The sequence below is a fragment of the Pseudomonas sp. Pse1 genome (assembly GCF_024519635.1).
Taxonomy (GTDB): domain Bacteria; phylum Pseudomonadota; class Gammaproteobacteria; order Pseudomonadales; family Pseudomonadaceae; genus Aquipseudomonas.
In genome coordinates this window covers 1-54,767 of the sequence record NZ_JALJRO010000014.1, presented here as the reverse complement: position 1 = coordinate 54,767, position 54,767 = coordinate 1, and the positions used below count along the sequence as shown (strand labels likewise).

Below are 54,767 nucleotides of genomic sequence, written 5' to 3'. Positions count from 1 at the left end.
GGTCAGCGCCAGCTTTTGTCGATCGGTCCACGTATTATCCGCCAGGCTGCTTTGCATCTGCGTCAGCGCCTGCTTGATGAGTTGCTCTTTGGGTAGTGCTAATGTCTTGGCCATATCGGCTGTCCTATGCAGAAACCAGTGGACGTCGGATGTGGTTCTCCCGCTGCTCGCAAGGTCGCCGGGGTTGCACATGACACTTAAGAGGCTATATGACACGTTGTGTCATTGGCAAGAGATAATCGTCGCCTCCTTGATGGATTAATCGCTGCGCATGTCTATCCGTTTGAAATTACTGCGAAAAAAATTGGGCGTGACCCTTGAGGCGCTGGCTGAAAAGTCCGGCATGACCAAGAGCTATTTGTCGAAAGTCGAGCGTGGGCTGAACACCCCGTCGATCGCTGCGGCGCTGAAGCTGGCCAAGGCGTTGAACGTTAAGGTTGAGGAGCTGTTTTCCGAGGACAACGTCCATCTGGACAGCTACAGCCTGGTCCGCGCCCATGAGCGCCAGTCGTTGGCCGCCAACGACCAGGCCCCCGGTTACGCGGTGCTGGCCCATCAGGTCAGCGAACGCAGCCTGTTGCCGTTCATCATTTATCCGCCCACCGAGTTCACCGACAAGAGCTTCAAGGAGCACGTCGGTGAGGAATTTCTATTCGTCCACGAAGGCCGGGTCGAAGTCGATTTCATGAGTGAACGGGTGATTCTCGAGCGCGGCGATGCGTTGCACTTCAACGCCCAGAAACCCCATCGCCTGCGCTCGGTCGGCGAGGTACAGGCGCAGCTGCTGGTGGTGGTCAACAGCCGGGAGGAGTGAGCAGGCGGCTCAGACCTCGACCGGAACCGACAGCTGTGGATGGCCCAGGGCATGGGTCTTGGAATCGAAGAAGCGCAGTTCGATGTCGCTCTCGGCAAACACTTTCCCATAGTGACGCTTCTGGCTCTGGATAAACGCCGCACTGCGCGGGTAGATCGAGATTGCCACGGTTTTCGGCCGGGCCTGGATCAGCGCCTGGACGATGTGCGCGTCCTGCTTGCCGAGGCTGTGACCGAAGATGCACAGCGCGTCGTGCTGCTGCAGCAGTTGGTCGTAGCAGAACGATAGATAGTCCGAACTGCGGATGGTCTTGAGCTTGTCTTCGCTGCTGCCTTCGTTGATGAACAGCGGCACGTCGTCCAGGGTCTTGATCGTATTGTTGATCGCAAAGTTGCCCAGCAGCGTGCCCTCGGTCGAGGTCAGCTTGCGCGCCGTGCCGTCCTGGTTGCGCACCAGGTGCAGGCCGCCGTGCAGGTACAACAGGCGAGTCTTGTTGGTGGCGGAGGCGCTCAGCTCGAAACGCGGCTCGCTGCCCTGGAACAGGTCGTCGATAGCCGCCGGGGCCTGCTGGATCGCCCAGTAGTTGAGGAGGTCGTAGTTGGTGGTGAACACGGTTGGGTAGCGGCTCAGTTCGGCGCTGATGGCCTGCAGACTCGAGGGCTGCACCAGACGCCACGGAATGTGTACCGCATGCACCGTATTGATCAGCGCTTCCTTGATCGCGTAGTAGCGATTGCGTGGCGCCGCAGAGCTGACGGCCAGGGCCTTGTTGACCCGGCTGGTGGTCTTCAGGGCGCTGAGCACCTGCTCGAAACTGCGGGTGCCGAGGGCGTCGAAAACGCTCAACTCGGATGGGCTCAAGGGCTTTTCTTCGACAGTGCGGGCGTTTTCGAACAAGGAGTCGTAGGCAAAGTCGTCCCAGACTGCGCGGCTGGCGCCGTTGCCCACCAGCAGGGCGCTGAAATCGGTGGTGGCGCGCAACGCGGTCCAGTCTTCAAGGTGGGTATCAACATCCTGGAAATCGCTCATTGCGTCACTCTTCTCAAGCCGGTGGGAACTGGGCGCAGACTTTATCACGACCGGCCATTGAGCCAGATCAAGATGCACGCCTGGGGATGGGGCGAAGCTGGGGCTATTCGCTGACCCGCTGCGGTCGGCCCATCGCAGAGGAATTGCCATGACCAGCACATTTTTCATTCCCGCCGTGAACATCATGGGCAACGGGTGCCTCGATGAAGCCATGACCGCCATTCGCAACTACGGCTTTCGCAAAGCGCTGATCGTCACCGACGTCGGGCTGGTCAATGCCGGTATCCCGGCGCTGATCGCGGAAAAACTCGCGCAGCAGGACGTCGACTCGGTGATCTTTGACGGCGCCAAACCCAACCCGAGCATTGCCAACGTCGAAAGCGGCCTGGCCCTGCTGCAGCGCAGCGCCTGTGACTGTGTGATCTCCCTCGGCGGCGGTTCACCCCATGATTGCGCCAAGGGCATTGCCCTGTGCGCCACCAATGGCGGCAAGATTGCCGACTACGAGGGCGTCGATCGCTCGCTCAAGCCGCAACTGCCGCTGATCGCCATCAACACCACCGCCGGCACTGCCAGCGAAATGACCCGTTTCTGCATCATCACCGACGAATCGCGCCACGTGAAAATGGCCATCGTTGACCGCAACGTCACGCCGTTGCTGTCGGTCAACGATCCGGCCCTGATGGTTGGCATGCCCAAGGGGCTGACCGCCGCCACCGGCATGGACGCCCTGACTCACGCGATCGAAGCCTATGTGTCGACCGCCGCGACGCCTATTACCGACACCTGTGCGCTCAAGGCCATCGAGTTGATCAGCCTCAATCTGCGCCAGGCCGTGCGTGATGGCAGTGATATGAACGCCAGGGAAAACATGGCCTACGCGCAGTTTCTCGCCGGCATGGCATTCAACAACGCATCGCTGGGATTCGTACATGCCATGGCGCACCAACTGGGTGGTTTCTACGATTTACCCCACGGCGTGTGCAACGCGGTGTTGCTGCCGCACGTACAAACCTTCAACGCGACGATCTGCGCCGAACGCCTGGCCGTGGTGGCGCAAGCGATGGGCAGCGATATCCAGGGCTTGAATGCGGAGCAGGGCGCCGAGGCGGCCATCGTGGCGATCCGGGCGCTGGCCAGGGATGTGCAGATCCCCGCCGGCTTGGGCGACCTTGGCGCCAAACTGGAAGACATTCCGATCCTCGCCGCCAACGCCTTGAAAGATGCCTGCGGCCTGACCAACCCGCGTGCCGCTGATCAACGCCAGATCGAAGCAATCTTCCGCAACGCGTTCTGAGCCCCTGCCTCAGCCGGGCGTCACCAGCGCCCGGCCCGGCGTGGCACTGAAATGAATCAGACCCACGCCGGCAATCAACAGCACGGCACCGAGCAACTTGCTCAGGTTCAGGGGCCGCTCTGCCAGGCCGAACCAGCCGAAATGGTCGAGCAGTAGCGAGGCCACCACTTGTCCGGTCAGCGCCAGGGCGATAAAACCCGAGGCGCCCAGTTTAGGCAGCAGCATCAGGGCCAGCGCGATAAAGCACACGCCGAACGCGCCGCCGGCCCACATCCACAGCGGTGCCTTGCTGATAAAACCCAGGGACGGTAGCGGCAAGCGCAGGGCGATGATCACTGGCAGCAACACCAGGATGCTGACCATCAATGAAGCCAGGGTGGCCCATAACGGATGGCCAAGGCCGCGGCTGAGGTTGGCATTGATTGCGCTTTGGAAAGGCACTACGGCACCGGCAATCACCGCAAGTATTAGAAATCCAGCCCAGTGCAGGGTCGTCATGATTAATTCTCCATCAGGTTTTACTGGACCTTAAGCTATTCGTCGCGCAAATTTAAATTCTGATTTGCTATCCAGAACATGCACACTATGAATGATCTGCGCCGCATCGATTTGAACCTGCTGGTGATCCTCGACGCCCTGCTCAGTGAGCAGCACGTCACCCGCGCCGCCGAGCGCCTGCACCTGAGTCAGCCAGCGGTGAGCCATGCCCTGGCGCGCCTGCGCGATGTGCTCGGCGATCCACTGCTGGTGCGTGCCGGTGGCGGATTGGTCGCCACTGCGCGAGCGCTGGAGTTGGCGGCGCCGTTGGCCGAGGCGCTGGCACAGGTGCAAGCGCTCCTGGCGCCGAACACCTTTGATCCTGCATCGGCCAAACGCCGATTTCGCGTGGCGATGTCTGACTACGGTGCCGCCATTGTCCTGCCTGGCCTGATCCGTCGTCTGCGCCAGGACGCCCCGGGCATCGACCTGCAAATCAGTCATGCCAGCCGCGAAGGCATGCTCGATGCGGTGCTCAATGGTGATATCGACCTGGCCGCCGGCGTCTTTCCCGAACTGCCCCCGGCGTTGTGCAGCCAGCCGCTGTTCGAAGAACGCTTCGTTTGTCTGGTGGATCGCCAGGGCCTGCCGGCCAGTGCTGAACTCGACTTGCCCACCTACCTGACACGGCCCCATGTGTTGCTGGAGATGCGCGGCAGCGGCACGCCGGAAATCGAGCGCGCGCTGACCTCCCTGAACTTGCGCCGCCATGTCGCCATCAGCCTGCCGCACTGGAGCGTCGCGCCGCAGTTGATCCTCGGCACCGATCTGATCCTCACCGTCGCTGCCCGTGGCCTGAACGGCATCGACGATCCGCAGTTGGTGATCCTGCCGCCGCCGTTTCATATCCCCTCGTTTACCTTCGTTCTGGTCTGGCATGAGCGCCGGGGCGGTGACCAGGCATTGAACTGGTTGAATCGGCAGATCGCACAGGCGATAGTGCACGGCTGACTTTCTGAATTCGATCGACACAAGGAACACGGAATGACCTTGAAATACCGCTGGCTGGGATGCGTGGCAATGAGTGGTGCTCTGGGGGCGACCCAGGCTTATGGCCGCTGCGAACAACCGTCATTGCCCGAGGGCGTACCGGGTTACTCGGTGTGCAAGGAGTGGCCGGCCTACGACGGCCAGACCATCACCGCACTGTCGCAGATAGAGCCTGATCCGACCCTGAGCGATGCCCCCGATGGCACCGGCATGTACGACCTGAAACTGGCGGTGGTCTCGAGCATCGACGGCAAGCCGCTGGCCCGCTACGCCCAGGCCTCGGTGTACAGCTCCGACGCCGTGCGCTTCGACGGCCTGAGCATCGACACTGCCCGCTACAAACTGACCTCCGACCTGCGGGCCTTTGGCGTGCGTGCCGGTTTCACCGGTTCGTCGCGGGCCAACCCGTTCGAACAGGCCGTGCTGTCGCTGTACGTGCGTGAAGGCAACGCCTTGCGTCCGGTCCTCGAACAATTGGTGATCGAGTCGAGCAATGGCGAGTGGGATACCAATTGCGCGGGTGAATTCAGTCGCACCCAGCGTACCCTCGACCTGGCTAAAACCAGCAGCCACGGCTTTGCCGATCTGATCGTGCGCTCGGTGACCACGGGGACGCAGAGCACGTTGGGCAAGACCGACTGCGAGTCCACCGACACCGTCGGTAAAACGGTGCTGACGACTTTGCGCTATGACGGTCGGCAGTATGTGGTGCCGAAGGATATGCGGGGAGTCTGACGTTAGCAGGAGCCGGGCGGCAGGCGACGGGTGTGAAAGCCCCGTCGTACTTGCAATCGGCCTTGGCGAACTCGGTAAGGAATGAAGTAGGGGTGACCTGGGACCGTCCATTGCCGGGAAACGGGCCAAGAGTTCGACACTGGAGAAGATGCTCGCGACAAAGCCCGCTGCTGCCTGCGGATTCTCCAGGGCAATGTGCGCGGCTTCGTCATCGATGTTTTTGAGCGCTGTTCTCAGCCACTCATCTTTATCCAGTCGGTGCTGCGCTGACCTATCTCGTGATACAACGCCTCTTCCCGCTCGACCAGACCTGGAGTTATCCCGCATGACCGCATCTCTGTTGTTGGCTGTACTCGCTTCGGGCTTTATCTACGGGATCACCCCAGGCCCCGGCGTGCTCGCGGTGTTCGGGATCGGTGCGGCTCGTGGTCGACGGGCTGGCGCGGGATTTCTTTGCGGGCATCTGTTGGGGGATGTGGTCTGGTGCAGCACCGCACTGGTTGCGATCGTCGGTGCGCGGGAGATCGGCAGCAGCGCTTTCGACGTGCTAGGGGTGCTCAGTGGCTTGTATCTGTTCTGGCTGGGCATGCGCGCCATTCGCGCGCGTCGCTCCACTGACGATGCGCCGCAAGGGGCGGCCCGGCAACCGTTCTGGCACGGCATCATGTTCGGCTTGACCAATCCCAAGGCCTACCCGGTGGCCGTGGCGACCTTTACCGCGTTGCTGTCCAGCCGTGCCGAATTGCTGCAGTGGTCGATGTTGCCCGCACTTATTTTTCTGAGTTTCCTTGGTGGCATTTTGGCATACGCTATCCTTATCGGAATTGTAGGCGCTCGTCGGGTGCGCACGCTGTATCAGCGTCATGAGCTGGCAATTACTCGGATTTGCGGGGTAATGTTCGTCGGTTTTGCCATCAACGCCTTGCTGCACGCGGTGCCGGGGTTGCTGGCCAACAAGAGTTGAGGTTGGGCGCAAGGCTGCGCCAGCTATGTACGACCACCGCCTGGGAGGGGAGTGGTCAGGTCCTGGAGAGATACTCACGGCTGCATTTTTGGACAGTATCCATCTTCGATGACCAGCAAAAACTCTGCACCATTGGCCAGCTATATCGACCTGCTGCTCGACGTCGTGTGTGCCGTCGACAGTCAGGGACGCTTTGTATTTGTCAGCGCTTCCTGCGAGCAGGTATTTGGCTACACGCCGGACGAACTGATCGGCCAGCCGATGATCGAGATGGTCCACCCGGCGGATCGCCAGCGCACCCTTGATGCCGCCCGGAAAATCATGAGCGGCCAACCCAATCCCAACTTTGAAAACCGCTACCTGCGCAAGGACGGCCAGGTGGTGCACATCCTCTGGTCGGCGCGTTGGTCGGAGGTCGATCAATTGCGTATCGCAGTCGCCCGTGACATCACCGAGCGCAAGCAAGCCGAGTCACGGCAGGCGGCGCTCTACGCAATCTCCGAGGCCGCCCATGCCGCCGAGGATTTGCTGGCGCTGTTCAAGCGTATTCATCAATTGATCGGTGAGTGGCTGCCGGCGCTGAATTTCTCGGTGGCGCTCTATGATGAGCACTGCGCGCAACTGGATTTTCCCTACCATGTCGATGAGCACGAGCGTGAACCCGAACTCAGCGTGACCGGACGGTTGTGTGCCGAAGTAATTCGAAGTGGACAGCCGGTACTGCTGACGCCCGATCAACCGTTTTCCCTGCCCGGATTTCCCGGTGCTATCAGTGATCAGGATTCGCCCTGCTGGTTGGGTGTGCCGCTGAACTCGCAAAAGGGCACCATCGGCGCGTTGATCGTCAAGAGCATGCCTGGCGGCGAACGCTATACCGAACGCGATAAGGAGCTGTTGCAGTACGTCTGTGCCCAGGTGGCGGCTGCCATCGAGCGCAAGCAACTGCATCATCGTTTGCAATTCATGGCCCAGCACGACTACCTGACTCGTCTGCCCAATCGCGAGCTGTTGCGTGAACGGCTGGCCAAGGCCCTGAGCAAGGCTCAGTTGGACAGTAGCCGTATGGCGCTGCTGTACGTCGATCTGGATCATTTCAAACAGGTCAACGACACGTACGGTCACGGCGTGGGCGACATGCTTTTGCAGGCCGTGGCGAACCGCTTGCAAGGTTGCGTGCGGGAGACGGACACCGTGGCGCGGATTGGCGGCGACGAATTCGTGGTGCTGCTTGACAGTATCCAGGCCGCCGAAGACGCCTCACGCGTGGCAAGCAAGATTCGCCAGGTGCTGGGCCAGCCGATGCGGCTCGACAGTCATAGCCTGAATATCCTGCCGAGCATAGGCATTGCCCTGTACCCCGAGCATGGCCGTGAGGAGCATCAGCTGTTCAAACATGCGGACGAAGCCATGTACGCCGCCAAGCGCCTGAGCGACCGGCTCGACCCGGCTTGAGGTTCCGCTCGTCGTGGGCTGGATGGCTTTTTTTAAACCTTTGCGCGGTTTTACCTTCCAAAGAGTGTCGGGGGCGCCTCGACGTTTCTTTTTGTCTGTTCAAGGAGGGCGAAACCATGAAACCCATGGCCAGCCGATTATCGATCATTAGTGTTGCCGCTTTGCTGAGCCTGGGCGCCGGCAGCGCATGGGCCCAGTCACCGGCCGAATTCATCAACGAAGTATCAGCTCAGGGCATGGCCGACATCGAAGCCAGCCGCCTGGCGCATCAGAAATCCGAGTCCAAGGAGGTCAAGGACTTCACCATCGTGGTCATCAACGACCGCACCACGGCCAATCAGCACCTGGCGAAAATCGCCAAGAAACTCGACCTGCCCGTTGCCCCTCGCGAAGAGGTCATGGACAAGGCCAAAACCTTGATACCCGAGGTCAAGGAAGGCGAGTCATTCGATTCGGCCTACGCGGCCAGCCAGGTGCAAACCACCGAGCAGGCCATCGAGCAATTGCAGGAGGAGGCGAGGACCACCGACGTGCCGGAGCTCAAGGCGTTTGCCGAAGAAACCCTGCCCAAGCTCGAGCAACACTTGCAAATGGCCAAGACGTTACTGGCGAGTCGCTGAGTCATTTCAGCATTGGTTCAAATCCTGCTGCCCGTTGGCAGCAGGTGCTTCTTCCAGTGCAATCGACTGACCCTCACCGATTTTCCGGTAGCGTTTTCTCAGGGCCTCAAGCTCATTGAGGTCGAGGGCTTCGAGTCCGAGCATGGCGTTCTGCGCATCCTTGGTCACCCGCAGCAACTCATCGATCTTCAGGTGCAGAATGTCGGTGTCGCGGTTCTGCGTGTTCTGGATCAGGAACACCATCAGGAAGGTGATGATGGTGGTCGAGGTATTCACGATCAATTGCCAGGTGTCGTTGTAATCAAACAGCGGCCCGGTCAGCGCCCAGCCGACGATCAGCACGATGGCCAGGAGGAACGTCCTCGGACTGCCCGCCCACAACGCCAGCTTCTGAGACGCCTTTGCGAACTTCATTACCGTGCTCCTTATTGGGATATGCCTGGAATTCAGACCACGGCGGAGTGGGGGAATTTCCTTGAAATTATTCAGCAGGCAGACAGCCATCTGCTGCTAAAAAAGCCCCCACGCCAAGCAGGAGCGAAGCGGTATTCGGGGGCAAGTGAACGTTCATCGTGGGCGTGTGTTGCGCCCACGATGATTGCGCCGCTAACGCTCGACGGCCACCAACAACATCATCGGTCGCTCCCGTTCTTCGACCAGTGCCGGCAACTCGGCGACCTGCTGGGCAGTCGGCCCCCATTCGTTGACATGGACAATCCGCAAGCCGGCCGCGATCAGCAGATTCAACAATGTCCCGATTGTGCGGTGCTGTTTGATCACACCCTCCGCCAGCCAATTTGTGATCCGCTCCCCCTCCATCTGATAGCTGTCCACCGGCCATGAGCGTTGACCTTGTGCGTCGACAATCCAGCCCGGATTGCGTGGGGCCATGAAGATCGGGTGCTCGATGGAAAACACTAAGCGGGCTCCAGGCGCCAATGCGTCATGGACGCGCGTGAACAGGCCGGGTAGATCCTTTATGTAGTGCAGCGCCAGAGAGCTGTAGGCCAGGTCGAAACTTTGCGTGGGAAGGTCGAGGCACTCGAGATCAGCCTGGCGGTAGCTGATGTTGCCGGCCTGCGTCGTGGCCTCGGCTTTTTCGAGCATTTTCTGCGAGACATCAAGTCCGAGCACGCTTTGTGCACCTTGCTCGCTGGCCCAACGGCAAAACCAGCCATAGCCGCAGCCAAGGTCGACCACTCGGAGGTTCTGCAGTGTCGGCAACAGTGCACGCAGCGCTGGCCATTCCGGTGCTGATTCAAGGCCGCCAACGGATCGAGGCAACTGACTGTAGGCCCGGAAAAATCCGGGATCGTCGTAGATGTTCTGGGTCATGGGGGCGGTCTCTTTGAGTTCGAGATATGGGCGCGGATGTTACAACCTGTGACTGACGGTTGACGGCATTGGCCAGTGCGTCGCTTACTGGCGCCCCACCAGCGATATGCCGAGTCTGGCATGTCGCTGTTTCCTGATCCGTAACAGGAGTATGCGATGAGCTGGTCTGCAAAGCAGTATGTGGCCTTCGAGGACGAGCGTACGCGCCCGGCGCGGGATTTACTGGCGGCGATTCCCGCTGTCGACGCGCGCTCGGTGATCGATGTCGGATGTGGTCCGGGTAATTCGACACAGCTGCTGGTCGAGCGATTTCCCGGCGCGATGGTGCGGGGTCTGGACAGTTCTGGCGACATGATTGAGGCAGCGCGCAAACGCCTGCCGCAGGTGCGTTTCGATCAGGCCGATATCGCCAACTGGAACGAAGCCGGTCCCTTCGATGTGATCTTCGCCAACGCCGTGTTCCAGTGGCTGCCCGACCACGCCACGCTGCTGCCTGCACTGGTTGGCAAGCTGGCCCCGGGTGGAAGCCTGGCCATCCAGATGCCCGACAATTTGGAGCAACCGCCGCACCGCATGATGCGTGAAGTGGCCGCCCAGGGGCCGTGGGCCGACAAGCTGGCGCACATTGCCGGGCAGCGCACCGCCCTCGACGACGCCACGAACTATTACCAGATACTCTGCGGCTGCAGCGCGCGTGTGGATGTGTGGCGTACTACCTACCACCACCCACTCAAGGGTGGGCCGGCGGCAGTGGTCGAATGGTTCAAGGGCAGTGGCCTGCGACCGTTTCTCGATCCTTTGAACGAAACAGAAAAAAACCAATACCTGGCGCAGTACCTGGAAGCCCTCAAGCCTTACTTTCCTGTGATGGCCGACGGCTCGGTGCTGTTGCCGTTCCCGAGGATGTTCATCGTCGCCACTCGCTGAAGATCATCAGCGCTGCTGTAACACCTTCAACGCCGCCGAGGCCAGAAAGCCGGAGCGGCTTTTTTCTTCCGGGTGATTCAGCACGTATTCGTCAATGCGCGTCAGCAAGTAACCGGGCAGGGTGATATTGAGCTTCTGCGCCTTGCCCAGGTAACGGGTGATATCGATGTCCACCAGCGCCCAGGTCACGTCGCTGTAGGCCGGATTGGCGGCGTGCACAGTGATTTTGTTGGCATGGGGAATGGCTGCGCCGTCATCGGCGAGTATCTCGAAATGCCCCTCGATGGCCTCGCGCGCCATGGCAATGGCATCGTCCAGGTCATCGCCTGCGGAGAAACAACCGGGAATGTCCGGTACTTCCACACCCCAGGCGTGCTCATCGTCGCCCTTGGAAATTGCAATCGGGTAAAGCATGTTCATCGTCCTCAAATAGCGGGTGTGTCGATTCAATTCAGCAAGGCTTGTTGCAGGATGCTCACGGCAGTCTTGGTCAACAGGTCTTTTTTCGGGTGGGGGACCGTCACCAATCCAGGCTTTGTTGGATGTTTGTAGTGGTGATGGCTGCCGCGAACCCGAACCAGATCCCAGCCGTCTGCGACAATCTGGCTAATCAAATATCGACTATTCACATCACGTCCCTGTGCTGTGTAGGTGGTTACTGTACCTACTATTTGTCTTTTATCAACACCATAACCACCATTTTGGCCCGGTAATTGATAAGTGGTAGGGAGCAGTGTAGGAAGCCTGCGCGATTGCTGAGTTCACGTGGCGTGCGGGTGTATTGCGGGGTGATACGCGAGACGCAACCAGGAAGGCGAAGGGAATCGCAGGCATAAAAAAACCGGTCGCTTGGACCGGTTTTTTGGCATCCCCTGTCAGACATTGCCTGGACAAGCGATTGAAATGATGTGGAGCGGGTGAAGGGAATCGAACCCTCGTTATCAGCTTGGGAAGCTGGAGTAATGCCATTATACGACACCCGCTCAGAGCGGCTGACTTTGTACCAGATGTAGCGAAGGATTTGAAGTTTTTCTTTGCGTGATCTGCGTTTACGCCGTTTTTGCCGGGCAGCCTCCTCGGCTTAAGGAACTGCTTTTCCCTAAGGCGAGGAGGCTGCTGGCAAAGACGATTTTTCAGATAGCCAGTGCATGGTGGTCCTGGGTGAAGTGGGAACGCGTTCGGCTTTCATACTGCGCCGGTTTCAGAAAACCCAGCAGTGCCTGGCGACTGTCCCGGCAGGCGGCTTTGTGCTCCATGTCGAGAAAGTGCCCGGTGGCCTCGATGGTGCTGAAGCTGCTGTATTGCACATGGTTGCCAAATATCCTGGCGTCGTCGGCACTGGTGTACTCGTCCCATTCGCCGTTGAGGAACAGCACCGGCACATCGATTTGCTTGGCCGCCTTGAGGTAGCACAGGCAGTCGCTGTTGAGTACCTGGTTGATGTGAAAGTGCATCTGCCCGTATTCGTGTTCGGCCAGGCTGCTGACGTGGCGGTGATTGAAGCGCTTGAACAACGACGGCAAATGTTTGCCGATGGTGTCGTTGACCAGATGACCGACACGGTCGCGGTCGAGGTTGCCGAGGTAGTCGACACCGCGCTCCAGATAATCGCGCATCGGTTCGTTGATCACCGGCGAGAACGAACTGATCACCGCTTTTTCGATCCGTCGCGGGCGGTGGGACAGGGCGATCAGGGTAGCGGCGCCGCCCCATGAGAACGACAGCACGTGCTCGGCGGCGAAGTGGTCGATCAGCTCAAGGAGGATCTGTCCTTCGACTTCCTTGGTGAGCATTTTCTGGTGTTGATTGTGGGCTTTTGACTTGCCCGCGTAGGGCTGATCGTAGAGCACCACATTGAACTGCGGGTGAAGGCTCTTCACCGTTTGGGCAAACGACGCAGTGGTGGCCATCGAGCCGTTGACCAGAATAATGGTCTTCTCTGCGGCACCTGCGCGATAGAACTCCGTGTAAACCCGATACTGACCTTGTATGTCCAGCACAGCGATTTCTGGCCTCATGTCGTAAGACTCCTGGCAAGCGTGTAGGCGCGCAACTGAGTGTGCACGGGCTTTATGACAGGTAGGCATACGCCTGGAAGGAAATGGCCCATGTCGATCCGCTGAGGTCTGGTCGACGGGTATTGTTATAGGCGGGCAGTCTGTCGGGGGATTTGGAGCCTTGAGGCTCTCGACCGACAAAAAGTTGCTTGGATGTACGGTGTGACCTGTCGGTCACATTTCGGCCGACGGTTTGATTCAAGCAGGGCGACGTCTATCGCGCAAGTGCCGTTGGCGAATTGTTCGACAAAGTCTGCCGGGCGGTCATCCGTTCAGAACAGCGCGATCTCGGCGGCGCTGAGGGGGCGGTATTCACCTGGTTGCAGTGTGCTGTCCAGCAACAGCGGGCCCATCCGTTCGCGGTGCAGGCGCAGTACCTTGTTGTCGAAGTGGCCGAACATGCGCTTGACCTGGTGATAGCGGCCTTCGACGATGGCCAGCCGTCCACTGTGGGAGGTCAGCAGCGTCAACTCGGCTGGCTGGGTGGTGAGGTCCTCGAAGGCGAAGTACAGCCCTTGGGCAAAGGTGCGTGTGTACTCGGCGGTAATCGGCTGCTCGGTTTCCACGTAATAGATCTTCGGCAGTTTGGTCTGCGGCTGGGTCAGCCGTCGTGACCAACTGCCATCGTTGGTGATCAGCATCAGTCCGGTGGTGTTGAAGTCCAGGCGGCCGGCGATGTGCAGGTCGTCCTTGTCAGGCTCATGGATCAGATCGAGCACGGTGGAGTGTTGCGGATCGCGTGTGGCGCTGACACAACCCATGGGTTTGTGCAGCATGAAAAAACGCGCCGGTTTGCCGACCTGCAACACCTGATCGTCGCATTCGACGCGACTGAATTCGCGGACCTCGAAATGCGGGTCGCTGACGATCTGCCCATCTACTTTGATCCGTCGCTCGACCAGCAGCAGGCGCACCTGTTTGCGGTTGAAGCAGGGCAGGTTGCTGAGGAAACGGTCAACGCGCATGGGAGTCGGAAGGTGGCAAGTGGGCGCGCATCTTACTCGATGGGCGTACGACTTGCCTGAAGTTGCGATTCGACCCGGGCACAGGCGGGGCACAGGCACGCTTGGTTGCGCAGTTCAGCGGGCAGGGCGGCGAGTACTGCCGGATCAATGGTCACGGCGAAGCACCAGCAGGCGCGGTCGGCGGTTTGTGGATCGGCCAGGCTGCAATCGTTGCGGGCGCCGCAGGCAGGGCAGAGGTCGGGTTTAGGCATAGCTGGTGTGCGGCATCTCTGAGCAGGTGCGGTTACGGCCACTGAGCTTGGCCCGGTACATCGCCTGGTCGGCACGCGACAGCAGGTTATGCAGGGTGTCATCGGGCTGCAGGGTGGTCAGGCCGATGCTTACGGTAATCCGTAAGGCATTTCCTTGATAGCTGTAGCGCTGTTGTTCGATCAAATGACGAACTTTCTCGGCGATTTTCAGAGCAGCGTGGGCGTCGGTGTCCTTCAGCAGCACGATGAACTCCTCACCGCCCCAGCGGCAGACGATGTCGGACTGGCGCAGGCAGCTTTCCAGGTCGCGGGCGAACCCGGCCAGAACCAGGTCGCCAGCCAGATGGCCATGGGTGTCATTCAGGCGTTTGAAGTGATCGAGGTCGAGCAGCATGGCGGTCAGCGGTTTGGGTTCGCGCTGCGCTTCCTGCATCGCTTGCGCCGCGAGCAGATCGAAACCGCGACGGTTGGGCAGGCCGGTCAGACTGTCGAGGGTGGCCTGGGCTTCTATGCGGTTCTGGAAGCGTGTGATCACGCGGATCACCAGCGCCAGGACAATCAGGGTGACGACCAGGCAGATCAACAGATTCAGGTACAGCGACTGGCGAACCTCATGCAAGGCACTGCCTTCGCGCTTGTCGACGAACAGGTACCAGTTCAGTTCCGGAATAAACCGAACATTGAGGAAGTGTCCCTGGCCCTGGGTCATGTATTCGAAGCTGCCGCTGTGGGGTTTGGGCAGCTTGGCCATTAGCTCTTTCATGCTATCGAGCTCGCTCAACGCCTGTCCCACCCGAGCGCCTTGCGGGCCGCCGTCGGCACCGGTCAACACAATGCGGCCTTCGGTATCGACGAAGTACACGCTGCGCTGATAACGCTGCTGATAGGTGTCGATCAACTTGATCACCGCATCGACGGTCAGGCCCACGCCCGCCGCGCCGATGAAATTGTTCTGGTAGTCGTAGACCTTGTAGTTGATGAAAAAGGTCAGGCTGTCCTGGTTGGCCATGTCGACATCGACATTGATTTCGTAGGGCGTGCCCATGTCACGGACGCGGAAGTACCAGATGTCGCGCGGCTCTGTGGTGCTGACTTTCTTCAATACGCCCTTGGCCTGGTAATAGGTCAGGCTGTTGTTGGAGACGAAGAACGCGGTGTAGGCGCCGTAGTGGGTCATGACCTCGTTGAGGTAACGTGTCATTTGCCCGGAGTCCTGTTCACCGGCCACCACCCAGTCACGCAGGAAAGTATCGCGCGACATCATTGAGGAAATCAGGATCGGGCGGACCAGGTCTTTCTGGATCTCCGAGTACACCGTATCGGAGGTCAGGGGCAATTCGGTGTTGACGATGCTGTCGCGGATCGAGGTGCGCGAGGCGTAGTAACTGAGCAGGGAGGTGGCAAGAAAACCGGCGCCCAGCAAGGCAATCAGGGTCAGGACCAACGAACGTTGCGAAAACAGCGCAGAGCGAAGCGGCATGACGAATCCGTTGGCGAAGGGGATGTGAGGCATTCTAGTGGCACCGCAAGAAAATAACGCGGGCATTTACGACCAAATCCACATCGGACGGTGCTTGCTCAAGGCAAGCGACGGATGACATGTATCAAACTGTTAACGCTGCGCACCAGTTTCCGTTTTCGATGTCAGATGTTACGTCAGGCAGATGAATCGACTGACGCCCACCCGCGTCGCTGGTGTGGCTCTTTCGCGGTCCAGGAGGCCGCTATGTATCACCGACTAGTTTTGATCAGTTCGATGAGTTTGAGTCTTGCCGCCTGTGTTCCCTACTACGACGGAGGGGGTTCCAGCTATTACAGTTCAGAGGTCTATTCGTCGCCGGCACCGGCTTATTACTACGGCGGCAGTTCCTATTATTCCTATCCACGCAGCTACTATTCACAGCCGCCGCGTTACTACCCATCCCCCCGTTATTACCAATCGGGGCCGCGCTATTATCAACCGTCACCACGCTATTACCAGGCCCAACCCCATGCTTACCGTCCGGCGCCGGGCCGTGGCTGGGATGATCAGCGCAACCGGGGCTGGGGCAACAACTACGGACAGAGCAATCAGCGCTGGGAGAACCGCGGTGGGCACAACCGTGGCGACGGCCGGCATGGCGATCATGATGGTCATGGCGACCGAGGTGGGCGCAACCGTTAAGCCAGGCCAGAGCTCAAGCGGCGCATTACGCGCCGCTTTTCTTTTCAGTAGTCCGACAAATCCGCCAGCGGGTGGCGACCCTCCCAGGCCTTGTGAAAATGCGCCTCGACCACTGCCTGCGGAATCGTATTGATGTCCGGCCAGTGCCAGTGTGGCTGGTTATCCTTGTCAATTAAGCGCGCCCTGACGCCTTCGCTGAATTCGGGATGCCGGCAGCAGTTCAGGCTCAGGGTGTATTCCATCTGGAAGACTTCGGCCAGCGACAGGTGTCGGGCACGGCGGATCTGTTCCCACACCAGATGGGCCGTCAGTGGACAGCCATCGCCGAGGGTCTTGGCCGCGCGGGCGAGCAGCAGGTCGTGGTGATCACGCAACTGGCTGATGGCTTTCCAGGCGCAACGCACGTCGCTGACGTCCAGCAGCTCGTCAATCTGCTGGCGCCTTGGCAGCCATTGCGCCTCGGGCAGTTGGCCAACGGCCTCTTGTTGCAGGGCCTTGAGCAAGCTGTTGAGTTGCATCGCCGTCTGCTCCTGCCAATTGAGTTGCAGCAGGCCCTCGATCAAGGACTCCTGCTGCTCATCGAGGAGGAAGCGGTCCGCCAGGTCCAGGTCGATGGCATCATGCGCATTCATTTGCGCACCGCTCAGGCCGAGGAACAGCCCGAGCTTGCCCGGCAGGCGCGAAAGGAACCAGCTGGCGCCGACATCCGGGTACAGGCCGATGCTGATCTCCGGCATGGCCAGGCGGCTGCTGGGGGTGACGATACGGGTGCTCGCACCCTGCAGCAGCCCCATGCCGCCGCCCAGCACATAGCCATGACCCCAGCAGATCAGCGGCTTGGGGTAGGTGTGCAGGTTGAAATCCAGGCGGTACTCAGCGGCAAAGAATTGCCCGGCCAGCGGCGGCACTTCGCCCGGATGAGCCCGACAGGCCTGGACCAGGCTGCGCACCTCGCCGCCGGCGCAGAAGGCTTTGGCGCCGTTACCGCGCAGCAGCACGCAGACAATCTGCGGCTCTTTGGCCCAGGCGTCCAGTTGCTCGGCCAGGGCGCGGATCATTGGCAGCGACAGTGCGTTGAGGGTTTTCTCGGCATCCAGGCTGGCGATGCCCAGGCGCGCGCCGTCGGTGCCGGTGAGTTCTTCGAAGTGCAGATTCATCATGACCTCGATCGGTGAATTGAGCGTTCAGTATGATCGCTGTGCAGGAAAGTGCCGGATCGGCGTCAGGGCAATTGACAAGCGTGATGGGCTTTCCTAGGGTTCGCCCCATTGTTTTTGCCGGATGTAACCATGACTGCTGACGACCGTATCAAACTCGAACCGAGCTGGAAGGAGGCACTGCGTGCCGAATTCGACCAGCCGTACATGGCAGAGTTGCGCACATTCCTGCAACAGGAGCGCGCGGCGGGCAAGGAGATCTATCCACCGGGCCCGATGATTTTCAATGCGCTGAATTCGACCCCGCTGGACAAGGTCAAAGTGGTGATTCTGGGTCAGGACCCTTACCACGGTCCGGGCCAGGCCCACGGCTTGTGCTTCTCGGTGCAGCCTGGCGTGCCGGCGCCGCCGTCGCTGGTGAACATCTATAAAGAGCTCAAGCGTGACCTGAACATCGACATTCCCAGCCACGGCTACCTGCAGAGCTGGGCCGATCAGGGCGTGCTGATGCTCAATACCACCATGACCGTCGAGCGCGCCAACGCTAACGCCCATGCCGGCAAGGGCTGGCAGTTCTTCACTGACCGGATCATTTCGCTGGTCAGCGAGCACCAGCCGCACCTGGTGTTCCTGCTGTGGGGCGCACACGCCCAGAGCAAACAGAAGCTGATAGACGCCACCAAGCACCTGGTGCTGACCTCCGTGCATCCATCACCGCTGTCCGCCTATCGCGGCTTCCTCGGCTGTGGGCACTTCAGTCGCACCAACAAGTACCTCGAGCAAAATGGCGAGACGCCGATCGAGTGGCGCTTGCCCCCCGTCGTCTGACCGGCGTTATCTCAGAGGCTGTCCGGCTGCCGGTCCCAGTGTCGGAACAAGGGCTCGGCGAGGAACAGCACAAACAACAGGCGCATGACCTGCATTGCCGTCACCAGGGGTACCGAGAGTTGCAGGGTCTCGGCGGTCAGGCTCATTTCGGCAATGCCGCCGGGCATCATGCCCAACGTCAGCGAGCGCAGATCCAGGTGAGTAGCAGCGCTCAGGCCAAGGGCGGCGAGGCTGGCGATCAGCATGGTCAGTGCGGTGCCGACCAAGGTGCGGCCCATGAATGACGGGGCGCGGCGGAAAAACTCTCGATTGAAATGGCAACCCAGGCCGCTGCCAATCAACCACTGGCCGATCTGACTGCCGCCATCGGGCAAACCGATGTGCAGGTCCCAGCCAATGCTCACCGCAGCACTTACCAGCAACGGGCCGAACAGCCAGGGGTTGGGTTGGCGCAAGCGTTGCCACAGCCAGGCACACAAGGCGCCCGCCGGAAACAACAACGCCAGCCAGCGCCAGTCGACAGTCGCCGGATGCAGCAGCGGCACGCCTTCGCCCAACAGGTATTTGAAGGCGGCCGGTACGCACAGCACTACCACCAGCACCCGCAGGCTTTGCCCGGCCGCCACGCGACTGAGCACAGCGCCATTGCGCGCACCGAGGTTGACCATTTCGCCAGAGCCGCCGGGCATGCTGGAGAAAAACGCGGTGGCCCGATCCTCGCCGGTGCGCCGCATCAGCCAGACGCCGACGACTGCCGACACGCTGGTGACCAGCGCCCCGAAAAAGATCAGGCCAAAATGACTCATGACCTGCTCCATCACCACCGGGGTGAAGTGCAGGCCGATACCGATTCCGACGATCCACTGACCGCATTTACGCCCGCCGGGGATTTCCGCCAGTTGCCAGGGCGTCAGGCAGCGCACCAGGATGATCGCCAGCAACGAGCCAACCATCCACGGCAGCGGCCAGCCGATCTGGCTGGCGACATAGCCGCCCAGCAGACCGACCAGCGGTGTTCCCCACCAGGCTTTCAGACCGACTTCAGACATCGGCAATGGCGCGGCGCTGCAGGGAACGTTTGCGCCAGATGCGCAGCAGCGGGAACAGCAGCATCAGTGCGGTCAGCACCCAGACGCCGAAGGTGATCGGGCTCGACCACAAAATCTCCAGCGCGCCATTGGAAATCGACAGCGCCCGGCGCAGGTTCTGCTCCATCAGGCCGCCGAGGATGAAGCCCAGCAGGACCGGCGACAGCGGGAAGTCGAGCTTGCGCAGGATGTAGCCGAAGATGCCGATGCCGATCATCAGGAACAGATCGAAGGTGGTGGCGTGCACGGCGTAGACGCCAATCGCGGTGATGATTGCGATCACCGGCACCAGCGCCCAGTTCGGCACGGCGAGGATGCGGGTGAACAGGCGGATCATCGGAATGTTGAGGATCACCAGCATGATGTTGGCGATGAACAACGAGGCGATCAGGCCCCAGACGATGTCCGGCTGCTGTTGGAACAACAGCGGGCCCGGGGTGATGTTGTACAGCGACAGGGCGCCGATCATCACCGCCGTGGTGCCCGAACCTGGCACGCCGAGGGTCAGCATCGGCACCAGGGCGCCGCAGGCCGACGCGCCGATGGCGGTTTCCGGTGCAGCCAGGCCACGCATGTCGCCCTGGCCGAACTTGCCGCTGGCGCCGGCCATGCGTTTTTCCGTCATGTAGGCCACGGCCGAGGCCAGTGTCGCGCCGGCACCTGGCAGTACGCCCATGATGAAACCGAGCAGGCCGCAGCGAATATTCACCGCGAACACCGCACCGGCTTCCTTGATGTTGAACAGCATGCGCCCGGTGGCTTTCACCGCTTCCTGGCCACGGTGGGTTTTTTCCAGCAGCAATAGAATCTCGCTGATCGAGAACAAGCCCAGCACCAGCACTACAAATTGAATGCCGTCGGTGAGGTGGATGTTGTCGCCGGTGAAGCGGTAGACGCCGCTGTTGGCGTCGATGCCGACCGCCGACAGGAACAGCCCGATCAAGGCGGCGACAAAGGTTTTCAGTGGCTTGTCACCGGCCATGCCGCCGAGGCAGACGATGGCGAACACCATCAGCACGAAATATTCCGCCGGGCCGAAGGCAATCGCCCATTTCGCTAGCAACGGGGCGAACAGGACCATGCCGCAGGTGGCGATAAACGCACCGATGAACGAGCTCCAGGCCGACAACGACAGGGCTACGCCAGCCAGGCCTTTACGGGCCATCGGGTAACCGTCGAGGGTGGTCATCACGGTGGAAGCTTCACCCGGGATGTTGAGCAGGATCGAGCTGATGCGCCCGCCGTACTCGCAGCCCAGGTACACCGCGGCCAGCAAAATCAGGGCCGATTCCGGTGGCAAACCCAGGGCGAAGGCGATCGGGATCAGCAGCGCCACGCCATTGATCGGACCCAGGCCCGGGAGCAGGCCGACCACGGTGCCAATCAGGGTGCCGCACAGCGCGGTCACCAGGTTGTAAGGGCTCAGCGCGACGCCGAAGCCCTGGCCCAAATAGGCAAACGTTTCCATATCAGTTCTCCAGGACGTCGAGCAGACCGAGGGGCAGGGGAACGTCCATGGCCTTATCGAACAGCAGATACAGGCCGACGCTCATCAAGCTGATAATCACTGCCGAGGGCAGCCAGCGGCCGCCATACAGACGCGCCATCGGCACGCCGATCAGGATGCTGCTGAGGATGAAACCCAGGGTTTCAAAGGTGCCGGCGAAGACCAGCAGCAGCCCCACACAGATCGCAATCTTGATCAGGGTTTCGCGGTCCAGCGGTGGTTCTTCTTCGCTGTGTTTGGTCGGTTGCGGGCGCAGCAGCATGTAAACCAGCGCCAGGCTCATCAGCCCGAGCATCAGCAGCGGGTAGGCCCGAGGTCCGACCGGTTCGTAGGAAAATGACGCTTGATAGGGCCAGGCCATCAGCGCCAGGCCAGCGCAGGTCAGCAGCAGGGCCGCGGCAAAAATACGTTGTAAGAGCATGACAAACTCCTGGGCCACGGCCTTGATGCGCAAGGGCGTGGCCACGCGACAGGGCGATTACTGGATCAGGCCGAACTCTTTGGCGAGGGTCTTGTAGTCCGCAACCTGCTTCTTCACGTAGGTGTCCAGCTCAGGCCCGGTCATGGCGAACGGGAACAGCTCACGCTGGTCGCGCAGCTTGGCGAAGTCTTCGGAAGCCAGAAGGGTGTCGAAGGCGTTTTTCCACCAGGCGTATTCCGCATCGCTGACTTTTGGCCCGAGGTAGAAACCGCGCACCACCGGCCAGACGATGTCGTAGCCTTGCTCTTTGGCAGTCGGAATGTCCTTCATTTCCGGCTCGTCCAGGCGCTCGTTGGCGAACACCGCCAGCAGGCGCATGTCACCGCTCTGGATGTGCGGCATGGAGTCGGAAATGTCGGTGCTGCCGACCTGAATGTGACCGCCGAGCAGGGCGGTGGCAATTTCACCGCCGCCTTCGAGGGCCACGTAGCGCAGGTCACGCGGGTTGATCCCGGCGGCTTTGGCAATCAGCGCGGTTTGCATCCAGTCCTGGCTACCCACGGTGCCACCGGAACCGATCACCACCTTGCTCGGATCTTTCTTCAGCGCCTGCACCAGATCGTCGAGGTTCTTGTAGGGCGAATCCTTCTTCACGGCGATGGCGCCGTAACTGGTGCCGACTGCCGCCAGCCAGCGCACTGCGTTCTCGTCGAAACGGCCGAACTTGCCCTGGGCCAGGTTCAGCAGCGAACCACTGGACCAGGCCACCAGCGTCCCGGCATCCGCGGGACGCTGGGCGACCACTGCGTTATAGGCAACGGCACCAACGCCGCCGGGCATGTAGGTCACGCGCATCGGTTTGGTCAGCAGTTTTTCGTTGACCAGCGCGCTTTGCACGAGCTTGCAGGTCAGGTCGAAACCACCGCCGGGCGAGGCCGGGGCAATGCATTCCGGGCGTTTCGGTTCTTCGTTTTCGGCGGCCAGCAGCGGCGCAGTGAACAGTAGGCAACTGGCGGCCAGTGCAACGTTACGCAGTGAAAGATTCATCGGTAGTCTCCACAGGAGTTGTTGTTATGGGGTGAATTCAATTACCAAAGGGCAACGCTGTAGCTCACCAGCACACGCACTTCATCGGCGTCGCGGGCGGAATAGTTGGAGCGGTAGGTGGCATTGCGCAGGCGCAGGGCAACGTCCTTGAGGGCGCCACTTTGCACGACGTACTTGATCTCGGTATTGCGTTCCCATTCTTTGCCGGTTTCACCGTTGTTGAGCTTGATGTTGTCGCCACTGATGTAGCGGCTCATGAAACTCAGGCCAGGCACGCCAAGCTTGGCGAAGTCGTAATCGTAACGGGCTTGCCAGGAGCGTTCTTCGGCGCCGGCGAAGTCGTTGATCTGTACGAAGTTGACCAGGTAAGGGTCGGAGCCGTCGACGTAGGGGAAGGCGCTGTCGCCGGACATGTGCTGGTAACCGGCGCTGAATTTGTGCCCGCTCAAGGCGTAGCTGAGCAGGCCATTGAGCGAGGTGTTGTCGATCTTGCCACCGCGTGCCTCACCGGAGTCATCGCTGACCGCCAGGCGCAGGTCGCTGGAAAAGGTGCCGGGACCCAGCGGTTGCGAGGCGAGCAAGCCGAGGAAGTGCTGGTTGTAAACCTCGCCGAGTTGCGCGAAGTGATAACTGGCAGTGATTTTGTCAGTGACTTTGTAGTCGACGCCGCCGAAGTCGAAATGACTGCCCGCTACAGTGCCGGCGAAGCGGCTGTTCTTGTTGTTCAGCGCGACGTCTTCGAAGTCGGTGCTGTCACGGTCCTTGGCTTTATCCAGGCGACCGCCGGTGAAGGTCAGGTTCTTGATCTCCTTGGAGGTGAGCAAGCCACCTTCAAAGGTCTGCGGCAGGATTCGCCCATCGTTGGCCTTGAGAATCGGCAGTTCGGGAATCAGGCTGCCGATCTTCAGTTCAGTGGCGGAGATCTTCACTTTGCCGGTCAGGCCCAGTTTGGAGTACTCGTCGGCCGCACGGCCATCGTCATGGGTCGGCAGCAAGCCGGTGCCGGTGCGGTCTGGGCTGGAATCGAGTTTGATACCGAGCATGCCCAGGGCGTCGACGCCAAATCCTACGGTGCCATCGGTATAACCCGACTCGACATTGAGCATGAAGCCTTGGGCCCACTCGTCACGTTTGGATTGCTGGGCGCTGGTGCCACTGCGAAAGTCACGATTGAAGTACATGTTGCGCGTTTCGACGGTGGCGCTGCTGTCTTCGAAGAAGGCGGCCTGGCTGACAGGTGCGAAGCCGGCAAGGGCGGCGGCACTGGCGAGGGCGGTGGTTGCAAGGCGGGGAAAACCGATAGGCGTGAAAGCCTGAGGCTGCATGGACAGCATCGTGAAGCACTCCGTTTATTGTTCTTATTGGTCGAAAACGCATCGGGGCGTTTTTCGTTCACTACTCTCAAAACACGGCAGTCGAGACTGTCCGTGGCGGGACTCTAACCAGCCAACCTTTCGCTAACCTTTCAGCAGACTTTCACGGTTTTCGGGCTTCACAGCGGCGAGTGCGGCTGTACACTCCGCGCCAAAGAAGGGCGTCGACCCTCCCAACATGAGGTAAAAATCCATGCGCGTTCTGCTCGTCGAAGACCATCTGCAGTTGGCCGAAAGTGTCGCCCAGGCGCTCAAGAGCACCGGTCTGACCGTGGATGTGCTGCACGATGGCGTGGCGGCCGACCTGGCCTTGGCCAGCGAAGACTATGCGGTGGCGATCCTCGATGTCGGCCTGCCGCGCCTGGACGGTTTTGAAGTGCTGGCGCGCCTGCGCGGTCGCGGCAAGAACCTGCCGGTGTTGATGCTGACCGCTCGCAGCGACGTCAAGGATCGGGTACATGGGCTCAATCTCGGCGCCGATGATTACCTGGCCAAACCTTTCGAACTGAGCGAACTGGAAGCCCGGGTCAAGGCCCTGCTCCGGCGGAGCGTGCTGGGGGGCGAGCGTCAGCAGCGTTGCGGGGCGCTGGTGTATGACCTGGACACCCGGCGTTTCAGCCTCGCGGGCGAACTGCTCACCCTGACCTCCCGCGAGCAGGCGGTGCTGGAGGCGTTGATCGCCCGTCCCGGTCGGGTGATGAGCAAGGAGCAACTGGCCTCCCAGGTGTTCGGTCTGGATGAAGAGGCGAGTCCTGACGCCATCGAGATCTATGTGCATCGCCTGCGCAAGAAACTCGATGGCCATGCCGTGGCCATTGTCACCTTCAGAGGCCTGGGCTACTTGCTGGAAAGCCGCGATGCATAAGCCCAGAAGCTTGCGTTGGGGGCTGCTCGGCAACCTCGCGCTGCTGCTGGTGGTGTTGATGATCGCCAGCGGCCTGAGCGCTTATTGGAACGGTCGCGAAGCTGCCGACACCGCCTATGACCGGACCTTGTTGGCGTCGGCGCGGACCATTGCCGCCGGCCTGTCTCAGCGTGACGGCAGCCTCAGCGCAGATGTGCCTTACGTGGCGCTGGACACTTTCGCCTACGACAGCGCCGGGCGCATTTACTACCAGGTCAACGACATCCAGCAGAAGCTGATTTCCGGTTACGAGAACCTGCCCGGACCGCCGCCAGGCACGCCACGCACCGACGACTACCCGGCATTGGCGCGTTTCTACAACGCCACCTACCTGGGGCAGAACGTGCGAGTGGTCAGCCTGCTCAAGGCGGTCAGCGAGCCGAACATGAACGGCATGGCCGAGATACGTGTGGCCGAGACGGATGAAGCGCGGGTCAGCATGGCCCGCAGCTTGATGGCCGACACCCTGCTGCGTCTGGGCATGCTCGCTGGCGGCGCCTTGCTGCTGGTGTGGTTTGCCGTCAGCGCGGCGTTGCGTCCGCTGGAGCGCTTGCGCACGGCAGTGGAAGAGCGTCAGCCGGATGACCTGCGGCCGTTGCCACTGGTGGAGGTGCAGCGGGAATTGTGGCCACTGGTGCGCGCCCTCAACCATTTCACCGAGCGTTTGCGTGGACAGTTCGAGCGCCAGGCGCAATTTATCGCGGATGCTGCCCACGAGTTGCGCACCCCGCTGGCGGCACTCAAGGCCCGTCTTGAGCTGGGTCTGCGTGCTCAGGATCCAATCACTTGGCGCGAGACCCTGGAGAGCGCCGCGCAAGGCACCGATCGACTGACTCATCTGGCCAACCAATTGCTCTCGCTGGCGCGGGTCGAGAACGGCGCGCGAGCGATTGCCGAGGGCGGTGCGCAATTGCTCGACCTGAGCCAGTTGGCCCGCGAACTGGGCATGGCCATGGCGCCTCTGGCCCATGCCCGTGGCGTCGCGTTGGCGCTGGAGGCTGACGAGCCGGTGTGGCTGCGTGGCGAACCTACATTGCTCAATGAGCTACTCAGCAATCTGGTGGACAACGCCCTGGCCCATACGCCGTCCGGCGGCAATGTGATCCTGCGGGTCAGTGCGCCGGCCGTACTTGAGGTCGAGGATGACGGGCCGGGGATTCCGGTGGCGGAGCGTGACCGAGTATTCGAGCGTTTCTATCGGCGCAACCAGCAGGTTGCGGGCTCCGGCCTGGGGTTGGCGATTGTCGGCGAAATCTGCCGCGCACACCTGGCCCAGATCACCTTGCACGATGGCGCGCAGGCGGGACTGAAGGTGCGGGTGAGTTTTATCGCCGGCTAAAAACAACTAAGCCCGGCCAAGGCCGGGCTGTGACGGAGCATTCAGCACTTAGCTGAGGTTGGCCGAACCCGTGTGATCGAAGCCATCGGCGGCGAGGGTAGCCGAACCGGTGCGGTCAAAGCCATCAGCGGCGAGGGTAGCCGAACCCGTGCGGTCGAAGCCATCAGCGGCGAGGGTAGCCGAACCAGTGCGGTCGAAACCGTCAGCCGCTACGGTGCGGTCATAACCATCGGCAGCGAAGGTGTTGGCGGCCAGTACGGAAAGGGTCAGGGCGAGGATCAGGTGGCGTTTCATGGTGGCGACTCCGGTATGAGTGATGTGCAGTGGTGTTGGAATAAATACTACTCGGATGAATTCGATTAAAAAGCGCAAAAAAATGCTCAAAAAAATCGAATAATTCGATGTGTATAAAAGTCCAAATTGCCGAATGCTGTAGAAAGTCTGGGGATGGGTCGCCGTCTCGTGGAGGGCGGTGGCGGGCTGTTCGCCGCAAGCGCGATTGCTTGCGGCCGATAGTCTAAACAGCCTTGAAGCGAGGTCAGGCGTTAGCCGTTAGAACAACCATTGCCCATAACGCTGTAACGCAGAATATGCCGTTGACCATTCGAGTCTTCATATTCCATGCGCGCTGGCACAACTTCGCAAACACTTGGGATTTCGCTCATGGATATAACTTTGGCGATATCCAGATGAGTCGAGTAAGTGTATTCCTCTACCGGTACCGTATTGCTGGCGACATCAGTCGGGACCTCGTTCGCCATGGCGGTCGCGCACAGACTGCTGAGGGCCAGAACCAATAAAGCTTTCATTCGAATTTACCTTCCTGAGGTCGAGTGGGGTCACGCAGCCTTTGTGGGGCTGCGTGTACAACTTGATGACAAAGTTGGGATTAACTGCCTTCGTGGGGGCTGCAACTGGGTTAATCACAATGCCTGGTTGGCGAGGCAGATTTTAAGTGGGGAAGAAAAATTCATATAGCCGCGCTTTTGATAAACACTGTTGACAGATCTTGTAACAATCATCGTTTTTCAGATTGCTTTGGAACGTGCGTGCCAAGCCGTCAGGAGAAGTCAGGGCAATTTGTAGGGGCTTGTTACTACCATCGTCGAATGGTTCTATAGGTCCGCCTCGGGCTACAACGGGGTCATACAAAAACAACTATTTCACCGAGGTAAAGAAAGATGAGTGCGGCTTCTCTGTATCCCGTTCGTCCCGAGGTTGCGGCCAACACGCTGACTGACGAGGCGACCTACAAAGCCATGTACCAGCAGTCGGTCGTCAACCCTGACGGCTTCTGGCGCGAGCAAGCCAAGCGCCTCGACTGGATCAAGCCTTTCACCACGGTGAAACAGACCTCTTTCGACGATCACCATGTCGACATCAAGTGGTTTGCCGATGGCACCCTGAACGTGTCCTACAACTGCCTCGACCGTCATCTGGCCGAGCGTGGCGATCAGGTCGCAATCATCTGGGAGGGTGACGATCCTTCCGAAAGCCGCAACATCACCTACCGCGAACTGCACGAACAAGTCTGCAAGTTCGCCAACGCCCTGCGTGGGCAAGACGTGCACCGCGGTGACGTGGTGACCATCTATATGCCAATGATCCCCGAAGCCGTGGTCGCCATGCTGGCGTGCACTCGGATCGGCGCGATTCACTCGGTGGTGTTCGGCGGCTTCTCGCCGGAAGCCCTGGCGGGCCGGATCATCGACTGCAAATCGAAAGTGGTGATTACTGCGGACGAAGGCCTGCGCGCCGGCAAGAAAATTCCGCTCAAGGCCAACGTCGACGACGCTCTGACCAACCCTGAAACCAGCAGCATTCAGAAAGTCATCGTGTGCAAGCGCACCGGTGGCGACATCAAGTGGAACCAGCATCGTGACATCTGGTTCGAGGATCTGATGAAAGTGGCGGGCACCGTCTGCGCACCGAAAGAAATGGGTGCTGAAGAAGCCCTGTTCATCCTCTATACCTCCGGCTCCACCGGCAAGCCTAAGGGCGTGCAGCACACCACCGGCGGCTACCTGCTTTATGCGTCGCTGACCCATGAGCGCGTGTTCGACTACCGTCCGGGCGAAATCTACTGGTGCACCGCCGACGTCGGCTGGGTCACCGGCCACACCTACATTGTCTACGGCCCTCTGGCTAATGGCGCGACCACTTTGCTGTTCGAAGGCGTGCCGAACTACCCTGATATCACTCGGGTGGCGAAGATCGTCGACAAGCACAAGGTCAATATCCTCTACACCGCACCGACCGCGATCCGCGCCATGATGGCGGCGGGCACCGCTGCCTGCGAGGGTGCCGACGGCAGCAGCCTGCGCCTGCTGGGCTCGGTGGGCGAGCCGATCAACCCGGAAGCCTGGGACTGGTACTACAAGAACGTCGGTCAATCCCGTTGCCCGATCGTCGACACCTGGTGGCAGACCGAAACCGGCGCCACCCTGATGAGCCCGCTGCCTGGGGCTCACGCCCTGAAGCCAGGCTCGGCGGCGCGACCGTTCTTCGGTGTGGTGCCGGCGCTGGTGGACAACCTGGGCAACATCATCGAGGGCGCTGCCGAAGGCAACCTGGTGATTCTCGACTCGTGGCCAGGCCAGGCGCGTACCCTGTACGGCGACCATGACCGCTTCGTCGACACCTACTTCAAGACCTTCCGCGGCATGTACTTCACGGGTGACGGCGCGCGTCGCGATGAAGACGGTTACTGGTGGATCACCGGGCGCGTGGACGACGTACTCAACGTTTCCGGGCACCGCATGGGCACCGCCGAGATCGAAAGCGCGATGGTCGCGCACCCGAAAGTGGCCGAGGCCGCGGTGGTCGGTGTGCCGCACGACATCAAGGGGCAGGGCATCTACGTCTACGTCACCCTCAACGGCGGCGAAGAGCCGAACGAAGCCTTGCGCCTGGAACTGAAAAACTGGGTGCGTAAGGAGATCGGCCCGATTGCTTCACCGGACGTCATCCAATGGGCGCCGGGGCTGCCGAAAACCCGCTCGGGGAAAATCATGCGCCGGATCCTGCGCAAGATTGCCACCGCCGAGTACGACGGACTGGGCGACATTTCCACCCTGGCCGACCCGGGCGTGGTGCAACACCTGATCGACACCCACAAGACCATGAACGTCGCGTAAACCACGTTCTTGAGCCTTCGAGCCCCGCCAGGTCTGGTACCTGGCGGGGCTTTTTTGTGGCCTTCGAAAAAGATGACACAGGCACTTTCGAGCGAATAAATATCGATGTGAGTGTAGGACGTTTCTCTGCGTTACCGTCGCGCCAAATTGTGTAACCGTGCGCGTCAATTCGGGGCAATGGGAAACGTAAGGCCCCATTTTAGAGCCTTGATTGGCCGTATGAAAAATATGACATTACGCTGCGCTTGCCGGATTAGAAGGGTTTGCCAATAATAGGCCCGCTATTTGCAGCATAGATCGGTTCTACGTCTTTTGCTCTTGCATGAATTTCAAGGGCTGTCAATGTGCTCTAACGGCTTTCTCGGCGCATCTGTAACTAGTTGTCGCATTGAAGAAATATCGGCTTGGGGCCTGTCGTTAGAATGCCGATCACTCGCTCGTCGTTGTCCGTGTTGAATTCAGCGCCGGGCAAGCAGGACGCAGCAACGCTATTTTCGTTTAACCCATTCGCATATTGGGCTGATGCTCACTCTGCCGTTTTCGCCCTTTACCGATGGAGTCCCAAGATGAAGAAACTCGTGCTGCTTGGCGCCCTGGCACTGTCCGTGCTGTCCATGCCAACTTTCGCCGATGAAAAGCCTCTGAAAATTGGTATCGAGGCGGCTTACCCTCCATTCGCATCCAAGGCGCCGGATGGCAGCATCGTTGGCTTCGACTACGACATCGGCAACGCCCTGTGCGAACAGATGAAGGTCAAGTGCGTGTGGGTGGAGCAGGAATTCGACGGTCTGATCCCTGCGCTCAAGGTGCGCAAGATCGACGCCATTCTGTCGTCCATGTCGATCACTGATGATCGCAAGAAGTCCGTGGACTTCACCAACAAGTACTACAACACCCCGGCTCGCCTGGTCATGAAAGCAGGCACCCAGGTCAGCGACGGCCTGGCCGAGCTCAAGGGCAAGAACATTGGCGTGCAACGTGGCTCGATCCACGAGCGTTTCGCCCGTGAAGTCCTGGCCCCGCTGGGCGCTGAAATCAAGCCGTACGGCTCGCAGAACGAAATCTACCTGGACGTGGCCGCCGGTCGCCTCGACGGCACCGTGGCAGACGCTACCCTGTTGAATGACGGCTTCCTGAAAACCGACGCCGGCAAGGGCTTCGCGTTTGTCGGTCCGGCGTTCACCGACGTCAAATACTTCGGTGACGGCGTGGGTATCGCAGTCCGCAAGGGTGACGCGCTGAAAGAGCAGATCAATACCGCGATCACGGCCATTCGCGAGAACGGCAAGTACAAGCAAATCCAGGACAAGTACTTCGACTTCGACATTTACGGCCAGTAAACGTCGCAGCGTAAGTCCGAAATGGCGCAAGCAACAGAATCTCTGCGGTTTGCGCCATTTTTTCATCCCAATTTTCGAGGACCTGAATCATGTTGAAAGGCTACGGGGCTGTCATCCTCGATGGCGCATGGCTGACGCTGCAACTCGCCTTGTCGTCCATGGCCTTGGCCATTGTTCTGGGTCTGATCGGGGTCGCGTTGCGCCTGTCGCCGATTCGCTGGCTGGCCTGGCTCGGCGACCTGTATTCCACGGTGATCCGCGGGATTCCCGATCTGGTACTGATCCTGCTGATTTTCTATGGCGGTCAGGACCTGCTCAACCGGGTAGCGCCTTTGCTCGGTTATGACGACTACATCGACCTGAATCCGCTGGCGGCCGGTATCGGCACCCTGGGCTTCATCTTCGGCGCCTACCTGTCGGAAACCTTCCGCGGGGCGTTCATGGCAATTCCCAAAGGCCAGGCGGAAGCCGGTATGGCGTACGGCATGAGCAGCTTCCAGGTGTTCTTCCGGGTCATGGTGCCGCAGATGATTCGCCTGGCGATTCCCGGCTTCACCAACAACTGGCTGGTGTTGACCAAGGCGACCGCACTGATTTCGGTGGTCGGCCTGCAAGACATGATGTTCAAGGCCAAGCAGGCGGCAGACGCCACTCGCGAGCCTTTCACCTTCTTCCTTGCAGTGGCGGCAATGTACCTGGTGATCACCAGTGTCTCCTTGCTGGCATTGCGTCACCTTGAGAAGCGCTACTCGGTAGGCGTAAGGGCGGCTGATCTATGATCTTCGACTACAACGTCATCTGGGAGGCACTGCCGTTGTACCTCGGCGGCCTGCTGACCACTCTGAAATTGCTCGCGTTGTCGCTGTTCTTCGGCCTGCTGTGTGCCTTGCCCCTGGGCTTGATGCGCGTATCGAAGAACTCGATCGTCAATGGGGCCGCCTGGCTCTACACCTACGTGATCCGTGGCACTCCGATGCTGGTGCAACTGTTCCTGATCTACTACGGTCTGGCCCAGTTCGAGGCGGTGCGCGAGAGCTTCCTCTGGCCATGGCTGTCCAGCGCAACCTTCTGTGCGTGCCTGGCCTTCGCCATCAACACCAGTGCCTACACCGCTGAAATCATCGCCGGCAGCCTGCGGGCCACGCCCAACGGTGAAATCGAAGCAGCCAAGGCGGTCGGCATGTCGCGCTTCAAGATGTACAAGCGCATCCTGCTGCCATCGGCCCTGCGCCGGGCCCTGCCGCAGTACAGCAACGAAGTGATCATGATGCTGCAGACCACCAGTCTGGCCTCCATCGTGACCCTGATCGACATCACTGGTGCCGCACGGACCGTGAATGCCCAGTACTACTTGCCGTTCGAGGCCTACATTACCGCTGGCGTGTTCTACCTGTGCTTGACCTTCATTCTCGTGCGCCTGTTCAAGATGGCCGAGCGCCGCTGGCTGGGTTACCTGGCCCCGCGGAAGCACTGATATGGAACGTATCGATCATCAGTTGCCGTGGAATCATCTGGGCAGCGAGCGGCAGATTTCGGTGTTCCGTTTCGGCAGTGGCGAGCGCAAGGCCTATATCCAGGCCAGCCTGCACGCCGACGAATTGCCGGGGATGCGCACCGCCTGGGAGTTGAAAAAACGTCTGGCCGAATTGGAAGCCCAGGGCGCCCTGAACGGTGTGATCGAACTGGTGCCGGTGGCCAATCCGCTGGGTCTGGGGCAGCTGCTGCAAGGCAGTCACCAAGGGCGTTTCGAGGCAGGCAGCGGGAAGAATTTCAACCGCGACTTCGTTGAATTGAGCGCGCCGGTGGCGGCGCAGTTGGAAGGGCGCCTGGGAGATGATCCTCACGCCAATATCCAGTTGATCCGCCAGGCCATGAGCGATCTGCTCGCCAATTTGCCACCGGCCCGCAGCCAGTTGCAGGGCATGCAGCGCATCCTCCTCAGCCACGCCTGCACCGCCGATGTGGTGCTGGACCTGCACTGCGACGCTGAAGCCGCGCTGCATATGTACGCCTTGCCGCAGCATTGGCCGCAGTGGCGTTCGCTGGCGGCGCACCTGGATGTGCGTGTCGGCTTGCTGGCCGAAGATTCCGGCGGCAGCTCCTTCGACGAGGCCTGCTCGCTGCCCTGGCTGCGCCTGTCGCGACAGTTTCCCGAGGCGCAGATCCCGCTGGCGTGTCTGGCGACCACCATTGAACTGGGTGGCCAGGCTGACACTGGTCGCCCGCAAGCCGAGGCGCATGCCGAGGGCATCCTGGCGTTCCTCGCTGAACAGGGATTGATCAGCGGTCAGTGGCCGGCGCCGGAGCGCGAGGCCTGCGAGGGCCTGCCATTCGAAGGCACCGAGTTGCTGTTTGCGCCCCATCCGGGGGTCGTCAGTTTCTTGCGTGAGCCTGGCGAGTGGGTGGAAGCCGGTGACGAGATTTTTGAAGTGATTGATCCATTGGCTGATCGGGTCAGCACCGTGTGTGCTGGTACGGCCGGCGTGCTGTTTGCCGTGGAACGGCTGCGGTATGCCCAACCCGGTTTCTGGCTGGCCAAGGTGGCGGGGCGCGAAGCGCTGCGTCACGGGCGCTTGCTCAACGACTGACTGTTTTTGTGAGAACCGACAGCATGTACAAACTTGAAGTCCAAGACCTGCATAAACGCTATGGCAGTCACGAAGTGCTCAAGGGTGTGTCCCTGAAGGCAGCGGCAGGCGATGTGATCAGCATCATCGGCTCCAGTGGCTCCGGCAAAAGTACTTTCCTGCGTTGTATCAACCTGCTGGAGCAGCCGCACGCCGGCAAGATCCTGCTCAACAACGAAGAGTTGAAGCTGGTGGCCAACAAGGACGGCGCGATGAAGGCCGCCGACCCGAAACAGCTGCAACGCATGCGTTCGCGCCTGTCGATGGTGTTCCAGCATTTCAATCTGTGGTCGCACATGACCGCCATGGAAAACATCATGGAAGCGCCGGTACATGTGCTTGGCATGTCCAAGGCCGACGCCCGCGAGAAGGCCGAGATGTACCTGGCCAAGGTCGGCGTAGCCCATCGCAAGGACGCCTACCCGGGGCACATGTCCGGTGGCGAGCAACAGCGCGTGGCGATCGCCCGGGCACTGGCGATGGAGCCTGAGGTCATGCTGTTTGACGAGCCGACTTCGGCACTCGATCCGGAGCTGGTAGGTGATGTGCTCAAGGTCATGCAGTCCCTTGCCCAGGAAGGCCGGACCATGGTTGTGGTGACCCACGAGATGGGCTTCGCCCGTGAAGTGTCGAACCAGTTGGTGTTTCTGCACAAAGGCCTGGTCGAAGAAAGCGGCAACCCGCGCGAAGTGCTGGTCAATCCGCAGTCCGAGCGCTTGCAGCAGTTCCTTTCGGGCAGCTTGAAGTAATCAGGACTGCCGTTGTGCACCGAGATAGTGCATGCTTCGCAACCTGAAATCCGGCTCCTCATCCTTGTAGGAGCTGGCTTGCCAGCGATCGCGGTGGGTCAGTTTTCAACCCAGGCGCAGACATTCCGCCTTCGCTGGCAAGCCAGCTCCTACAATCGTATCGCTTACGGTTTCGGGAATTGCGTTCATTTACGGGCTAGCATTGGCCCATGCCTTCATCACCGTTCTTCGTTTCGGATTGCCCGCCATGACTGCCCATCGAATTGGTTTCCTGATTTGGCCCAGCACTAAAGCCTTGACGCTGGCGCTGGCCGAGGAGGCCTTGCGTGTTGCTCAGCGCGTGCATCCGGAAGTTGTCTACGAACTGACATTTCTGCAGGCCGAGCCGCCGGCCGAGGGCGCCTGGCAATTGCCGGGCGAAGCCTGGAGCGGAAAACTGGAAAACTTCCAGAAACTGTTCCTGCTGGCTGACGAGCCACCCGCCGCCATGGCGCCGCCCCTGAGCAGTGCGCTCAAGCAATTGGTGCGTGCCGGTTGTGTGATTGGCGGTCTGTCGGCCGGCGTCTATCCGCTGGCGCAACTGGGTTTGCTCGACGGTTACCGGGCTGCGGTGCATTGGCGCTGGCAGGATGACTTCGCCGAGCGCTTTCCCAAGGTCATCGCCACCAGTCACCTGTTCGATTGGGATCGCGATCGCCTGAGCGCCTGTGGCGGCATGTCCGTCCTGGATTTGCTGCTGGCGGTATTGGCCCGTGATCACGGTGCCGAGTTGGCGGGGGCGGTTTCCGAAGAATTGGTGGTGGAGCGCATCCGCGAGGGGGGCGAGCGTCAGCGCATTCCATTGCAGAACCGCCTGGGCTCGAGTCATCCCAAGCTGACTCAGGCAGTGCTGTTGATGGAAGCCAACATCGAAGAGCCGCTGACCACCGACGAAATCGCCCAGCATGTCTGCGTTTCGCGCCGACAGCTGGAGCGGATTTTCAAGCAGTACCTCAATCGCGTGCCGAGCCAGTATTACCTGGAACTGCGTTTGAACAAGGCGCGGCAGATGTTGATGCAAACCAGCAAGTCGATTATCCAGATCGGTTTGTCCTGCGGTTTCTCCTCCGGACCGCACTTCTCCAGCGCTTATCGCAACTTCTTCGGCGCCACGCCACGGGAAGATCGCAATCAGCGGCGCAGCAGCAGCCCGTTCGAGCTGTCATCGGTGCCTTCGGAGCGCGGCTGACGCACTCCGAAAGACGGTATTACTCCTCGGTCTCCGAGTCTTCCGACGTTGATATCTCGATCTCAGCACGATTGATCACCGCATCGACGCCAAAATCTATTCGGTTCGCGCCGAAGTAGGCGATCAGTCGTTGCACGCTGTCTTCGGACAGCGGATTGCCGCGCAGGTTGATCCTTCCCGCACACGCCATCGACAGTTCGAAAATATCGCTGGGGATATGGCTGATTGCGTTATCGCTGAGGTCGGCTAGGTCAAGGTTCTTCAGTTGCAGCAGGCCGGGCGGCAACTCAGTGATGCCGGTGCTGTCCAGCAGCACCGATAACTCGTTCATCTGGCTGATGTCGGGTGCGCGCCCCAAGGGGTTATCGCTCAAGTCCAGGGCATTGATGCGTTCAGGTTTTGCCCGGCCCCCCTCCTGGCGTTGCATAATTACCGCCTCTGGCGAATCGCCATATATCAGATTCCTGCACGACTGCCGCAAAACCCCTGCAGGCAGTTTAAACTGCGCCTTTGCGACCCTATATGTCGCATTGCCGTAAACCCGGGAAAATCAGGGTTTTGCGCTATAAGAAGTTGTCGCTTGGCGACAAGGCCAAGCTCGAAACTGTCCTTACAATCCCCCCCATCGCTCGCCAGTTTCAGGCGGGTGTTCCTCATCAGGAGACTCCGATGTCCGTTGAGCACGCTGCGGTAGAACGCGCCGATTTTGACCAGGTAATGGTTCCCAACTATGCGCCTGCCGCTTTTATTCCGGTGCGTGGTGCCGGTTCCCGCGTTTGGGACCAATCGGGTCGCGAGCTGATCGACTTCGCCGGCGGGATTGCCGTCAACGTACTGGGCCACGCCCATCCGGCGCTCGTCGGTGCCTTGACCGAGCAGGCGAGCAAACTGTGGCACGTATCCAACGTGTTCACCAATGAGCCGGCCCTGCGCCTGGCGCACAAGCTGATCGACGCGACCTTTGCCGACCGCGTGTTCTTCTGCAACTCCGGTGCCGAGGCCAACGAGGCCGCTTTCAAGCTGGCCCGTCGCGTCGCTCACGACCGTTTCGGCGCCGAGAAGTACGAAATCATCGCAGCCCTGAACAGCTTCCACGGTCGTACCCTGTTCACCGTCAACGTCGGTGGCCAGTCCAAGTACTCCGACGGTTTCGGTCCGAAAATCACCGGCATCACCCACGTTCCGTACAACGACCTGGCTGCGCTGAAAGCCGCCATTTCCGACAAGACCTGCGCCGTGGTGCTGGAACCGATCCAGGGCGAGGGCGGTGTGCTGCCGGCGGAGCTGGCGTACCTGCAAGGTGCCCGCGAGCTGTGCGATGCGCACAATGCGCTGCTGGTCTTCGACGAAGTGCAAACCGGCATGGGCCGCAGCGGTAAGCTATTCGCCTATCAACATTACGGCGTGACGCCAGACATCCTGACCAGCGCCAAGAGCCTGGGCGGCGGATTCCCGATCGCGGCCATGCTGACCACCGAAGACCTGGCCAAACACCTGGTCGTCGGCACTCACGGCACCACCTACGGCGGCAACCCGTTGGCATGCGCAGTGGCTGAGGCGGTGATCGACGTGATCAACACCCCTGAGGTGCTGAACGGCGTCAACGCCAAGCACGACAAGTTCAAGGCGCGCCTGCAGCAGATCGGCGAACAGTACGGTGTGTTCACTCAGGTGCGTGGTCTTGGCCTGTTGTTGGGTTGTGTCCTGAGCGATGCCTGGAAAGGCAAGGCCAAGGACATCTTCAACGCCGCCGAGAAAGAAGGCCTGATGATTCTGCAAGCCGGCCCTGACGTGATTCGTTTCGCCCCGAGCCTGGTGGTGGAAGACGCCGATATCGAGGCCGGCCTGGACCGCTTCGAACGTGCCGTGGCCAAGTTGACGCAAGCCTGATAGACCTTTCGGCGCCCGAATGTCGGGCGCCGATGCAAATTTCCACGCCGGATCGCTTCTCTGTGCAGGCTCACCCCCGCACAGGCCAAAGCAGCCGGCGATTTTCCTCAAAGAGTTGATAAAAAAGGAGTGACACCATGCTGGTGATGCGCCCCGCGCAAATGGCTGATCTGGGCGAGGTACAACGCCTGGCTGCGGACAGCCCGATTGGTGTCACTTCCCTGCCGGATGACGTTGAGCGCCTGAGCGACAAGATTGCCGCGAGCGAAGCGTCCTTCGCCGCCGAAGTCAGTTTCAACGGCGAAGAGAGCTACTTCTTCGTCCTCGAAGACACTGCCACCGGCAAGCTGGTGGGCTGCTCGGCCATTGTCGCCTCGGCCGGTTACTCCGAGCCTTTCTACAGCTTTCGTAATGAAACCTTCGTGCACGCGTCCCGCGAGCTGAAGATTCATAACAAGATCCACGTACTCTCGCAGTGCCACGACCTGACGGGTAACAGTCTGCTGACCAGCTTCTACGTGCTGCCGGAACTGGTGGGCTCGGCCTGGTCGGAGCTCAACTCCCGTGGACGCCTGCTCTTCGTGGCCAGCCATCCGGAACGTTTCGCCGATTCGGTGGTGACCGAAATCGTCGGCTACAGCGATGAGCACGGCGACTCGCCATTCTGGGATGCCATTGGCCGCAACTTCTTCGACCTCAACTACGCCGAAGCCGAGCGTCTGTGCGGGCTCAAGAGCCGTACGTTCCTGGCCGAACTGATGCCGCATTACCCGATCTACGTGCCACTGCTGCCGGACTCCGCGCAGGAGGCGATGGGTCAGGTGCACCCGCGTGCGCAGATCACCTTCGACATCCTGATGCGCGAAGGTTTCGAGACCGATCATTACATCGACATCTTCGACGGTGGCCCGACCCTGCATGCACGGGTCTCTGGCATCCGTTCGATTGCCCAGAGTCGCGTGGTGCCGGTGAAGATCGGTGAGCCGGTCAAAGGGGCGGGGCGTCAGTACCTGGTGGCCAATGCCCAGTTGCAGGATTACCGCGCCGTCATGCTTGAGCTGGACTACGCGCCAGGCAAGCCCGTCGTGCTGGATCTGGAAGCTGCCGAGGCCCTGGGTGTCGGCGAGGGTGCCAGCGTGCGCCTGGTAGCGGTTTAACGCTTGAACGCCGCAAGGCAATAGAGCAGCGAGTTTTACGGGAGGTCGTCAGCGACCGCCCGTTTGAGGAGATAGCATGATCGTTCGTCCCGTACGCAGCAGCGATTTACCCGCTCTGATCGACCTGGCCCGCAGCACCGGTACCGGCCTGACCACCTTGCCGGCCAATGAAGAGCGCCTGGCGCACCGGGTAGGCTGGGCGGAAAAAACCTTCACTGGCGAGGCGGGGCGTGCCGACGCCGATTACCTGTTCGTGCTCGAAGACGACAACGGCCGGGTGGTGGGTATCTCGGCGATTGCCGGCGCTGTTGGCCTGCGTGAGCCCTGGTACAACTTCCGGGTCGGCCTGACGGTCAGCGCTTCGCAAGAGTTGAACATCTACCGGGAAATCCCCACGCTGTTCCTGGCTAACGACCTGACTGGCAATTCCGAATTGTGCTCGCTGTTCCTGCACGCCGATTACCGCACCGGCCTCAATGGCCGCATGCTGGCCAAGGCGCGGATGCTGTTCATCGCCGAATTCCCGCAACTGTTTGGCAACAAGATCATTGCCGAGATGCGCGGTGTGTCCGACACCGCGGGCCGCTCGCCATTCTGGGAAAGCCTGGGCCGGCACTTCTTCAAAATGGAGTTCAGCCAGGCGGACTACCTGACAGGTGTAGGCAACAAGGCGTTCATTGCTGAGCTGATGCCAAAATTCCCGCTCTACACCTGCTTCCTGTCCGAAGGTGCACGTAGCGTCATCGGCCAGGTTCACCCGGACACCGAGCCGGCATTGGCCATGCTCAAGAGCGAGGGTTTCAGCTATCAGGGCTACGTCGATATTTTCGACGCCGGTCCAGCCGTGGAGTGCGAGACCGCGAAGATCCGTGCGGTCCGCGACAGCCAGGCGCTGGTGCTGGCCATTGGTACCCCGGGTGACGACGCCACACCGTTCCTGATTCACAACCGCAAGCGCGAAGACTGCCGCATCACTGCCGCGCCGGCGCGCTTTGCCGCCGGTACCCTGGTGGTCGATCCGCTGACCGCCAAACGCCTTCAACTCAATGCCGGCGATCAGGTGCGCGCCGTGCCATTGTCTGCTGCCCGGGAGTCGAAATAATGAATTCGCTTTACATCGCAGGTGAGTGGCTGGCCGGTCAGGGCGAGGCCTTTGAATCGCTGAACCCGGTGACCCAGCAAGTGCTCTGGTCAGGTCAAGGTGCTACGGCAGCTCAGGTTGAAAGCGCCGTGCAAGCGGCCCGTCAGGCATTCCCGGCCTGGGCTCGTCGCACCCTGGAAGAGCGCATCAGCGTGCTCGAGGCGTTCGCCGCCAGCCTGAAACAGCATGCCGATGAATTGGCCCACTGCATTGGTGAGGAAACCGGCAAGCCTTTGTGGGAAGCCGCGACTGAAGTGACCAGCATGGTCAACAAGATTGCAATCTCGGTGCAAAGCTACCGTGAGCGCACCGGCGAGAAGAGCGGCCCACTGGGTGACGCGACCGCCGTGCTGCGGCACAAGCCTCACGGCGTGGTGGCGGTGTTCGGCCCCTACAACTTCCCGGGTCACCTGCCTAACGGACACATTGTTCCAGCCCTGTTGGCCGGTAACAGCGTGCTGTTCAAACCCAGCGAACTGACGCCGAAAGTCGCCGAGCTGACGGTCAAATGCTGGATCGAAGCCGGCTTGCCAGCGGGTGTGTTGAACCTGGTGCAAGGCGCGCGGGAAACCGGTATCGCCCTGGCGGCCAATCCAGGCATCGATGGCCTGTTCTTCACCGGCTCCAGCCGTACCGGCAACCATCTGCACGCGCAGTTCTCCGGTCGGCCGGACAAGATACTCGCCCTGGAAATGGGTGGTAACAACCCGCTGGTGGTTGATCAGGTCGCCGACCTCGACGCGGCGGTCTACACCATTATCCAATCGGCGTTCATTTCCGCCGGTCAGCGCTGCACCTGCGCACGCCGTCTACTGGTGCCACAAGGCGCTTGGGGCGATACCCTGCTGGCGCGCCTGGTAGCCGTCAGCGCAACCATCGAGGTCGGTGCATTCGACCAGCAACCGGCGCCGTTCATGGGCTCGGTAGTTTCCCTCGGTGCCGCCAAGGCGCTGATGGATGCCCAGGCGCAGCTGTTGGCCAATGGTGCGGTCAGCCTGCTGGATATGACTCAGCCACAGCCGGCGGCAGCCTTGCTGACCCCTGGCATTCTTGATGTCACGGCCGTGGCCGAGCGTCCTGACGAGGAACTGTTCGGGCCGTTGCTGCAGGTCATTCGCTACGCGGATTTCGAAGCGGCGATCGCCGAAGCCAACAACACCCAATACGGCCTGGCCGCCGGCTTGCTGTCGGACTCCGAAGCGCGCTACCAGCAGTTCTGGCTGGAAAGCCGCGCCGGTATCGTCAACTGGAACAAGCAACTGACCGGCGCCGCCAGCAGTGCACCGTTCGGTGGTGTCGGCGCCTCCGGTAACCACCGCGCCAGTGCTTACTACGCGGCGGACTATTGCGCCTACCCCGTGGCTTCGCTGGAAACACCGAGCCTGGTGATGCCGGCGGCCCTTACGCCTGGCGTGAAAATGGCTTGATGCCCATCGCCGGCAAGCTGACTCCTTGTAGGAGCTGGCTTGCAGGCGATCAGCCGCACCGCGGCCGCCAATGCCTTGTTATTGAAGCCTATAAAAACCAGATTCTCGTGGAGCCTCGCTAATGAAATCCTATGAAGTCAATTTTGACGGTCTAGTGGGGCCGACCCACAACTACGGCGGTCTGTCCTACGGCAACGTCGCGTCCCAGAGCAACAGCCAGCAGGCTTCCAATCCCAAGGAAGCGGCGCTGCAGGGCCTGGCAAAAATGAAAGCGCTGATGGAAATGGGCTTCCAGCAAGGCGTGCTCGCGCCTCAGGAGCGTCCGGACGTGGGCGCCTTGCGCAGGCTCGGTTTCAGCGGCACTGATGCACAGGTCATCGAGCAGGCGGCCAAGCAAGCGATGCCGCTGCTGGTTGCCAGTTGCTCGGCGTCGAGCATGTGGGTGGCCAACGCCGCCACTGTCAGCCCGAGTGCCGACACCGCCGACGGTCGTGTGCATTTCACCGCGGCCAACCTCAACTGCAAATATCACCGCAGCATCGAGCACCCGACCACCAGTCGCGTGCTGGGGGCGATGTTCGCTGACCCAAAACACTTCGCCCACCACGCGGCGTTGCCGGCGGTAGCGCAGTTCGGTGACGAAGGCGCCGCCAACCACACCCGTTTCTGCCGTGAGTACGGTGAGGCCGGTGTCGAGTTTTTCGTGTTCGGTCGCAGCGCCTTCGATACCCGCTACCCGGCACCGCAAAAGTACCCGGCGCGCCAGACCCTGGAAGCCTCCCAGGCGGTCGCACGCTTGCACGGCCTGAGTGATGACGGCGTGGTCTATGCTCAGCAGAATCCTTCGGTGATCGATCAGGGCGTGTTCCACAACGACGTGATCGCGGTCGGTAACGGTGAGGCGCTGTTCTATCACGAGGATGCGTTCCTCGACACCGAACAGATGCTCGCCGAGCTGTCGGGCAAACTAGCCAAGCGGGGCGGTCAATTCAAGGCGATCTGCGTGCCGCGTTCGCAGGTTTCGGTGGAAGACGCCGTACGTTCCTATCTGTTCAACAGCCAACTGCTGTCGAAGGCCGACGGCTCGATGCTGCTGATCGTGCCGCAGGAGTGCCAGAACAACGAGCGTGTCTGGCAGTATCTGCAGACCCTGACCAGCTCCGGCGGGCTGATTCGCGAGGTGAAAGTCTTCGACCTCAAGCAGAGCATGCAGAACGGCGGAGGCCCGGCGTGCCTACGTTTGCGCGTGGCGTTGAATGAAACTGAGCTGGCGGCAGTCAACCCAGGGGTTATCATGACCGCGCCGTTGTATGGCACGCTGACCCAATGGGTCGAAAAGCACTACCGTGACCGTATGGCCGAAAGCGACCTGGCGGATCCGCAGTTGTTGCTTGAATGCCGGACGGCACTGGATGAACTGACGCAAATCCTTAAACTGGGCGCGGTTTATCCATTCCAGATCAATTGAAAGCCCACGTCCGCCTTTTGATGAGCGGACGTGCAGCTTTATTTCCAGATGAGAGCGAAAACATGAGCGATACCCTGCAGCTGATCCTTGAAGACACCGATGGCACTCAACTGGAAACCTCCTGCACCCGCGTTGCCGTAATCTGGCAGGGCAAAGAGTTGTGGATCCAGCACGACGGCCGGGGCCAGTTGCTGATCGGCGTGGACGTCGAAGAAGGCGATGCCGAATACGCCAACCTGCTGTTGCGCCCATTGGCGACTAATCTGGTAAGTCTGCAACTGGAGATGGAGCCGGCTGACCTCGGTGACGACGACCACGTGCATGGCCCGGACTGCAATCACGACCATTAAGGAAATCGCTCTATGCTCGCCCTCGGCAAACTGCTTGAACTGACCCTCGCCGGCCGCGAACCGGCGGAGAAGACTCAACTGACTGTCGAAGGCGTGCGGATGCGCTGGCTGAGTGAAGGTGCGCTGGAAGTTCGGCCACCGGAAGCCCGTGACAATGGCCTGGACCTGCTGCTGTCAGCCGGGATCCATGGCAACGAAACAGCGCCGATCGAACTCCTTGATCGATTGCTGCATGACATCGCCAGCGGCACCTTGAAGCCCTGTGCACGTATCCTGTTCCTGTTTGGCAACCCCGAGGCCATGCGTCGCGGCGAGCGTTTTGTCGAGCAGGACGTCAATCGGCTGTTCAACGGCCGTCATGAACTGAGCAGTGGTTCGGAAGCATTGCGCGCCTGTGAGCTGGAGCGCCTGGCTGCGAGCTTTTTCAGCCTGCCGGACCGCGCCCGCCTGCACTACGACCTGCATACCGCGATTCGCGGCTCGAAGATCGAGCAGTTCGCCCTGTATCCCTGGAAAGAAGGTCGCCTGCATTCCCGGCGCGAACTGGCGCGGCTGCGCGCGGCTGGCATGGAAGCGGTGCTGTTGCAGAACAAACCGTCGATAGTGTTCAGCTCGTACACCTACGACAAGCTGGGTGCAGAGGCCTTTACCCTGGAATTGGGCAAGGCCCGACCGTTCGGGCAAAACGAAGGCGTCAACGTGTCGCGCCTGGAAACCCGCCTGAAGCAGATTATCGAAGGGACTGAACCGCCGTTGGCGGATGAGGGCCTGGATGGCTTGCAACTGTTCAGCGTGGCGCGGGAAATCATCAAGCACAGCGACAGCTTCAAATTGAATCTGCCGGCCGATATCGAGAACTTCAGTGAGCTGGATATGGGCTATGTACTGGCTGAAGACATTGCTCAAACACGCTGGATCATCGAGGAGCAGGGCGCTCGCATCATCTTCCCCAACCCCAAGGTGAAGAATGGCCTGCGCGCCGGGATCCTGATCGTTCCCACTGGCGACCACAACCTCGCCTGACGCTATGTCGAACTGTAGGAGCGAGCCTGCTCGCGATAGCGGCTAAATGGTCGACGACAATCTCGACTTATTTAGCCACATCGCAAGCAACGATCTACTACACCGCCACCGCCCGCGGCTCACTACGATGCAACGCCCGCAGTTTATGCAGCGTGTCGGCACAGGTTTTCGCCGCTTCCTGCCCCTTGTGCACAAAATGCTCGAAGAAGAACTTCTGGTGCTCTTCGCCAGCGTGGAAGTGATGGGGGGTCAGCACGACCGAGAACACCGGTACTTCAGTCTCCAACTGCACCTGCATCAGGCCGCTGATTACCGATTGGGCAACGAACTCGTGACGGTAAATTCCGCCATCCACCACCAGGCCGGCGGCGACGATGCCAGCGTAGCGGCCCGTCTTGGCCAGCAGCTTGGCGTGCAGCGGAATTTCGAAGGCACCGCCGACTTCAAAAAAGTCGATGTCCGACGCCTGATAGCCCTGAGCGATCATCTCGCTGACAAAACCTTCACGGCTCTGATCAACGATTTCCTTGTGCCAGCACGCCTGGATAAACGCTACGCGCTCGCCTTGATGGTGTTTGCTTTTGCTATCGATTGCGGTGGGTTGCATCTGTTCTGACTCCTGTTTGTGTGAAAAACAGGGCGTTATGAATCGAAGGGGATTTAAGGGTACGTGGCGGACCCGAGCACACACTGCTCGTTGACCTGGACGGCCCTTTGGCGTTAATCCCGTTCTCTCTTCATCCGGACTATGACCGTCGGCCCCGGAATCACACCGGGTCTGCTGACCTTGTCATCACCACTGCCAAAGGCTGGCGGGATGCCAAGCGCTCGCGGGCTATGCGCATTGCGCGCAATTACCGCCGGTGGGGAGTTGCACCCCGCCCTGAGAACGTATTGCCGTCAGATTTTCTGGCGGCGCAGCGTTTTTAACACATATTTCTGACCTGCGCATCGCTGCTATCTGATGATTGTTATCGAAGTTTTCATTCGATGAGGGTTGATAATTCCTCGGCATGACCGCAGTAATTCATTTCTGAAAGGGATTTTCCCCTGCTTACCGAGGCCAGCTTCATGACTGTTATCGATCTGCGCAGTGACACCGTTACCCAACCTACCGCAGGGATGCTCGATGTAATGACCGGGGCGGCCACTGGCGACGATGTGTACGGTGAGGATCCGACGGTCAACCGTCTGGAGGCCGAGTTGGCCAAGCGCCTGGGCTTTGCCGCGGCGCTGTTCGTGCCCACCGGCACCATGAGCAACCTGTTGGGGCTGATGGCACACTGCGAGCGCGGCGACGAATACATCGTTGGCCAGCAGGCGCATACCTATAAGTACGAAGGCGGCGGCGCTGCAGTACTCGGCTCGATCCAGCCGCAGCCGCTGGAGGTCCAGGCCGATGGTTCGCTGGACCTGGACCAGGTGGCGGCGGCCATCAAGCCCGACGACTTCCACTTCGCCCGCACCCGTTTGCTGGCGCTGGAAAACACCATGCAAGGCAAGGTACTGCCACTGGAGTATCTGGCACGAGCACGCCGTTTCACGCGCGAACATGGTCTGCAACTGCACCTGGATGGCGCGCGCTTGTACAACGCCGCGGTCAAGCTGGGCGTGGATGCCCGGGAAATTACCCAGCACTTCGATTCGGTTTCGGTTTGCCTGTCCAAAGGCCTGGGTGCCCCGGTGGGCTCAGTGCTTTGCGGATCAGTGGCGTTGATCGCCAAGGCCCGGCGCCTGCGCAAGATGGTCGGCGGCGGCATGCGTCAGGCCGGGATTCTCGCGGCGGCAGGGCTGTATGCTCTGGACAACCATGTGCAACGCCTGGCTGACGACCACTCGAATGCGCAACGGCTGGCGGAAGGCCTGCGCGCGGCGGGTTTCGAGGTCGAGCCAGTGCAAACCAATATGGTTTACCTGAATATCGGCGACCAAGCCGACGCGATCAAGGCGTTTGCCGCCGAGCGCGGGATTCGTCTCAGTGCCTCATCCCGTCTGCGCATGGTCACGCACATGGATGTCAGCCAGGCGCAGATCGATCAGGTCATCGCGACATTCGTCGAGTTTTCCGGTAAATGACATTGCTGGCCGTCCAATTGGCTGTTTCTATCGTATAAACACGCTGTACCCCGCGCGCAGGGCCGATATAATGCGGCCCTTTGCCGTCGCTTCGTCTGTTGACTAAGTGCACAGGCCTTTGGCCGCAGCCTCCGTGGAAGAACCTAATGAAAAGCGCAGAAATCCGTGAAGCCTTCCTTCGCTTCTTCGAAGAGCAAGGCCACACCCGTGTAGCCTCCAGCTCTTTGATTCCGGGCAACGACCCGACCCTGCTGTTCACTAACGCGGGGATGAACCAGTTCAAGGATTGCTTCCTGGGCCAGGAAAAGCGCGCCTATACCCGCGCCACCAGCAGCCAGAAGTGCGTCCGCGCAGGTGGCAAGAACAGCGACCTGGAAAACGTCGGCTACACCGCCCGTCACCACACCTTCTTTGAAATGCTGGGTAACTTCAGCTTCGGCGATTACTTTAAGCATGACGCGATCACCTACGCCTGGACCTTCCTGACTGGCGTCTTGAAGCTGCCCAAGGACAAGCTCTGGGTCACTGTCTATGCCTCGGACGACGAAGCCTACGACATCTGGACACAGCAGATCGGCGTGCCGGTCGAGCGCATGATCCGCATCGGCGACAACAAGGGCGCGCCTTACGCCTCCGACAACTTCTGGACCATGGGCGATACCGGTCCATGCGGCCCCTGCACCGAGATCTTCTACGATCACGGTGACCACATCTGGGGCGGTCCACCCGGCTCGCCGGAAGAAGATGGCGACCGTTACATCGAGATCTGGAACAACGTATTCATGCAGTTCAACCGCACCGCCGATGGCGTGTTGCATCCGCTGCCGGCGCCGTCGGTCGATACCGGCATGGGTCTGGAGCGGATCAGTGCGGTGATGCAGCACGTGAACTCGAACTACGAGATCGACCTGTTCAAGAACCTGTTGAGCGCTTCGGCAGCGGCTATCGGTTGCAGCAATGACGACCAGTCGTCGCTCAAAGTGGTGTCTGACCACATCCGTTCCTGCGGTTTCCTGATCGCTGATGGCGTACTGCCTTCCAACGAAGGTCGTGGCTACGTATTGCGCCGGATCATTCGCCGCGCGTGCCGTCACGGCAACAAGCTGGGCGCCACCGGCAGCTTCTTCTACAAGATCGTTGCCGCGTTGGTGGCCGAGATGGGCGAAGCCTTCCCGGAGCTCAAACAGCAGCAGGTGAACATCGAGCGCGTGCTCAAGGCCGAAGAGGAGCAGTTCTCCAAGACCCTGGAGCACGGCCTGAAAATCCTTGAGCAGGATCTGGCAGAACTCAAAGGCACCGTGGTGCCGGGTGATGTCGTGTTCAAGCTGTACGACACCTATGGCTTCCCGATGGATCTGACGGCCGACATCGCCCGTGAGCGTGAGCTGACCATCGACGAAGCAGGTTTCGAGCGCGAAATGGAAGCCCAGCGCGTGCGTGCCCGTTCGGCGAGCTCCTTTGGCCTGGACTACAACACCTTGGTCAAGGTCGACGTTGCCACCCAGTTCACCGGTTACACCGATACCAGCGGCTCGGCGAAGATCGTCGCTCTTTATAAAGACGGTCAATCGGTTGATGTCCTGAGCGAAGGCGACGAGGGTGTGATTGTCCTCGACAAGACGCCGTTCTACGCCGAATCCGGTGGTCAGGTCGGCGACTGCGGATACCTGCAGGCCGGCACTGCGCGTTTTGACGTGCGTGACACCACCAAGACCGGCGGTGCGTTCCTGCATCACGGCGTGCTGGCTTCCGGCAGCCTGATCGTCGGTGCGCCGGTGGAGACCCAGGTGGATGCTGACGTGCGTCATGCGACGTCGCTGAACCACTCGGCGACCCATTTGCTGCACGCGGCCCTGCGCCAAGTGTTGGGCGAACACGTTCAGCAGAAAGGCTCGCTGGTTGACAGTCAGCGTCTGCGTTTTGACTTCAGCCACTTCGAAGCCATCAAGCCTGAGCAGATCAAGGCGCTGGAAGACATCGTCAACGCCGAGATTCGTAAGAACTCTGCAGTCGAGACCGAAGAAACCGACATCGAGACCGCCAAGCGCAAAGGCGCCATGGCACTGTTCGGCGAGAAGTACGGCGACGACGTGCGGGTGTTGAGCATGGGGGGCGACTTCTCCGTCGAGCTGTGTGGCGGCATCCACGCCAACCGTACCGGTGACATCGGCTTGCTGAAAATCATCAGCGAAGGCGGTGTGGCATCGGGCGTGCGTCGTATCGAAGCGTTGACCGGTGCCGCGGCACTGGCCTATCTCAATGGCGCCGAAGAGCAACTCAAGGAAGCGGCCAACCTGGTCAAGGGCAGCCGCGACAACCTGATCGACAAGCTGTCGGCTGTGCTCGAGCGCAACCGTCTGCTGGAAAAGCAACTCGAGCAGTTGCAAGCCAAGGCCGCCAGTGCGGCGGGTGACGACCTGTCCTCTCAGGCTCAGGACGTCAAGGGCGTGAAAGTACTGGCCGTGCGTCTCGACGGTCAGGACGGCAAGGCGCTGCTGGCGCTGGTCGATCAGCTGAAAAACAAACTCGGCCGCGCAGTGATCCTGCTCGGCAGTGTCCATGAGGAAAAGGTCGTGCTGGTTGCAGGCGTGACCAAAGACCTGACTGGCCAACTCAAAGCCGGTGATTTGATGAAGCAAGCCGCTGCGGCAGTGGGCGGGAAGGGCGGTGGTCGTCCGGACATGGCGCAAGGCGGTGGTACTGACGCTGGCGCACTGGACGCGGCCCTGGCCCTGACCGTGCCGTTTGTCGAACAGGGTATTTAAGGCTGTGTGCCGGTCCCGTCGTCTAGTGTCGGGGTCGGCTGCTGTTTGAGTGACTAATGGGCGCCCTTCATGGGCAGAGGCGGCTTTGAAATGGCTTTGATCGTACAGAAATTTGGAGGCACCTCGGTCGGCACTGTCGAGAGAATCGAGCAGGTCGCCGACAAGGTTAAGAAATTCCGCGATGCCGGCGATGACCTGGTGGTTGTGCTGTCGGCAATGAGCGGTGAAACCAACCGTCTGATCGCTCTGGCCAAACAAATCAGTGGTGATGATCAACCAGTCCCGCGTGAACTGGATGTCATCGTCTCCACCGGCGAGCAGGTAACGATCGCGTTGCTGGCCATGGCGCTGATCAAGCGTGGCGTACCGGCGGTGTCGTACACCGGTAACCAGGTACGAATCCTGACGGACAGCGCGCACAATAAAGCGCGAATTCTGCAGATCGATGATCAGAAGATTCGCGGTGACCTGAAGGCTGGTCGCGTGGTCGTTGTGGCCGGTTTCCAGGGCGTGGACGAGCATGGCAGCATCACCACCCTTGGTCGTGGCGGTTCCGACACCACCGGTGTGGCGCTGGCAGCGGCCCTGAAGGCCGATGAGTGCCAGATCTACACCGATGTGGATGGTGTCTACACCACCGATCCGCGCGTGGTCTCCGTGGCTCAGCGTCTGGATAAGATCACCTTCGAAGAGATGCTGGAAATGGCCAGCCTCGGTTCCAAGGTATTGCAGATCCGCGCGGTCGAGTTCGCCGGCAAGTACAACGTCCCGCTGCGCGTACTGCACAGCTTCAAGGAGGGTCCAGGCACCCTCATTACTATTGATGAAGAGGAATCCATGGAACAGCCGATCATTTCCGGCATCGCTTTCAACCGCGATGAGGCCAAGCTGACCATCCGTGGCGTGCCAGACACCCCGGGCGTGGCGTTCAAGATTCTCGGCCCTATCAGTGCCGCGAACATCGAAGTCGACATGATCGTGCAGAACGTTTCGCACGATAACACCACCGACTTCACCTTCACCGTGCACCGCAATGACTACCAGGCGGCCCAGACCGTGCTGGAAAACACCGCACGCGAAATCGGTGCTCGTGAAGTCGTGGGTGACACCAAGATTGCCAAGGTTTCGATCGTCGGTGTTGGCATGCGCTCCCATGCCGGTGTTGCCAGTCGCATGTTCGAAGCCCTGGCCAAGGAAACCATCAACATCCAGATGATTTCGACCTCGGAGATCAAGGTTTCGGTGGTCATCGAGGAGAAGTACCTGGAACTGGCTGTGCGCGCGCTGCACACGGCGTTCGAGCTGGATGCTCCGGTTCGTCAGGGCGAGTGATGTAATGCACCTGGGGCGCGGTCTGACCGCGCCCTTTGTTTTTTTGAGTAGCGCACAAGGCTGTTCTTTTTCGTGCGCTGGTCAATACTCAGGCGTGTAGAGCGGTGATCGTCCTGGTCGCGGCTTGAGCGCTTTTTTTTTGCAGACTGTTGTCCCTGAACTGAAATGCGTGAGGAGAAAGGTATGCTGATTCTGACTCGTCGGTGTGCGGAAAGCCTGATTATCGGTGATGGCGAAATCACCGTGACCGTGCTCGGCGTCAAAGGAAATCAGGTGCGTATTGGCGTCAACGCACCCAAAGAGGTGGCTGTTCACCGTGAGGAAATCTACCTGCGTATAAAGAAAGAGAAGGACGAAGAACCAAGCCATTAATTTTTATCGCTTTTTATGTTTGCAAACGGGGAAAAGGTTGGTTAAGATACGCCCCGTGTTGCGGAGAGCTGGCCGAGTGGCCGAAGGCGCTCCCCTGCTAAGGGAGTACACCTCAAAAGGGTGTCGGGGGTTCGAATCCCCCGTTCTCCGCCATTATTTGTTTAGCACGTTGTAATCAGGCTTCTTCGGTAAGTTGTTGAAATTACTAGAAAAAGTGCTTGGAAAAAAGATTCGACGGACTATAATGCGCAGCACCAAATGCACTCGTAGCTCAGCTGGATAGAGTACTCGGCTACGAACCGAGCGGTCACAGGTTCGAATCCTGTCGAGTGCACCATTTAAAGGTTGTTTGCAGTTATGCGGTCAACCTTGTTTCAATCAGTCGTGATCTGATCAAAAAGCACACCCTGCACTCGTAGCTCAGCTGGATAGAGTACTCGGCTACGAACCGAGCGGTCACAGGTTCGAATCCTGTCGAGTGCACCATTTAAAGGTTGTTTGCAGTTATGCGGTCAACCTTGTTTCAATCAGTTGTGATCTGGTTTAAAAGCACAAACTGCACTCGTAGCTCAGCTGGATAGAGTACTCGGCTACGAACCGAGCGGTCACAGGTTCGAATCCTGTCGAGTGCACCAAACACCAAAAAGCCTGCGTTCATCGCGGGCTTTTTGCTGTCTGGGATTTGGCTTTTTCCTTTCCTCTCCTGCCGTGCTTCGTGCTCGGGCCAGGGTTCTCATTTTTGCCCCGCAGTGTGTTTTCTTTTCGCGATCAGTCGTCGCAGTTTCATAGATGTGAGCCATGCTTAGCTTTGTCTCGCAAGCGCTTGTTCTGGGCAGGATTTTTTAACGTTCAAAAGCCCCAAGCGGTGTATGATTGCGCCCGTCAGCCCCGCCGGGGCTTGTGGAATACCTCCATGGACTTACCCAGTAGTTACTCAGTAAACCGTTTCACCAATCATGAATTGACTGATTGATCCTTCCGGCGTGCCCCGCTGCTGGGAGTGGAGTTCGCCTATGACTGAAGTAGAAGTAAAGAAAACTCAAGAAAGCCTGCAGGATCGCCTTGCTCAAGTTGTCGAGCTGCTGCAGCGCCAGCGTGTGGTCGAAGACCTCACCCACCGCCAGGACGGTCCGCACCAGGATCGGGTCGAGAGCCTGGTCCACCGGCAGAACCTCGTCGAGTTGCAGCGCAAACTCGATGACCTGCACTCCGCCGACGTTGCCTACATCCTTGAAGCGCTGCCCCTCGACGATCGTCTGACGGTCTGGCAACTGGTCAAGGCCGAACGTGACGGCGATATCCTGCTGGAAGTGTCCGACTCGGTTCGAGAAACCCTGATCGCCGACATGGACGATCACGAGCTCCTGGCGGCCGCCAAGGAGATGGATGCCGACGAACTCGCTGACTTGGCCCCTGAGCTGCCGCGAGACGTCGTCCACGAACTGATGGAAACCCTCGACGGCCAGCAGCGTGAGCGCGTTCGCTCTGCGCTGTCCTATGACGAGGAGCAGGTCGGTGCGTTGATGGACTTCGAGATGGTGACGATCCGCGAGGATGTCAGTCTGGAAGTGGTGTTGCGTTACCTGCGTCGTCTCAAGGAGCTGCCGGGACACACCGACAAGTTGTTCGTGGTCGATTATGACGGCGTGCTCAAGGGCGTTTTGCCGATCAAGCGTTTGCTGGTCAACGACCCTGACAAGCAGGTGTCTGAGGTCATGGCCAGCGACCCGGTGAGTTTTCATCCGGATGAGGACGCCTACGATGCCGCGCAGGCGTTCGAGCGTTATGACTTGATCTCGGCCCCGGTGGTCGACAAGAACGACAAGCTGATTGGTCGTCTGACCATCGACGAAATGGTCGACCTGATTCGTGAGGAGAGCGAAAGCGAAGTTCTCAACATGGCGGGTCTGCGTGAAGAAGAAGACATTTTTGCTTCGGTCTGGAAATCGTTGCGCAACCGTTGGGCGTGGCTGGCGATCAACCTGATCACTGCCTTTGTTGCGTCGCGGGTGATCGGCTTGTTCGAAGGCTCCATCGAGAAGCTGGTGGCCCTGGCGGCCTTGATGCCGATTGTTGCCGGTATCGGCGGTAATTCGGGCAATCAGACGATCACCATGATCGTGCGCGCCATGGCGCTCGATCAGGTCAGCACCGGTAATACTTCGCGACTGATGCGCAAGGAGTTGGCGGTAGGCTTGATCAATGGCCTGGTCTGGGGCGGGGTGATTGGCGTCGTGGCTTATCTACTCTATGGCAGTTGGTCGCTGGGTGTGGTGATGACCGCCGCCATGACCCTTAACCTGCTGCTGGCTGCACTGATGGGCGTCCTGATCCCGATGACCCTGGCGCGCATCGGGCGCGACCCGGCGATGGGGGCGAGCGTGATGATCACGGCCATGACCGACAGTGGTGGCTTCTTTATCTTCCTGGGTCTCGCGACCATCTTCCTGCTCTGATTTCTGAGACTCGCCTTATAAGGGCGAGTCGTTTTTCTATCGGTGTCTTGCGGCAAATTCCAGGCAAAAAAAAGCCAGCGCTAGGCTGGCTTGAACTTTCGGGATGCAATCAGGTAGGGCTTGCTGCCATTTCTGCATCATGCGCGATCAGCGAGACCAAAGCATTCTGCTGACGATGAGAGAGTTGGCGGAAGCGTTGCAGCAATTCACGTTCGTGCAGCGACAGCTCAGGGCTGTCCAGGCGCATACTCAGCTCTTCGCCCAGTGCGCCTTCTTGAATAAGGCTCTGCTCCAGTCGTGCAATGATCTCTGAGTTCATGCTGCGGTGATGGTTGCGTGCCACCTCGGCGATGCGTTCACGCATTCCGTCTGGCAGGCGTACGACAAACTTGTCAGCCGTACGGCTTGAATAAATTGCCTGTTTCAATGGGCGCATATAGTTAACCGGTTAGTTCAGGGGAGCGGTTCTCGGAATTGGCCGCAGGATGTGTGTTAGGACAAGGTCCGCGGCCAAATGTTCAACCTGAATTGATATGAGGCCCGCATCATGCCTCATAAATGCCGGATCCTTGGCGCCAATTCTGTGACAAATATTGATCCGGGCGCAGGCGTTTTGCCAGCACCAATTATCAGAAATGCGGACTGGTTTGAAAACCTGTCTCCTGTCCGACCGTCTGAAGTAACCGTGAAGCCTGGGTGAGGAGGTTGACCCTCGCCCTCTATAGAGTAGTGGCAAATGGCCGATTTACTAGGGGTGTATGCACCATGAGCGGAGGCGAGAAGCTTAAAGGCAGGCTTGTTTACTTGATGGGGCCATCGGGTTCGGGAAAGGACAGTTTGATCGATGCTGCTCGTGATGCTCTGGCGCAACTCAACTGTGTCGTCGCGCGACGAGTGATCACGCGTTCAGCGGAGTCAGCAGGTGAATCGGCCTTCGGGGTGTCTGTCGAGGCATTTGCTGATTTGGTGCGTGCGGGTGCTTTTGCAATGAGCTGGCGTGCCAACGGGCTTGGCTATGGCATTCCTGTAGAGATTGATCAGTGGCTGGCGGAGGGGCGGCATGTCCTGGTGAACGGATCCAGAGAGTACTTGCCGCAGGCACAGGAGCGGTATCCGACGTTGATTCCTGTCCTGCTCTCAGTCAGATCAGACGTCTTGCGCCAGCGACTCATGAGTCGAGGGCGTGAAGGTATCGAGGAAATAGAGGCGCGGTTGGCTCGCAACGCCCTGTTTGCCCCGAATGAGTCAGCGGGCTGGGCGGAGGCAGGGTTGCTTCTGGATAACTCTGATGGCCTATCGTTGACGGTGTCACACCTGATGGATCTGTTGAGGCGTGAGGGGGTGAGCATCCTGTAGTGTTCTGTATGAAGGGCTGGCGTTTGCCGACACTTAATTTACCCATCAGACGACATGACAAACACAGGCTCGACGTTTAACATGCTGGCCGTCCATCGCGCCGCGCAACATCATGGCCGATTAGTGTCTCAGTAGCTCAATTGGATAGAGCATCCCCCTCCTAAGGGGAAGGTTGCAGGTTCGAACCCCGCCTGGGACACCACTATTATTGACCGTCGTCAGTCGATAGTGCTGATGACAGATAAGCCCCGCCGAGGTTTTTCCTCGCGGGGCTTTTTGTTATGCGCCCAGCATGGGCGCAATCTTGTGGGTGAAAGTCCTGCCGTAAGCTGACCACAGCGAACGAAGTGAAGCGCAACTGCATGAGGGCGACCGAGTGTGGGGAGGAAGCGTGAATCGAAACCGCGAGCCGATGGACAAGAACCGGATATAAGGCGATGCCGATCAGGGCGAGCGGGCAACAAACCGCGAAGCTCTTGTGGTCAAAGGTCGGCAGCGCTAAGCCGACGATGCGAATGTATATGTTCGCAGCCGCAGGGCGGGGCAGCGGGTGATGGCTTTGCTGAAGCGACTGTATGAAAAGCTGCACTTGAGTGTCAATGAGAGCAAGAGTGCGGTGGCGAGTGCGTTCGGTCGCAAGTTTCTGGGATACGCTTTCTGGTCATCTCCACAAAGCGTGAAAAGAACAGTAGCGGTCAAGGCGCGCAAGCAGTTCAAGCAACGGGTGCGCGAACTCATCCGTCGCTCATGCGGTCGCAGTCTGCGCCAGGTTGTCGAGAACCTACGCTCTTATCTTCTGGGTTGTCACAAGCGCCGAAATTCTGGCGAGGGGTGGACGAGTGGATGCCGACACCGATTACAAGCGACCCAGCTCCCCTATGCCGATTATAGGGTGACGCCTTGATCCTGGGTTAGGAGGAGGGGTGGTCGAGTACTTATCTTATATAGGTGGGAAAAGTGGGCGTTTTGCAGTGTGCGGTACAAATGCCGAATTAAAGGTTGACGCGAGTTTTTATCTGTCTATAATTCGCCCCACTTCCGGCGCAGTCGAAACGGAAAACTCCTTGGTAAA

General features: G+C 59.9%; 54 protein-coding genes, 6 tRNA genes, 2 pseudogenes and 1 riboswitch (1 of these 63 running past the window's edge). Of the genes and pseudogenes, 38 read left to right on the top strand and 24 right to left on the bottom strand.

Features of this window, described 5'->3' with window-relative positions:
* Window positions 1-114, bottom strand: partial view of an aldolase gene (locus tag NR126_RS19890; protein ID WP_256830915.1) — the start only. It extends 669 nt beyond the left edge of the window; 114 of the gene's 783 nt are visible here — the first part of the coding sequence; it begins with the start codon at window positions 112-114; its stop codon lies off the left edge, out of view.
* A gap of 157 nt (window positions 115-271) precedes the next feature.
* Between NR126_RS19890 and NR126_RS19885 the strand changes: the two genes are divergently transcribed.
* Complete coding sequence (locus NR126_RS19885) at window positions 272-814, top strand: helix-turn-helix domain-containing protein (RefSeq protein WP_027621203.1); 543 nt, start codon at window positions 272-274, stop codon at window positions 812-814.
* Window positions 815-823: 9 nt separating this feature from the next.
* On the opposite strand, the gene NR126_RS19880 is transcribed toward NR126_RS19885, so the two are convergent.
* The gene (locus tag NR126_RS19880; protein WP_027621204.1) at window positions 824-1,843 is read right to left on the bottom strand and encodes a DUF4917 family protein; all 1,020 of its coding nucleotides are present in this window, start codon (window positions 1,841-1,843) and stop codon (window positions 824-826) included.
* A 148-nt stretch (window positions 1,844-1,991) separates the two neighbouring features.
* Here NR126_RS19880 and yiaY point away from each other — a divergent pair, with 148 nt between their 5' ends.
* Window positions 1,992-3,140 (top strand): L-threonine dehydrogenase, encoded by a 1,149-nt coding sequence (yiaY, locus tag NR126_RS19875; protein WP_256830914.1) that lies wholly within the window; start codon window positions 1,992-1,994, stop codon window positions 3,138-3,140.
* A 9-nt stretch (window positions 3,141-3,149) separates the two neighbouring features.
* On the opposite strand, the gene NR126_RS19870 is transcribed toward yiaY, so the two are convergent.
* Window positions 3,150-3,638 (bottom strand): DMT family transporter, encoded by a 489-nt coding sequence (locus NR126_RS19870; RefSeq protein WP_027621206.1) that lies wholly within the window; start codon window positions 3,636-3,638, stop codon window positions 3,150-3,152.
* Window positions 3,639-3,716: 78 nt separating this feature from the next.
* Between NR126_RS19870 and NR126_RS19865 the strand changes: the two genes are divergently transcribed.
* Complete coding sequence (locus NR126_RS19865; protein ID WP_256830913.1) at window positions 3,717-4,628, top strand: LysR family transcriptional regulator; 912 nt, start codon at window positions 3,717-3,719, stop codon at window positions 4,626-4,628.
* 33 nt (window positions 4,629-4,661) lie between these two features.
* A complete protein-coding gene (locus tag NR126_RS19860; protein ID WP_256830911.1) occupies window positions 4,662-5,402 on the top strand; it encodes a hypothetical protein in 741 nt (246 codons plus the stop codon).
* A gap of 2 nt (window positions 5,403-5,404) precedes the next feature.
* On the opposite strand, the pseudogene NR126_RS19855 reads toward NR126_RS19860, so the two are convergent.
* Window positions 5,405-5,657, bottom strand: a pseudogene (locus tag NR126_RS19855) (type II toxin-antitoxin system RelE/ParE family toxin).
* 70 nt (window positions 5,658-5,727) lie between these two features.
* On the opposite strand from NR126_RS19855, the gene NR126_RS19850 reads away from it, so the two are divergent.
* From NR126_RS19850 to NR126_RS19840, 3 genes are all read left to right on the top strand, one after another.
* A complete protein-coding gene (locus NR126_RS19850) occupies window positions 5,728-6,366 on the top strand; it encodes a LysE family translocator (protein WP_027621209.1) in 639 nt (212 codons plus the stop codon).
* A 108-nt stretch (window positions 6,367-6,474) separates the two neighbouring features.
* Complete coding sequence (locus NR126_RS19845) at window positions 6,475-7,818, top strand: bifunctional diguanylate cyclase/phosphodiesterase (protein WP_256830910.1); 1,344 nt, start codon at window positions 6,475-6,477, stop codon at window positions 7,816-7,818.
* A gap of 116 nt (window positions 7,819-7,934) precedes the next feature.
* The gene (locus tag NR126_RS19840; RefSeq protein WP_105755782.1) at window positions 7,935-8,438 is read left to right on the top strand and encodes a DUF4142 domain-containing protein; all 504 of its coding nucleotides are present in this window, start codon (window positions 7,935-7,937) and stop codon (window positions 8,436-8,438) included.
* A gap of 6 nt (window positions 8,439-8,444) precedes the next feature.
* On the opposite strand, the gene NR126_RS19835 is transcribed toward NR126_RS19840, so the two are convergent.
* Window positions 8,445-8,852 (bottom strand): low affinity iron permease family protein, encoded by a 408-nt coding sequence (locus tag NR126_RS19835; RefSeq protein WP_256830907.1) that lies wholly within the window; start codon window positions 8,850-8,852, stop codon window positions 8,445-8,447.
* A 192-nt stretch (window positions 8,853-9,044) separates the two neighbouring features.
* Window positions 9,045-9,773: a class I SAM-dependent methyltransferase gene (locus NR126_RS19830; protein ID WP_256830905.1), complete on the bottom strand. Its 729-nt coding sequence runs from the start codon at window positions 9,771-9,773 to the stop codon at window positions 9,045-9,047.
* Between the two features lie 156 nt (window positions 9,774-9,929).
* Here NR126_RS19830 and tam point away from each other — a divergent pair, with 156 nt between their 5' ends.
* Complete coding sequence (tam, locus tag NR126_RS19825; protein ID WP_256830903.1) at window positions 9,930-10,700, top strand: trans-aconitate 2-methyltransferase; 771 nt, start codon at window positions 9,930-9,932, stop codon at window positions 10,698-10,700.
* A 6-nt stretch (window positions 10,701-10,706) separates the two neighbouring features.
* On the opposite strand, the gene NR126_RS19820 is transcribed toward tam, so the two are convergent.
* From NR126_RS19820 to NR126_RS19790, 7 genes are all read right to left on the bottom strand, one after another.
* Complete coding sequence (locus NR126_RS19820; protein WP_027621215.1) at window positions 10,707-11,114, bottom strand: type II toxin-antitoxin system HicB family antitoxin; 408 nt, start codon at window positions 11,112-11,114, stop codon at window positions 10,707-10,709.
* Window positions 11,115-11,146: 32 nt separating this feature from the next.
* On the bottom strand, window positions 11,147-11,329 hold the full coding sequence (locus NR126_RS19815) for a type II toxin-antitoxin system HicA family toxin (RefSeq protein ID WP_105755785.1): 183 nt from the start codon (window positions 11,327-11,329) through the stop codon (window positions 11,147-11,149).
* 280 nt (window positions 11,330-11,609) lie between these two features.
* Window positions 11,610-11,683 (bottom strand) — tRNA-Gly (locus NR126_RS19810).
* Between the two features lie 150 nt (window positions 11,684-11,833).
* Window positions 11,834-12,718: an alpha/beta fold hydrolase gene (locus NR126_RS19805; protein ID WP_027621216.1), complete on the bottom strand. Its 885-nt coding sequence runs from the start codon at window positions 12,716-12,718 to the stop codon at window positions 11,834-11,836.
* Window positions 12,719-13,029: 311 nt separating this feature from the next.
* On the bottom strand, window positions 13,030-13,722 hold the full coding sequence (locus tag NR126_RS19800) for a pseudouridine synthase (protein ID WP_256830902.1): 693 nt from the start codon (window positions 13,720-13,722) through the stop codon (window positions 13,030-13,032).
* Window positions 13,723-13,754: 32 nt separating this feature from the next.
* Entirely contained in the window at window positions 13,755-13,973 is a 219-nt protein-coding gene (locus tag NR126_RS19795; RefSeq protein WP_027621218.1) for a cysteine-rich CWC family protein, read from the bottom strand.
* Window positions 13,966-15,453: a sensor domain-containing diguanylate cyclase gene (locus tag NR126_RS19790; RefSeq protein ID WP_027621219.1), complete on the bottom strand. Its 1,488-nt coding sequence runs from the start codon at window positions 15,451-15,453 to the stop codon at window positions 13,966-13,968. The genes NR126_RS19795 and NR126_RS19790 overlap by 8 nt, the downstream gene beginning before the upstream one ends.
* A 246-nt stretch (window positions 15,454-15,699) precedes the next feature.
* Here NR126_RS19790 and NR126_RS19785 point away from each other — a divergent pair, with 246 nt between their 5' ends.
* A complete protein-coding gene (locus tag NR126_RS19785) occupies window positions 15,700-16,137 on the top strand; it encodes a hypothetical protein (RefSeq protein ID WP_105755787.1) in 438 nt (145 codons plus the stop codon).
* Between the two features lie 44 nt (window positions 16,138-16,181).
* Here the strand turns inward: NR126_RS19785 and NR126_RS19780 are convergent, their stop codons facing one another.
* Window positions 16,182-17,294, bottom strand: coding sequence for an enoyl-CoA hydratase/isomerase family protein (locus NR126_RS19780; RefSeq protein WP_027621221.1), 1,113 nt, complete (start codon window positions 17,292-17,294; stop codon window positions 16,182-16,184).
* Between the two features lie 132 nt (window positions 17,295-17,426).
* On the opposite strand from NR126_RS19780, the gene ung reads away from it, so the two are divergent.
* Window positions 17,427-18,122, top strand: a complete 696-nt coding sequence (gene ung / locus NR126_RS19775) for a uracil-DNA glycosylase (protein WP_027621222.1) — start codon at window positions 17,427-17,429, stop codon at window positions 18,120-18,122.
* Window positions 18,123-18,133: 11 nt separating this feature from the next.
* On the opposite strand, the gene NR126_RS19770 is transcribed toward ung, so the two are convergent.
* Genes NR126_RS19770 through NR126_RS19750 form a run of 5 tightly spaced genes read right to left on the bottom strand, consistent with a single transcriptional unit; the run spans window position 18,134 to window position 23,519 of the window.
* Complete coding sequence (locus NR126_RS19770) at window positions 18,134-19,171, bottom strand: AbrB family transcriptional regulator (protein WP_027621223.1); 1,038 nt, start codon at window positions 19,169-19,171, stop codon at window positions 18,134-18,136.
* Window positions 19,164-20,678, bottom strand: a complete 1,515-nt coding sequence (locus tag NR126_RS19765) for a tripartite tricarboxylate transporter permease (protein WP_027621224.1) — start codon at window positions 20,676-20,678, stop codon at window positions 19,164-19,166. Before NR126_RS19765 ends, NR126_RS19770 begins: the two co-directional genes overlap by 8 nt.
* A gap of 1 nt (window position 20,679) precedes the next feature.
* Complete coding sequence (locus NR126_RS19760; RefSeq protein WP_256830901.1) at window positions 20,680-21,138, bottom strand: tripartite tricarboxylate transporter TctB family protein; 459 nt, start codon at window positions 21,136-21,138, stop codon at window positions 20,680-20,682.
* Window positions 21,139-21,195: 57 nt separating this feature from the next.
* Window positions 21,196-22,185: a tripartite tricarboxylate transporter substrate binding protein gene (locus NR126_RS19755; RefSeq protein ID WP_027621226.1), complete on the bottom strand. Its 990-nt coding sequence runs from the start codon at window positions 22,183-22,185 to the stop codon at window positions 21,196-21,198.
* A 41-nt stretch (window positions 22,186-22,226) separates the two neighbouring features.
* Window positions 22,227-23,519 carry an OprD family porin gene (locus NR126_RS19750; protein WP_105755788.1) on the bottom strand — a complete coding sequence of 431 codons (1,293 nt, stop codon included), beginning with the start codon at window positions 23,517-23,519 and terminating at the stop codon, window positions 22,227-22,229.
* Window positions 23,520-23,751: 232 nt separating this feature from the next.
* Here NR126_RS19750 and NR126_RS19745 point away from each other — a divergent pair, with 232 nt between their 5' ends.
* Together NR126_RS19745 and NR126_RS19740 are read left to right on the top strand one after the other, a co-directional pair.
* Window positions 23,752-24,423 (top strand): response regulator, encoded by a 672-nt coding sequence (locus NR126_RS19745; RefSeq protein WP_256830900.1) that lies wholly within the window; start codon window positions 23,752-23,754, stop codon window positions 24,421-24,423.
* Complete coding sequence (locus NR126_RS19740; protein ID WP_027621229.1) at window positions 24,416-25,801, top strand: sensor histidine kinase; 1,386 nt, start codon at window positions 24,416-24,418, stop codon at window positions 25,799-25,801. Before NR126_RS19745 ends, NR126_RS19740 begins: the two co-directional genes overlap by 8 nt.
* A 48-nt stretch (window positions 25,802-25,849) precedes the next feature.
* Here NR126_RS19740 and NR126_RS19735 read toward each other — a convergent pair whose 3' ends face one another.
* Window positions 25,850-26,095 carry a hypothetical protein gene (locus tag NR126_RS19735; RefSeq protein ID WP_256830899.1) on the bottom strand — a complete coding sequence of 82 codons (246 nt, stop codon included), beginning with the start codon at window positions 26,093-26,095 and terminating at the stop codon, window positions 25,850-25,852.
* A gap of 251 nt (window positions 26,096-26,346) precedes the next feature.
* Complete coding sequence (locus NR126_RS19730) at window positions 26,347-26,610, bottom strand: DUF2790 domain-containing protein (RefSeq protein WP_027621231.1); 264 nt, start codon at window positions 26,608-26,610, stop codon at window positions 26,347-26,349.
* Window positions 26,611-26,982: 372 nt separating this feature from the next.
* Between NR126_RS19730 and acs the strand changes: the two genes are divergently transcribed.
* From acs to argR, 7 genes are all read left to right on the top strand, one after another.
* Window positions 26,983-28,938, top strand: a complete 1,956-nt coding sequence (acs, locus tag NR126_RS19725) for an acetate--CoA ligase (protein ID WP_027621232.1) — start codon at window positions 26,983-26,985, stop codon at window positions 28,936-28,938.
* Window positions 28,939-29,504: 566 nt separating this feature from the next.
* Entirely contained in the window at window positions 29,505-30,278 is a 774-nt protein-coding gene (locus NR126_RS19720) for an ABC transporter substrate-binding protein (protein ID WP_027621233.1), read from the top strand.
* Window positions 30,279-30,367: 89 nt separating this feature from the next.
* Complete coding sequence (locus tag NR126_RS19715; RefSeq protein WP_027621234.1) at window positions 30,368-31,057, top strand: ABC transporter permease; 690 nt, start codon at window positions 30,368-30,370, stop codon at window positions 31,055-31,057.
* Window positions 31,054-31,752, top strand: coding sequence for an ABC transporter permease (locus NR126_RS19710; protein WP_027621235.1), 699 nt, complete (start codon window positions 31,054-31,056; stop codon window positions 31,750-31,752). The genes NR126_RS19715 and NR126_RS19710 overlap by 4 nt, the downstream gene beginning before the upstream one ends.
* Window position 31,753: 1 nt before the next feature.
* Window positions 31,754-32,866, top strand: coding sequence for a M14 family metallopeptidase (locus NR126_RS19705; protein ID WP_256830898.1), 1,113 nt, complete (start codon window positions 31,754-31,756; stop codon window positions 32,864-32,866).
* Between the two features lie 23 nt (window positions 32,867-32,889).
* Complete coding sequence (locus NR126_RS19700; RefSeq protein ID WP_027621237.1) at window positions 32,890-33,654, top strand: ABC transporter ATP-binding protein; 765 nt, start codon at window positions 32,890-32,892, stop codon at window positions 33,652-33,654.
* A gap of 247 nt (window positions 33,655-33,901) precedes the next feature.
* Complete coding sequence (gene argR, locus NR126_RS19695) at window positions 33,902-34,882, top strand: transcriptional regulator ArgR (protein WP_027621238.1); 981 nt, start codon at window positions 33,902-33,904, stop codon at window positions 34,880-34,882.
* A 19-nt stretch (window positions 34,883-34,901) separates the two neighbouring features.
* Here argR and NR126_RS19690 read toward each other — a convergent pair whose 3' ends face one another.
* Window positions 34,902-35,309 (bottom strand): hypothetical protein, encoded by a 408-nt coding sequence (locus tag NR126_RS19690; RefSeq protein ID WP_256830897.1) that lies wholly within the window; start codon window positions 35,307-35,309, stop codon window positions 34,902-34,904.
* Window positions 35,310-35,551: 242 nt separating this feature from the next.
* Between NR126_RS19690 and NR126_RS19685 the strand changes: the two genes are divergently transcribed.
* The 7 genes from NR126_RS19685 to astE all read left to right on the top strand — a co-directional run bounded on the left by NR126_RS19685 (window position 35,552) and on the right by astE (window position 43,338).
* Window positions 35,552-36,772, top strand: a complete 1,221-nt coding sequence (locus NR126_RS19685) for an aspartate aminotransferase family protein (RefSeq protein WP_027621240.1) — start codon at window positions 35,552-35,554, stop codon at window positions 36,770-36,772.
* A 137-nt stretch (window positions 36,773-36,909) separates the two neighbouring features.
* Entirely contained in the window at window positions 36,910-37,929 is a 1,020-nt protein-coding gene (gene aruF / locus NR126_RS19680) for an arginine/ornithine succinyltransferase subunit alpha (protein ID WP_027621241.1), read from the top strand.
* Between the two features lie 76 nt (window positions 37,930-38,005).
* Window positions 38,006-39,031, top strand: a complete 1,026-nt coding sequence (astA, locus tag NR126_RS19675) for an arginine N-succinyltransferase (protein ID WP_027621242.1) — start codon at window positions 38,006-38,008, stop codon at window positions 39,029-39,031.
* A complete protein-coding gene (astD, locus tag NR126_RS19670; RefSeq protein WP_177433280.1) occupies window positions 39,028-40,497 on the top strand; it encodes a succinylglutamate-semialdehyde dehydrogenase in 1,470 nt (489 codons plus the stop codon). Before astA ends, astD begins: the two co-directional genes overlap by 4 nt.
* 121 nt (window positions 40,498-40,618) lie before the next feature.
* On the top strand, window positions 40,619-41,965 hold the full coding sequence (astB, locus tag NR126_RS19665; RefSeq protein WP_027621244.1) for an N-succinylarginine dihydrolase: 1,347 nt from the start codon (window positions 40,619-40,621) through the stop codon (window positions 41,963-41,965).
* Window positions 41,966-42,027: 62 nt separating this feature from the next.
* On the top strand, window positions 42,028-42,315 hold the full coding sequence (locus tag NR126_RS19660; RefSeq protein ID WP_105755795.1) for a topoisomerase II: 288 nt from the start codon (window positions 42,028-42,030) through the stop codon (window positions 42,313-42,315).
* 12 nt (window positions 42,316-42,327) lie between these two features.
* Complete coding sequence (gene astE / locus NR126_RS19655; protein ID WP_027621246.1) at window positions 42,328-43,338, top strand: succinylglutamate desuccinylase; 1,011 nt, start codon at window positions 42,328-42,330, stop codon at window positions 43,336-43,338.
* A gap of 97 nt (window positions 43,339-43,435) precedes the next feature.
* Here astE and NR126_RS19650 read toward each other — a convergent pair whose 3' ends face one another.
* The gene (locus NR126_RS19650; protein ID WP_027621247.1) at window positions 43,436-43,945 is read right to left on the bottom strand and encodes a 6,7-dimethyl-8-ribityllumazine synthase; all 510 of its coding nucleotides are present in this window, start codon (window positions 43,943-43,945) and stop codon (window positions 43,436-43,438) included.
* A gap of 117 nt (window positions 43,946-44,062) precedes the next feature.
* Window positions 44,063-44,233: riboswitch (FMN riboswitch) on the bottom strand.
* Window positions 44,234-44,409: 176 nt separating this feature from the next.
* Here NR126_RS19650 and ltaE point away from each other — a divergent pair.
* The 9 genes from ltaE to mgtE all read left to right on the top strand — a co-directional run bounded on the left by ltaE (window position 44,410) and on the right by mgtE (window position 52,339).
* Window positions 44,410-45,414: a low-specificity L-threonine aldolase gene (gene ltaE, locus NR126_RS19645; protein WP_256830895.1), complete on the top strand. Its 1,005-nt coding sequence runs from the start codon at window positions 44,410-44,412 to the stop codon at window positions 45,412-45,414.
* 146 nt (window positions 45,415-45,560) lie between these two features.
* Window positions 45,561-48,179, top strand: coding sequence for an alanine--tRNA ligase (gene alaS, locus NR126_RS19640; protein WP_256830894.1), 2,619 nt, complete (start codon window positions 45,561-45,563; stop codon window positions 48,177-48,179).
* 90 nt (window positions 48,180-48,269) lie between these two features.
* Entirely contained in the window at window positions 48,270-49,511 is a 1,242-nt protein-coding gene (locus NR126_RS19635) for an aspartate kinase (RefSeq protein ID WP_105755797.1), read from the top strand.
* 183 nt (window positions 49,512-49,694) lie between these two features.
* Entirely contained in the window at window positions 49,695-49,883 is a 189-nt protein-coding gene (gene csrA, locus NR126_RS19630) for a carbon storage regulator CsrA (RefSeq protein WP_002554426.1), read from the top strand.
* 62 nt (window positions 49,884-49,945) lie between these two features.
* Window positions 49,946-50,036, top strand: a tRNA-Ser gene (locus NR126_RS19625).
* Window positions 50,037-50,143: 107 nt separating this feature from the next.
* Window positions 50,144-50,220: transfer RNA gene (locus NR126_RS19620), tRNA-Arg, on the top strand.
* 72 nt (window positions 50,221-50,292) lie between these two features.
* A tRNA-Arg gene (locus NR126_RS19615) sits at window positions 50,293-50,369 on the top strand.
* A gap of 72 nt (window positions 50,370-50,441) precedes the next feature.
* A tRNA-Arg gene (locus NR126_RS19610) sits at window positions 50,442-50,518 on the top strand.
* A 378-nt stretch (window positions 50,519-50,896) separates the two neighbouring features.
* A complete protein-coding gene (mgtE, locus tag NR126_RS19605; protein ID WP_027621251.1) occupies window positions 50,897-52,339 on the top strand; it encodes a magnesium transporter in 1,443 nt (480 codons plus the stop codon).
* A gap of 109 nt (window positions 52,340-52,448) precedes the next feature.
* Here the strand turns inward: mgtE and NR126_RS19600 are convergent, their stop codons facing one another.
* Complete coding sequence (locus NR126_RS19600) at window positions 52,449-52,775, bottom strand: Arc family DNA-binding protein (protein WP_105755798.1); 327 nt, start codon at window positions 52,773-52,775, stop codon at window positions 52,449-52,451.
* A 329-nt stretch (window positions 52,776-53,104) separates the two neighbouring features.
* On the opposite strand from NR126_RS19600, the gene phnN reads away from it, so the two are divergent.
* From phnN to NR126_RS19585, 3 genes and pseudogenes are all read left to right on the top strand, one after another.
* Window positions 53,105-53,695, top strand: coding sequence for a phosphonate metabolism protein/1,5-bisphosphokinase (PRPP-forming) PhnN (phnN, locus tag NR126_RS19595; RefSeq protein WP_256830891.1), 591 nt, complete (start codon window positions 53,105-53,107; stop codon window positions 53,693-53,695).
* Window positions 53,696-53,820: 125 nt separating this feature from the next.
* Window positions 53,821-53,897: transfer RNA gene (locus NR126_RS19590), tRNA-Arg, on the top strand.
* A 300-nt stretch (window positions 53,898-54,197) separates the two neighbouring features.
* Window positions 54,198-54,569 (top strand): annotated as a pseudogene (locus tag NR126_RS19585) (group II intron maturase-specific domain-containing protein); the annotation flags it as partial.
* Between the last annotated feature and the right edge of the window lie 198 nt (window positions 54,570-54,767).

Coding starts and splice junctions, on each gene's coding strand:
- NR126_RS19885 (WP_027621203.1), top strand. CDS start 272: ATGTCTATCCGTTTGAAATTACTGCGAAAAAAATTGGGCGTGACCCTT.
- NR126_RS19880 (WP_027621204.1), bottom strand. CDS start 1,843: ATGAGCGATTTCCAGGATGTTGATACCCACCTTGAAGACTGGACCGCG.
- yiaY (WP_256830914.1), top strand. CDS start 1,992: ATGACCAGCACATTTTTCATTCCCGCCGTGAACATCATGGGCAACGGG.
- NR126_RS19870 (WP_027621206.1), bottom strand. CDS start 3,638: ATGACGACCCTGCACTGGGCTGGATTTCTAATACTTGCGGTGATTGCC.
- NR126_RS19865 (WP_256830913.1), top strand. CDS start 3,717: ATGCACACTATGAATGATCTGCGCCGCATCGATTTGAACCTGCTGGTG.
- NR126_RS19860 (WP_256830911.1), top strand. CDS start 4,662: ATGACCTTGAAATACCGCTGGCTGGGATGCGTGGCAATGAGTGGTGCT.
- NR126_RS19850 (WP_027621209.1), top strand. CDS start 5,728: ATGACCGCATCTCTGTTGTTGGCTGTACTCGCTTCGGGCTTTATCTAC.
- NR126_RS19845 (WP_256830910.1), top strand. CDS start 6,475: ATGACCAGCAAAAACTCTGCACCATTGGCCAGCTATATCGACCTGCTG.
- NR126_RS19840 (WP_105755782.1), top strand. CDS start 7,935: ATGAAACCCATGGCCAGCCGATTATCGATCATTAGTGTTGCCGCTTTG.
- NR126_RS19835 (WP_256830907.1), bottom strand. CDS start 8,852: ATGAAGTTCGCAAAGGCGTCTCAGAAGCTGGCGTTGTGGGCGGGCAGT.
- NR126_RS19830 (WP_256830905.1), bottom strand. CDS start 9,773: ATGACCCAGAACATCTACGACGATCCCGGATTTTTCCGGGCCTACAGT.
- tam (WP_256830903.1), top strand. CDS start 9,930: ATGAGCTGGTCTGCAAAGCAGTATGTGGCCTTCGAGGACGAGCGTACG.
- NR126_RS19820 (WP_027621215.1), bottom strand. CDS start 11,114: ATGCTTTACCCGATTGCAATTTCCAAGGGCGACGATGAGCACGCCTGG.
- NR126_RS19805 (WP_027621216.1), bottom strand. CDS start 12,718: ATGAGGCCAGAAATCGCTGTGCTGGACATACAAGGTCAGTATCGGGTT.
- NR126_RS19800 (WP_256830902.1), bottom strand. CDS start 13,722: ATGCGCGTTGACCGTTTCCTCAGCAACCTGCCCTGCTTCAACCGCAAA.
- NR126_RS19795 (WP_027621218.1), bottom strand. CDS start 13,973: ATGCCTAAACCCGACCTCTGCCCTGCCTGCGGCGCCCGCAACGATTGC.
- NR126_RS19790 (WP_027621219.1), bottom strand. CDS start 15,453: ATGCCGCTTCGCTCTGCGCTGTTTTCGCAACGTTCGTTGGTCCTGACC.
- NR126_RS19785 (WP_105755787.1), top strand. CDS start 15,700: ATGTATCACCGACTAGTTTTGATCAGTTCGATGAGTTTGAGTCTTGCC.
- NR126_RS19780 (WP_027621221.1), bottom strand. CDS start 17,294: ATGAATCTGCACTTCGAAGAACTCACCGGCACCGACGGCGCGCGCCTG.
- ung (WP_027621222.1), top strand. CDS start 17,427: ATGACTGCTGACGACCGTATCAAACTCGAACCGAGCTGGAAGGAGGCA.
- NR126_RS19770 (WP_027621223.1), bottom strand. CDS start 19,171: ATGTCTGAAGTCGGTCTGAAAGCCTGGTGGGGAACACCGCTGGTCGGT.
- NR126_RS19765 (WP_027621224.1), bottom strand. CDS start 20,678: ATGGAAACGTTTGCCTATTTGGGCCAGGGCTTCGGCGTCGCGCTGAGC.
- NR126_RS19760 (WP_256830901.1), bottom strand. CDS start 21,138: ATGCTCTTACAACGTATTTTTGCCGCGGCCCTGCTGCTGACCTGCGCT.
- NR126_RS19755 (WP_027621226.1), bottom strand. CDS start 22,185: ATGAATCTTTCACTGCGTAACGTTGCACTGGCCGCCAGTTGCCTACTG.
- NR126_RS19750 (WP_105755788.1), bottom strand. CDS start 23,519: ATGCTGTCCATGCAGCCTCAGGCTTTCACGCCTATCGGTTTTCCCCGC.
- NR126_RS19745 (WP_256830900.1), top strand. CDS start 23,752: ATGCGCGTTCTGCTCGTCGAAGACCATCTGCAGTTGGCCGAAAGTGTC.
- NR126_RS19740 (WP_027621229.1), top strand. CDS start 24,416: ATGCATAAGCCCAGAAGCTTGCGTTGGGGGCTGCTCGGCAACCTCGCG.
- NR126_RS19735 (WP_256830899.1), bottom strand. CDS start 26,095: ATGAAACGCCACCTGATCCTCGCCCTGACCCTTTCCGTACTGGCCGCC.
- NR126_RS19730 (WP_027621231.1), bottom strand. CDS start 26,610: ATGAAAGCTTTATTGGTTCTGGCCCTCAGCAGTCTGTGCGCGACCGCC.
- acs (WP_027621232.1), top strand. CDS start 26,983: ATGAGTGCGGCTTCTCTGTATCCCGTTCGTCCCGAGGTTGCGGCCAAC.
- NR126_RS19720 (WP_027621233.1), top strand. CDS start 29,505: ATGAAGAAACTCGTGCTGCTTGGCGCCCTGGCACTGTCCGTGCTGTCC.
- NR126_RS19715 (WP_027621234.1), top strand. CDS start 30,368: ATGTTGAAAGGCTACGGGGCTGTCATCCTCGATGGCGCATGGCTGACG.
- NR126_RS19710 (WP_027621235.1), top strand. CDS start 31,054: ATGATCTTCGACTACAACGTCATCTGGGAGGCACTGCCGTTGTACCTC.
- NR126_RS19705 (WP_256830898.1), top strand. CDS start 31,754: ATGGAACGTATCGATCATCAGTTGCCGTGGAATCATCTGGGCAGCGAG.
- NR126_RS19700 (WP_027621237.1), top strand. CDS start 32,890: ATGTACAAACTTGAAGTCCAAGACCTGCATAAACGCTATGGCAGTCAC.
- argR (WP_027621238.1), top strand. CDS start 33,902: ATGACTGCCCATCGAATTGGTTTCCTGATTTGGCCCAGCACTAAAGCC.
- NR126_RS19690 (WP_256830897.1), bottom strand. CDS start 35,309: ATGCAACGCCAGGAGGGGGGCCGGGCAAAACCTGAACGCATCAATGCC.
- NR126_RS19685 (WP_027621240.1), top strand. CDS start 35,552: ATGTCCGTTGAGCACGCTGCGGTAGAACGCGCCGATTTTGACCAGGTA.
- aruF (WP_027621241.1), top strand. CDS start 36,910: ATGCTGGTGATGCGCCCCGCGCAAATGGCTGATCTGGGCGAGGTACAA.
- astA (WP_027621242.1), top strand. CDS start 38,006: ATGATCGTTCGTCCCGTACGCAGCAGCGATTTACCCGCTCTGATCGAC.
- astB (WP_027621244.1), top strand. CDS start 40,619: ATGAAATCCTATGAAGTCAATTTTGACGGTCTAGTGGGGCCGACCCAC.
- NR126_RS19660 (WP_105755795.1), top strand. CDS start 42,028: ATGAGCGATACCCTGCAGCTGATCCTTGAAGACACCGATGGCACTCAA.
- astE (WP_027621246.1), top strand. CDS start 42,328: ATGCTCGCCCTCGGCAAACTGCTTGAACTGACCCTCGCCGGCCGCGAA.
- NR126_RS19650 (WP_027621247.1), bottom strand. CDS start 43,945: ATGCAACCCACCGCAATCGATAGCAAAAGCAAACACCATCAAGGCGAG.
- ltaE (WP_256830895.1), top strand. CDS start 44,410: ATGACTGTTATCGATCTGCGCAGTGACACCGTTACCCAACCTACCGCA.
- alaS (WP_256830894.1), top strand. CDS start 45,561: ATGAAAAGCGCAGAAATCCGTGAAGCCTTCCTTCGCTTCTTCGAAGAG.
- NR126_RS19635 (WP_105755797.1), top strand. CDS start 48,270: ATGGCTTTGATCGTACAGAAATTTGGAGGCACCTCGGTCGGCACTGTC.
- csrA (WP_002554426.1), top strand. CDS start 49,695: ATGCTGATTCTGACTCGTCGGTGTGCGGAAAGCCTGATTATCGGTGAT.
- mgtE (WP_027621251.1), top strand. CDS start 50,897: ATGACTGAAGTAGAAGTAAAGAAAACTCAAGAAAGCCTGCAGGATCGC.
- NR126_RS19600 (WP_105755798.1), bottom strand. CDS start 52,775: ATGCGCCCATTGAAACAGGCAATTTATTCAAGCCGTACGGCTGACAAG.
- phnN (WP_256830891.1), top strand. CDS start 53,105: ATGAGCGGAGGCGAGAAGCTTAAAGGCAGGCTTGTTTACTTGATGGGG.